Genomic DNA, 55,974 nt, shown 5'->3' on the forward strand with positions numbered 1-55,974 from the left:
GCGCGCGCCGTGCCGCATGCCATCGCGAACGCGCCGCGCATGGGACGCACCGCGCCCGAGAGCGACAGTTCGCCCGCGAATTCCCGCGCGGCCATGAGCGACGCAGCGGGAATCTGGCCGCTCGCGGCGAGAATGCCCAACGCGATGGGCAAGTCGAAGCGGCCCGACTCTTTCGGCAAGTCGGCGGGCGCGAGATTCACGGTGATGCGGCGCACGGGAAAGTCGAAGCCGCAGTTGGAGATTGCCGCGCGCACGCGCTCGCGGCTTTCGCGAACTTCGAGGTCGGGTAGGCCGACGATCGAAAACGACGGCAACCCATTGGCGAGATGGACTTCTACGGTCACATCGGGCGCGCGGCCGGCAGCCGGCGCGCGGCTGCGCACCACGGCAAGCGACATGGAGATCTCCGGAAGGGGCACACGAACGGCGAACGGACGAAGCCACCCTTCATGCGCCGGGCTGGTGAGGCGCGTGCCCCTTTACGGTTCCATTGCGGAACGGTTACGGCTCGCTTGCCTTAGCGATGGTGCATCGAATCAATCAGGACGACTGGCCAGTCAYAGGCTGCTTCTGCTCGAGTTCGGCCACGCGGCGCTCGAGTTCTTCGAGGCGCTGACGCGTGCGCACCAGCACTTGCGTCTGCGCGTCGAACTCTTCGCGCGTGACGAGATCGAGCTTCGAAAAGCCTTGCGAGAGCATGGCGCGCACATTGCGCTCGACGTCGCGCGCCGGCGAGTTCTTCAGAAGCTCGCCCATCTTCGATTGCAGATCGTTGAATACGTCGTTTGGCTGTTTCATTCGGTTCCCCTTACTGCTTCATAAATTCGCTGCACAAAAAATGTGCAGATTTCGTGTCGACTGTGCCTCGCTTTGAATCGTGATCGATCCTGGTGCGAGGCTGCAGCCCATGAGCGCAACTGGTGCATGCCGCGCCCGCCATCTGCCGGCGGCGCTTAAAGCGGAGCGCTGACGCTTCTGCGATGCCCGGCTACCGCGCTGCCCTGTCTGAAAACACTCTAGCAACGATCGACAGGCGCCGCCACCGCGCGGCGCGCGCGCTGGCCGTCCGGCCAGGACCCCGCTGCAGGCCGCGCCCGCCCGTGTGGCGCGGGTTGGCGTGCGTGGATCGGCATTGTCCACGGCTTGCGCGATTCATGCATCGAAATCCATCAGAAAAGCAGTCCGCGCGAATTGGCACGGGTGTTGCTAATACTGCTCCGCACGCTGAATCACGCATACGGCATCACTACGGAACAACGGCACAGCAACCGCAACGAGGACTACATGAAACTAATCACAGCAATCATCAAGCCGTTCAAGCTCGATGAGGCGCGCGAGGCCCTCTCGGCTATTGGCGTCTCGGGGATCACGGTCACGGAGGTGAAAGGCTTCGGCCGTCAGAAGGGCCACACCGAGCTGTACCGCGGCGCGGAATACGTCGTCGACTTCCTGCCCAAGGTCAAGATCGAAGCCGCCGTCGCCGACGACATCGTCGAGCAGGCCATCGAGGCGATCGAGCGTGCGGCCCGCACCGGCAAGATCGGCGACGGCAAGATCTTCGTCGCCCCCATCGAACAAGTCATTCGCATCCGCACCGGCGAGACCGGCGCCGACGCGCTGTGAGAACCCAATAAAGTCCTTGTGACAGACGAGAGAGACTAGAGGAAACCGAGATGCGCAAACTTTTGATGTCCCTGCTGATGGCCGGCTCGCTGCTGGCCGGCGGCATCGGCGCCGCACTGGCCGACGATGCGTCCGCACCCACCGCTGCTTCCGCACCGGCAGCATCGGCTCCCGCTGCCACCGCGCCCGACGCATCGGCTCCGGCCGCATCGGCTCCGGCGGCCGTAGCCGCTTCCGCCCCTGCCGCAAGCGCGCCAGCCGACGCTTCGGCCGCCGCAGCAGCCGCGCCCGCGGCTCCGACCGCGCCGTTCTCGGTCGATTCGTCGAAGATCAACTCGGGCGACACCGCGTGGATGCTCACGTCCACCGCGCTCGTCCTGTTCATGACGATTCCGGGTCTCGCGCTCTTCTACGGCGGCATGGTCCGCAAGAAGAACGTTCTCGCGACGCTCATGCAGAGCTTCGCGATCACCTGCGTCGTGACGGTGATCTGGACGGTGGTGGGCTATACCCTTGCGTTCACGCCGGGCAACGCGTTCATCGGCGGCTTCTCGCGCATCTTCCTCGAAGGCATGAACTACATCAAGGGCGACAAGGCGACGACGCTCACCGTGAGCCACCTCGCGCCGACCATCCCCGAAACCGTGTACTTCGTCTATCAAATGACGTTCGCGATCATCACGCCGGCGCTCATCACCGGCGCGTTCGCCGACCGCATGAAGTTCTCGGCGATGCTCGTGTTCATGTCGCTGTGGTCGATCATCGTCTACGCGCCGATCGCGCACATCGTGTGGGAGCCGACGGGCTGGCTCGCGAGCGCAGGCATTCTCGACTTCGCGGGCGGCACGGTGGTGCACATCAACGCTGGCATCGCGGGCCTCGTGTGCTGCATCGTGCTCGGCAAGCGCGTGGGCTATGGCCGCGAAGCCATGGCGCCGCATAACCTCGTGCTCACGCTGATCGGCGCGGCCATGCTGTGGGTGGGCTGGTTCGGCTTCAACGCGGGCTCGGCGGTCGCCGCCGACGGCCGTGCCGGCTTCGCGATGCTTACGACGCAAGTGGCGACCGCCTGCGCGGCGCTCGGCTGGATGTTCGCGGAGTGGATTGCCAAGGGCAAGCCCTCGGTGCTCGGCATCGCTTCGGGCGCGGTGGCGGGGCTCGTGGCCGTGACGCCGGCATCGGGCTTCGTCGGCGTGATGGGCGCGATCGTGATCGGCGTGGTGGCGGGCGTGGTCTGCTTCTGGTCGGCTACCTGGCTCAAGCACAAGTTCAACTACGACGACTCGCTCGACGCGTTCGGCGTCCATGGCGTGGGCGGCATCATCGGTGCGCTCCTGACCGGCGTGTTCGCGGTGAAGGACATCGGCGGCGCGGACGGCAGCCTCATCCTCCAGGCCAAGGGCGTGCTCACGACCCTCGTCTACAGCGGCGTGGTGAGCTTCGTCCTGCTCAAGGTGATCGACATGGTGATGGGCCTGCGCGTGAGCGAAGAAGAAGAGCGCGAGGGCCTCGACGTGGTCCTGCACGGCGAACGCGTGGAATGAGCCACGCAGGCTTGAATCCAGATTTGGATCAGTAGGCAGCAGTAACGAGTAGCAAGCAGGCAGTACGGAGTGCAGCGACTTGGGCCCGCCTTCACACGGCGGGCCCTTTTTCTTTTCTGGGCGCAGACAACGCGAGGAGGGAATAACCCCGAATTCCTCTACGTTAGGGTTAGTGTCCCTTCTTTTCGTGGGGCTCCATTGCGCCGGACCATGCTCGCGGTCCAGAATGGATATTCGGGGTGGATGATCGGGCGTCGATAACCCTATGGCATGTAAGGGAAAAGCTGTCTTGCAACCGCTGCAATCGTCCCCAGATAAGCTCCCGATTTCCTACCCTCAATCAGCTTTTGTCCGCGAGTATTACCTTATGGTCCCGCATCTGGTTACGGCGTTGAACGGTCCGCTTCTCGAACTCGAGCAGCGCATCCTCGACGCGACGCCGTCCATCGAGCGCTGGTTCCGCCTCGAATGGCAGGAGCACACGCCGCCGTTCTATTGTTCGGTGGACCTGCGCAACGCCGGCTTCAAGCTCGCGCCGGTCGACACCAATCTCTTTCCCGGCGCCTTCAACTGCCTGCCGCAGGAAGTGCTGCCGCTCGCCGTGCAGGCCGCCATGGCGGCCATCGAAAAGATCTGCCCGGACGCCAAGAACCTGCTGGTGATTCCCGAGATGCACACGCGCAACGCGTTCTATCTGGAGAACGTCGCGCGCCTTGCCACGATCATGCGCCAGGCGGGCCTTAACGTGCGCTTCGGCACGCTCGACGAAACCATCGCCGGTCCGGTCACGATCTCGCTCGCGGACGGCCAGAAGATCGTGCTCGAGCCGCTCGAGCGCTCGCAGCGGCGCTTGGGTCTGAAGAACTTCGATCCGTGCTCGATCCTGCTGAACAACGATCTGTCCGGCGGCATTCCGCCGGTGCTGGAGAACCTGCACGAGCAATATCTGCTGCCGCCGCTGCACGCGGGCTGGGCGGTGCGCCGCAAGTCCACGCATTTCTCCTGCTATGACGACGTGGCGAAGAAGTTCGCGAAGATGGTGGGCGTGGACCCGTGGATGATCAATCCGTACTTCGCGCACGTCGAAGGCGTCGATTTCGAGGCGCGTACCGGCGAGGAGAAGCTGGCGGCGTCCATCGACGCGGTGCTCAAGAAGATTGCGAAGAAGTATCGCGAGTACGGCATCACCGAAAAGCCCTACGTGGTGATCAAGTCCGACGCCGGCACAGACGGCCGCGGCGTGATGACGGTGCACGACGCCTCCGAGGTCGCCGCGCTCACCAAGCGCGAACGTGCGAAGATGTCGGCCACGAAGGACGGGCTCGAAGTGCGCGACGTGATCGTGCAGGAAGGGGTCTACACGTTCGAGCATATCGGCGACGAAGTGGCCGAGCCGGTCGTCTACATGATCGACCGCTACGTGGTGGGCGGCTTCTACCGCGCGCACGGCAGCCGCGAGCGCGACCAGAATCTGAACGCGCCGGGCATGCACTACGTGCCGCTCGGCTTCGAGCATACAGCGCTGCCCGACACGCGCGCGAAGCCCGGCGCGGCGCCGCCCAACCGCTTCTACATGTACGGCGTGGTGGCGCGTCTGGGCTTGCTGGCGGCGTCGGTCGAGCTGGAGAAGACCGATCCCGAGGCGATCCAGGTATAGCCAGGTATAGCCAGGTTCGAGCCTCGCGACCGTCGTTTTTCGGAAAATTCAACGCAGCGCCCGCCCCGAGCGGGCGTTGCCGTCATAACACCCCGCACAAAGCGGACACCAGGCAGGGACAAGGCAGAGACGATATGGACATTCTCTTCATCGCCGATCCGCTCGAGCGGTTCAAGATCTACAAGGACTCGACCTACGCGATGATGGCTGAGGCCGCAAAGCGCGGCCATACGCTGTTTGCGTGCGAGCCCCAGCATCTGGCATGGGTGAACGGCCAGGTCGAAGCCGACGTGCGGCGCTTCGAGATCGTCGGCGACACGGCGGACCTGCATCGCGAAACCTGGTTCAAGGCCACGCCGGATGAGCGCGCGCTCACCGGCTTCGATGCGGTCATCATGCGCAAGGACCCGCCGTTCGACATGGAGTATGTGACCTCCACGTGGCTCCTCGAAATCGCCGAGCGCGCGGGCGCAAAGATCTTCAACAAGCCGCAATCGATTCGCGATCACTCGGAAAAGCTCGCCATCGGCGAGTTTGCGCAGTTCGTTGCGCCCACGCTCGTCACGCGCAGCGCGGCGCGCCTGCGCAAGTTCCACGAAGAGCACCAGGACGTGATCCTGAAGCCGCTCGACGGCATGGGCGGCATGGGCGTGTTCCGCGTGAAGGCGGACGGCATGAACCTTGGCTCGATCATCGAGATGCTGAGCCACGACGGCGCGCGCAGCGTGATGGCGCAGAAGTTCATCCCCGAGATCAAGGCCGGCGACAAGCGCATTCTGCTGATCGGCGGCGAGCCGGTGCCGTATTCGCTCGCGCGCATTCCGCAGGGCAACGAGGTGCGCGGCAACCTCGCAGCGGGCGGCCTGGGCGTTGCGCAGCCGCTCACCGCGCGCGACATGGAGATCGCGAAGGCGCTCGGCCCGACGCTCGCAGCACGCGGCCTGCTGCTCGTGGGGTTGGATGCGATCGGCGACTGGCTCACCGAGGTCAACGTGACGAGCCCGACCTGCTTTCGCGAAATCATGGAGCAGACCGGCTTCGACGTAGCGGCGATGTTCGTCGACGCGCTGGAGCGCGCGGCGGCTTGATTCCCGGCGCGGCGGCGGCATCTACTCTGTGCGGGCTGCGCTGCCCGCGTGGCCGGGGTGTCCGGCGCGGGCATTTCACGACGCAAAACTACAAGCAAAACAGCTTGGTGTGCGCGAAAATGACCCTGTTACAATGCGCGAGCCTGCGTTTCGCGGCGGATTGTCCGGTGTGTCTTGAGGTGTGCTTCAAGGCGCGTCAGGGCTGCCGCGCGGCGTGTGTTCCGACCCCGCTGGCTCACGGCTGGCCGCGGGATCGGCGCTGCTGGGACCGTCCCGGCATCAACTGAAGCCGTTATAGGCAGTCAGGCTGAAATATGAACTACCCCCAACGCGCTCTGCAGTCGCTGTCCCCCGAGGGGGCGTCAGTACTCTTGGGGCGGCCCGGCGAGTACTGACATGGCAGGAATTCTGATCATCGCCCACGCACCACTCGCCACCGCGCTGCGCGAGTGCATCGCTCATATCTATGGCGGCTGTCCGGCGCGCATTGGCGCGCTTGACGTATTGCCCGACAGCGACCCCGTCGAGGTGGTTGCGCAGGCGACGGCCGAAATCGAGCGTCTGCGCGAGGACAACGGCGCGCTCGTGCTCACCGACATGTTTGGCGCCACGCCTTCGAATATCGCTGCCCGGCTTGCTACCGTGCCACAGGTGCGCGTGCTGGCTGGCGTCAACCTGCCGATGCTCGTGCGCGCCGTATGCTACCGCACGACGTCGCTCGATATGCTGGTCGAAAAAGCGCTGGCAGGCGCGAGCAAGGGCATTCAGGCGATCGGACCGGGTACGCCGGCGCCCGAATACGGCTGCTCGCCCACGCCATGCGCCGAGGCTGCCGCCGATGCGGCGGAGCAGGCCGCCGCGGGCGCAACGGATAACGTCAAAGCGGCAAGCGGCCTTTCAGCCGGAGTCTTGAAGCCTGCCGGCGCGACCTGATCGGGCAATCGGCCTGGCTGCCAGCCAGATAACCGGACTGCCGGTTTGCCGGGGGCGCCAACTGCGCGGACAACCCGCGCGAGCGACGCACAATCACCAAGCATTACATCACCACATAGCGCCTGGATCGACGAACTATGCTGCAACAAGAAACGACCATCGTGAACAAACTCGGCCTGCATGCACGCGCATCGGCGAAGCTGACGCAACTGGCCGGCAACTATCAGTCGGAAATCTGGATGAGCCGCAACGGGCGCCGGATCAACGCCAAGAGCATCATGGGCGTGATGATGCTGGCGGCAGGCATCGGCAGCACGGTGGTGATCGAAACCGAAGGCCCGGACGAAGCCGATGCCATGGACGCAATGCTCAAGCTCATCGCCGACAAGTTCGGCGAAGGCCAGTGAATTTCACGCATCGGCGAGCTATGCCGATGCGGCACTGGCCGCCGCTCTGACCATTGCCGGCAGTACTGACTGCCGCCACCCGCAACCTCCACGACGCCGCGCTTGTTCGCGGCGTTTTTATTGCTGGGCTGCGACACGCAACATCGGCGCGCTGCGGAATTTATAATGATCGCCGGGGTCAGAGAGAGCGCATTGCAGCGGTTTGCCGCAGCATCAAATAACCAGAGGAGGTGCGCGTGCCGTTCACGCTGCATGGGATTCCCGTATCACGCGGTATTGCCATCGGGCGAGCGTATCTGATCGCCCCGGCTGCGCTCGACGTCGACCACTATCTGATCGAGCTGCCGCAGATCGAAGGCGAAATCGAGCGCTTTCGCGCCGCGCTCGCGCTCGTCGAGCAGGAGCTCGACACGCTGCGCGCCGACCTCGCCGCCGACGCGCCCACCGAAATGGGCGCCTTCATCGACGTGCACCTCATGATCCTGAAAGACGTCATGCTCGTTCAGGAGACCATCGACCTCATCCGCACGCGCCGCTTCAATGTGGAGTGGGCGCTCACCGAGCAGCTCGAACGCCTCACGCGCCATTTCGACGAAGTCGAGGACGAATACCTGCGCGAGCGCAAAGCCGACATCGAGCAGGTGGCCGAGCGCGTGCTAAAGGCGCTCGCGGGCGCCTCGCCTGCGGCGCTGCACGGCGGTTGCGACGAGATGATCGTGGTCGCGCACGACATTGCGCCCGCCGACATGCTGCAGTTCAAGGGGCAGACGTTCCAGGGCTTCGTCACCGATCTGGGCGGGCGCACCTCGCATACGGCGATCGTTGCGCGCAGTCTCGGCATTCCGGCCGCGGTGGGCGTGCAGCAGGCGAGCGCGCTGATTCGCCAGGACGACCTCATCATTGTCGATGGCGACCACGGCGTCGTGATCGTCGACCCCGCGCCCATCGTGCTGGAGGAGTACACCTACCGGCAAAGCGAGATGGCGCTCGAGCGGCGCAAGCTGCAGCGCCTGAAGTTCTCGCCCACGCAAACACTGTGCGGCGCGAAGATCGAGCTCTACGCGAATATCGAGCTGCCCGAGGACGCGCAGGCGGCGCTCGACGCCGGCGCGACGGGCGTGGGCCTGTTCCGCACCGAGTTCCTGTTCATGAACCATAAGGACCGGTTGCCGGAGGAGGAGGAGCAGTTCGTCGCCTACCGCCGGGCGGTCGAGTTGATGAACGGGCTGCCCGTGACGATCCGCACGATCGACGTGGGCGCGGACAAGCCGCTCGACTCGATAGGCGGCGACGGCTACGAGACCGCCGCGAACCCGGCGCTTGGCCTGCGCGCGATCCGCTGGAGCCTTTCCGAGCCGCAGATGTTCCTCACGCAGTTGCGCGCGATCCTGCGCGCGTCGGTGTACGGCACGGTCAAGATCCTGGTGCCGATGCTCGCGCACGCGCAGCAGATCGACCAGACGCTCGACCTCATTCGCGAGGCCAAGCGCCAGCTCGACGATGCGGGGCTCGCCTACGATCCGAACGTGCAGGTGGGCGCGATGATCGAGATTCCGGCGGCGGCGCTCGCGCTGCCGATGTTCCTGCGGCGTCTGGATTTCCTCTCGATCGGCACCAACGACTTGATCCAGTACACGCTCGCGATCGACCGCGCCGACAATGCCGTGGCCGATCTCTACGACCCGCTGCATCCGGCTGTGCTGCAACTCATTGCGCATACGCTGCGCGAGGCCAAGCGCGCGGGCGTGCCGGTTTCGGTGTGCGGGGAGATGGCCGGCGATCCGCAGCTCACGCGTCTGCTGCTCGGCATGGGGCTCACCGAATTCTCGATGCACCCGAGCCAGTTGCTGGAGGTGAAGCAGGAGATCCTGCGCTCGCAGATCAAGGCGCTCGAGAAGCCGGTGGCCGATGTGCTGGCCGCTTATGAGCCCGAGGAACTGCAGGCGGCGCTGGGGCGGCTCGCGCTCGCGTAACGGGTGTTAGCGCTCGCGAGCAGCGTTGACGACAAGCGCGCTCAACCGTGGCGCTCGCCACACACCGGGCAATCGGGCTGGCGCGCGACACGCATCGTGTTCCATTCCATGCGCAGCGAGTCCAGCATCATCAGCCGGCCGACGAGCGGCGTGCCGATCTCGCCGATCACGCGCAGCGCCTCGGCGGCCTGCATCGTCCCGATGATCCCCACCGTGGGCGCAAAGACTCCCATCGTCGAGCACGCCACTTCCTCGAACGGCTGGTCCTCGGGGAATACGCACGCATAGCAGGGCGAGGCCGAGTCGCGGAAATCGAAGGTGCTGATCTGCCCGTCGAAGCGCAGCGCTGCGCCCGAGACGAGCGGCACGCGATGCTTCACGCACGCGCGGTTGATGGCATGGCGCGTGGCGAAGTTGTCGGTGCAATCGAGCACGACGCTCGCGCCCGGCACATGCGCGTCAAGCCACGTATCGTCGATGCGCGCCTGCACGGCGTTGACCTTCACCTCGGGATTCAGACGCGCGATGGCGTCGCGGCCCGACTCGACCTTGGCGTGGCCCACCGAAGCCGTCTCGTGCATGATCTGCCGCTGCAGATTGGTGAGGTCGACGGTGTCGTTGTCGACGAGCGTGAGCGTGCCCACGCCCGAGGCCGCGAGATACATGGCCGCCGGCGAGCCGAGGCCGCCTGCGCCGATTACGAGCGCATGCGCGTCGAGAAAGCGCTGCTGCGCCTCGATGCCGATCTCGTCGACGAGGATATGGCGGGAATAGCGGAGGAGTTGGTCGTCGTTCATCGCGATGCGCACGGAGCTTGGGCGCTGCGATGGGCGGGGAGCCGCGACGCGCGCCGGGAGTACGGAAACATTATTGTACTGGCGCGGAGAGTTTCATCCTCGCGGCCCACGTTGCGAGGGCCGCGAGGCGGGTGATGCCGGATTGCGACAAACAGGGAGCCAGCGGCGAAGCCGCTGGCCGGACCCTTGGTGTTACTTCGGTGTTACTTCGCCGGCGCGGAGGCTGCTGCGGGCGCGGAGGCCGGCGGTTGCACGGCGATCGGCGCCGAAGCCGAGGTGGGCGGCTTCTGCTGCGCGAGGCGGCGTTCCATCGGCGACTTCGATTCCGTCACAGGTTTGCCCTGGAGCTTGTTCAGCGCCTGCTGGAGCATGAAGTCGTCGGCCGAGCCGAACTCGACGGGCTTGCGCTCGCGGTCCTTCTGGCGCTGCTCCGGCGTCTTCTTGTCATTCTGCTCCTCGAGCTGGCGCAGCGTGTCCATGCGCTCCTGCTCGCGCGCTTCCTGTTCCTTCTTCTCGTTCGGATCCTGCGTGTTTGCAAGGTGGTTCTGGTAGTCGACCTCGCGGGTGACGAGTGCGTCGTCCGGATCGCCGTCGGCGTACTGATCGACCGGAATGTCAGGACGGATGCCCTTGTTCTGGATCGAGCGGCCGCTCGGCGTGTAGTAGTACGCCGTAGTCAGACGCAGCGCGGTTTCGGCCGTCATCGGACGCACGGTTTGCACCGAGCCCTTGCCGAACGTCGTCTTGCCGATGATGAGCGCACGCTTCTGGTCCTGCAGCGCGCCCGCCACGATTTCCGACGCCGAAGCCGAATAGGCGTTGGTCAGCACGATCATCGGCACGGTCTTGAACTCGGCCGCCTCGCCCTTGAGCGGGTCGCCGTCGAACGAAGGCAGGCGGTAATTCTCGTAGGTATCGCGATAGACCTGCTTGGAGTCCGGGATCTGGCCGTTCGTGGAGACCACCACCGAGTCCGGCGGCAGGAACGCGCCCGCCACGCCCACGGCGCTTTGCAGGAGACCGCCGCCGTTGTTGCGCAGATCGAGAATGATGCCCTTGAGATTCGGCTCCTGGCGCGCGATGTCCTGGAGCTTCGCGGCGAGGTCGGGGACCGTGCGCTCCTGGAAGCTCGTGATGCGCACGTAGGCGTAGCCCGGCTGCACGATCTTCGACTTCACGCTCTGCACCTTGATGATGGCGCGCGTGATGGTGAGCGGGAAGGTGCGGTCGTCGGTCTTGCGGAAGATCGTGAGCGTGACCTTCGTGCCCGGGTCGCCGCGCATCTGCTTGACGGCCTGGTCGAGCGTCATGCCGCGCACAGGTTTGTCATTGATGCGCGTGATGAGGTCGCCCGGACGGATGCCGGCGCGGAACGCGGGCGTGTCCTCAATCGGCGAGATGACCTTGATCAAGCCGTCTTCCGACGAAATCTCGATGCCGAGGCCCGCGAAGCGGCCCTTGGTCTGCTCCTGGAGCTCTTGATAGTCGGTCTTGTCGAGATACGACGAGTGCGGGTCGAGGCTCGACACCATGCCCTTGATGGCGGCGGTGAGCAGCTTTTTGTCGTCGACCGGCGTGACGTACTCATGCTTGATTTGGCCGAACACTTCGGCGAAGAGCCGGAGCTGGTCCAGCGGCAGCGGCTCGATCACGGTTTGCTGGGTTTGCTGCGCCGAAGCGGAGATCTGCAGGGTGGCAAATACGCCGGTCGCGAGGCCAGCAGCGATCAGGCCGATGTTTTTGAGGTTCTTTCGCATAGAGATTGTTGCGTGCGGTCGAAAGGCGCGTGGCAGCGTCTAATGGAAAAGCGACGGACAAGTATAACTGCACACTTGACCGCTCTGTGCATAAGGCGCGATCGGGGCTGATGGAGCTGGCAAACGCGGAAGGATTTATCTGCCTGAAGCGCTGGAAGCACCTGAAGCGTTCGAGACGCCAGAACGCGGTACCACAGAGGTGCTGCTGAACCGCCGACCCCGTGCGACTGCGCGAGGCGGCGGTTTCGATGGAAGACGGGCGAGAAAAGGCCAGGGAGCTTAGTCCGCCTTCTTGCCCTGGTTCGCGACGGCGGCTGCGGCCTTCGCGATAGCTTCGGCGTCGCCCAGATAGTAGTGCTTGATGGGCTTGAGGTTCTCGTCGAGTTCATAGACGAGCGGCACGCCGTTCGGGATGTTCAGGCCGACGATGTCCGAGTCCGAGATGTTGTCGAGATACTTCACGAGCGCGCGGATCGAGTTGCCGTGCGCGGCGATCACGACCTTCTTGCCCGCCTTGATGGCCGGGGCGATCGATTCGTTCCACAGCGGCAGCACGCGCGCCACCGTGTCCTTCAGGCACTCGGTGAGCGGCAGTTCTTCGCGCGGCACCTTCGCGTAGCGCGGATCGTCGTAGGCCGTGCGCGAGTCGGTGGGCTCGAGCGCGGGCGGCGGCGTGTCGTAGCTGCGGCGCCAGACCAGCACCTGCTCGTCGCCGTATTTGGCGGCGGTTTCCGCCTTGTTCAGGCCCGAAAGCGCACCGTAGTGACGCTCGTTCAGGCGCCACGAGTGGACCACCGGCAGGTACATCTGGTCCATCTGGTCCTGCACGTGCCAGAGCGTGCGGATCGCGCGCTTGAGCACCGACGTATAGGCGATGTCGAACGAATAGCCCGACGCCTTGAGCAGCTGGCCGGCCTGCTGGGCTTCGAGGTTGCCCTTTTCGGTCAGGTCGACGTCGACCCAGCCGGTGAAGCGGTTTTCCTTGTTCCACGTCGATTCGCCGTGGCGGATGAGTACAAGTTTGAACATGAAAATGACGGTCGGTAGTGAAGGAAGCGGTAATCGGGGCCGGGGTGCGCCGGGGCGCCGGTCGTGCGGCTGCCTCGCTGCGGCGGTACGGCTCCGAGGGTCGCATACGCGATTGCGCGCCCGGGCTGGTGGGCGGCAACCTTGCGACAAACGGTTATTTTATAATGAGCGGATTGCCCGAATCAGTTTTCCCCGATTTCTCTTTTTCCCGGCGGATCATCCGTGACGTTCTTTACCAATTACATCAACCTTGTACTTATCGCGATCGTCCTCATCTCAGGAGCGTTGCTCCTGTGGCCGACGCTCAAGCGCGGCGGGCGCGGCGGCGTTTCCGCCGCCGAGGCGACGCAGCTCATCAACCGCCGCAATGCGGTGGTGATCGATCTGCGTTCCGCGGACGATTTCGCGAAGGGCCACCTGCCCGCCGCCCGCCATCTGGAATTCGGCGAGCTGCAAACCAGGGTTGCCCAGTTCGTGAAGAACAAGAGCAACCCGGTGTTGCTGGTCTGCCAGACGGGCCAGCAGTCGCACAAGGCGCAGCGCCTCGTGAAGGATGCCGGTTTTGCCGAGGTCCACGTGCTGGACGGCGGCGTGAACGCCTGGCAGCAGGCCGGCATGCCGGTCGTGAAACAAGGAGCTTCGAAGTGAACAACGTGGTCATGTACAGCACCCAGGTGTGCCCGTATTGCCAGATGGCCGAGCGTCTTTTAAAGTCGCGCGGCGTCGACCATATCGAGAAGGTGCTGATCGACCGGGACCCGGCGCGCCGCGAAGAGATGATGACGCGCACCGGCCGCCGGACGGTACCGCAGGTTTTCATCGGCGAGACGCATGTGGGCGGTTACGATGACCTCTCCGCGCTCGACCGCGCCGGCGGCTTGATGCCGCTGCTCGAAGCCGCGGCCTGACGGAGTTTTAAGCGGCGCGTCATTGCGCCACGGTTTTTCGCCCGCGCGAGCCGGCAAGGCTTGCGCGGGCGCGTTGTCGTCTGTTGCTGCTCATTGCGGCTGCATGGCATTGCCTTGGTTTAGCGAGACGAAGCGATACTGTGCGGTTGCAACTCAATTAATTCAGGAAGCCATACACCATGTCTGACGAGAACAACCAGCCGTTCTTCAACATCCAGCGCATTTACCTCAAGGATCTGTCGCTCGAGCAGCCGAATTCGCCGGCCATCTTCCTCGAGCAGGATATGCCTTCGGTGGAAGTGGAAGTCGACGTGAAGGCCGAGCGTCTTGCGGAATCGGTGTTCGAGATTCTCGTGACTGGTACGGTGACCGCGAAGATCAAGGACAAGGTCGCGTTCCTGATCGAAGCCAAGCAAGCGGGCATTTTCGACATCCGCAACATCCCCGCTGAACAGATCGATCCGCTCGTCGGCATCGCATGCCCGACCATCCTGTTCCCGTACCTGCGCTCGAACATTGCCGACGCGATCACGCGTGCGGGCTTCCCGCCGATCCACCTGGCCGAGATCAACTTCCAGGCGCTCTACGAGCAACGTCTGCAGCAAATCGCGCAGCAGCAGGAAGGCGCGAGCAACGCCACGCATTGATTGGCGCGGAAACGAAACCACCGGTGCGGAGTATCGGAATGAAAGTCGCCGTTCTCGGCGCCGGAGCGTGGGGCACCGCGCTGGCAGGGCATCTGGCCCAGGCGCATGACACGGTGTTGTGGGCGCGCGATGCCGCGCTCGTCAACGCAATGCGTCAGACGCACGAGAACGCCCGCTATCTCGCGGGCATCTCGCTGCCGAAAAAACTCCATTACGAAACCGATCTGGCCGCCGCGCTCGACCATGCGTCGGGCGAGGCGGATCTCGTCGTGCTCGGCACGCCTGTGGCGGGCCTGCGCGACATGTTGCGCACCATGCGCGGCATGAACCGCGTGCCTGCGCACTTCGTGTGGCTGTGCAAGGGATTCGAGTCCGATTCGCAGCTGATGCCGCATCAGGTCGTGGCGGCCGAGCTGCCCGGGCACCGGAGCAACGGCGTGCTTTCGGGGCCCAGCTTCGCGCGTGAAGTGGGCGAGGGCCTGCCGGTTGCGCTAACTGTAGCGAGCACCTCGGTCGTCTGCCGCGAGCGCACGCTCGCAGCCTTTCATCATCGCGCGATGCGAATCTATACCGGCGACGACGTCGTGGGCGTGGAAGTGGGCGGCGCGGTCAAGAACGTGCTCGCGATCGCGACTGGCATCTCCGACGGCCTCGGCCTCGGCCTGAATGCGCGCGCCGCGCTCATCACGCGCGGCCTCGCTGAGATGACGCGCCTTGGCGTGACGCTCGGCGGGCGCGCCGAAACCTTCAACGGCCTCACGGGCCTCGGCGACCTCATCCTCACCGCGACGGGCGACCTCTCACGCAACCGCACCGTGGGCAAGCAGCTTGCGAGCGGACGCACGCTCGACGATATTCTGGGTGCGCTCGGTCATGTGGCCGAAGGCGTGCGCTGCGCACGCGCCGTGCTCGCCCTCGCGCGCGCGCACAATATCGAAATGCCGATTACCCAGGCGGTATGCGCCGTGCTGTTCGACGGCGTGGCTGCGCGCGACGCCGTGAGCGCACTGCTCAGGCGCGACGCGAAGGCGGAGTAGGGCGCGAGTTTTTCCGGCTCACCGGCTCTCCGGCGCATAGCCCTGGCTCCTCTGCCGCCTGTTCCAAAGCTTTCGCTTTGCATTGGACCGGAGTAGGCGCTAAAGCGCCAACTCCGGATCGCAAGGAGGACCGCCATGCTCACCATTGGAAATTGCCGTATCGAAGCGCAAGTCGTCGATATCACCACGCTGCATGTCGACGCCATCGTGAACGCCGCGAACACGTCGCTGCTGGGCGGCGGCGGTGTGGATGGCGCGATCCATCGCGCGGCCGGGCCGCAGTTGCTGCGCGAATGCGAGACGCTGAACGGCTGTGCGACCGGCGACGCGAAGATCACCGCCGGCTACCGGCTTCCCGCGAAACATGTGATTCACACGGTGGGGCCCGTCTGGAACGGCGGCGCGCGCGACGAAGCATCGTTGCTCGCGTCGTGCTACCGGCGCTCGCTCGAATGCGCGCGTGAAGCCCGCGTGAAGAGCATTGCGTTTCCAGCGATCAGCTGCGGCGTTTATCGCTTTCCCGCCGATGAAGCCGTGAAGATCGCGGTGCAGACCGTAGTCGACGTGCTGAGTGCAGAACTCTCATTCGAGCGAACCGTATTCGCGTGCTTCGACGAAGCGATGCTCGCACGTTACGTGCGCGAGTTGAGTTTGCGTTGAATGCGCACCGAGCGTGCGCGCTTCATTTGCCCTTCACTCGTCCTTCATTCCCCGCCTTCGAAGCCTGACTGACGCCACGCTTCGAACGCCACCACGGCCACGGTGTTCGACAGATTCAGGCTGCGGTTGCCTGGCCGCATCGGCAGGCGCACGCGCTGTTCGGGTGCGAAGCGCTCGAGCACCGCGTCGGGCAGTCCGCGCGTTTCCGCGCCGAACACGAACCAGTCGCCCGGCAAGAACGCGTGATCGTGAAAGCGCCCCGAACCGCGCGTCGTGAACGCGAACATGCGCGATGGGTCGGGCGTTTCGGCGGCAATGAAGGCATCCCAGTTACGGTGCACGTGCATTTGCGCGTATTCATGGTAGTCGAGACCGGCGCGGCGCATTTTCGCGTCGTCGAGCGGGAAGCCGAGCGGCTCGATCAGATGCAGCCGCGCGCCGGTGTTCGCGCACAGGCGAATCACGTTGCCGGTGTTCGGTGGAATTTCCGGTTCGACGAGAACGACATTGAACATGGCGATGAAACTCTGAAAAAAACGATAAAAACGAAAAGCGGCGCAAAGGCGATGTTTAGTCCTTCGGCGTGCGCAGCGCGACGAAATTCGTCACGCGGCGCGCGCCCGCTGCCTTGAGCGTATGCGCGAGCGCATCGAGTGTTGCGCCCGAGGTCATCACGTCGTCGACCACGCCTACGTGCAAGCCGCTTAACCCGTGGTCCGCGCGCGTGAGCGCAAACGCGCGGCCCACGTTGCGGCGGCGCGTTTCGCGGTCGAGCTTCGATTGCGCGGCCGTGTGCAGCGTGCGGCGCACGAGGGTGGCGTCGGCGCGTGTGCCGAGCGCGTGGGCGAGCGGCCGCGCGATCTCCCATGCCTGGTTGTAGCCGCGTTCGATCAGACGTTCGCGCGAGAGTGGCACCGGCACGATGAGACTTGGTGCGTCGTCGGTATCGAGCACGTCGACGGCCGCGTGCGCGAGACGCCGCGCGAATTCTTCGCCGAGCGCGAGCCGCGCGCGAAACTTCAGGCCGAGCGCGAGCGCATCGAGCGGGGCGCGATAGTCCGCGAGCGCCAGCGTGGCGTCGAACGCGGGCGGTGATTTCACGCAAGCGTCGCACCGGTAGCGATCGGCTGCCCGCGCGTGCCGCGTTGCGCGCCGCATGCCCGAAAGCGGCAGCGCGCAAACGGTGCAGCGCAGACGCGCCTCGTTCCAGTACGCCGCATCGCAAGCCGCGCACAGCACGGCACGCGCGTCGCTGCACATGCGGTTGGGTTCCCTGTGCGTATGTGACACCCTGTGCGTATGGCGCGACAAATTGCCGCATAATGGGCACAGATTGGGCAGCACCAACTCGGCGAGCCGCAGCCAGTGCGTTCGCGCGCTGAGCCGCACGCGCGCCATGGCGCGCCGCAAAGCCTGCGCTTTCGCTCCGGTATTTTTCGCAGGACAAGCACGCCGCAATGCGGGCGGCTGGCTTGACGCCGAAGTGGGTGACTGTGCGGGCTGCTGCGGCATCGATGGACGGCCCGAACCAGGTTCGGGGCTCGCGACTGAAGGAATGAGAGTGAGCGAGTATACTTCGCAGACTTCGTCAATACGACCGACATGTCTCCGTCTCATCCAAGACCCGGCCGTCCGGCCTACGATTCGCGCTATCTCCGACGGATATTCGACCGCCGTGCGGCGACCTTCGACGAGGTTGAGTTCCTGCCGCGCGAAATCGCCGGGCGCATGCGCGAGCGCCTCGAATACATCAAGGTGAATCCCGCGAGCGTGCTCGACATGGGCTGCGGACCCGGCGACGACCTTCCCCATCTGCGCGAGCGCTTTCCCGAAGCGCCCGTATTCGGCACCGACCTCTCTTTCGCGATGCTCGAGCGCGCCCGCGCGCACGACGCCGGCGACACGAGCTGGCGGCGCTTTCTTCCCGCCTCGATTGGCCGTGCGCTCGGCGCGCGCGGTCCGCGTTTCGCGCAAGCCGACTTCGCCGAATTGCCGTTTGCGCGCGAAGCGTTCGAGCTGCTCTGGTCGAATCTCGCCTTGCATTGGCATCCGCGTCCCGATCTCGTGTTCGGCGAGTGGCAGCGCGTGCTCAAGGTGAACGGCCTGCTGATGTTCAGCACACTCGGTCCCGACACGCTCAAGGAATTGCGCGGCGCCTGGGCCGAAGTCGAAGCCGCGCACGGCGTGCCGACTCGTCCTCACGTAATCGATTTCGTCGACATGCACGATCTCGGCGACATGCTCGTCGAGAACGGCTTCGAGATTCCGGTGATGGATCAGGAGACGCTCACCGTCACGTACAAGACGCCGGAGAAGCTGCTCGCCGATGTGCGCCGCTGGGGCGCTTATCCATTCAACCGCGTATTCTCGCGCGAAGGGCATGACGCTCATGCGGGCGGCTACGCCGAAGTCGAAGGGCTCGCGTCGCGGCGTCTCAATCGCGCGCTCGCTGACGCGCTGGAGGCACGCCGTTTGAAGGACGGGCCTAACGCAGGTACGATTGCGCTCACCTTCGAAATTATCTATGGGCACGCGTGGAAGGCTGTGCCGCGCACGACTGCGGAAGGCCATGGCATCGTGCGCATAGAGGACATTGGGCGCGGCGGTCCGACCAGGAATCGCTAACGTGATAAGGGGGGCTTTCGTTATGCCTGAAATTAGCGCCCGAAAAGCCCTCGAAAAATTATCGAAAAACCGCTGAAAGCCCCGTCAGTGTTGGGTTTGCGGCGGATTGCGGCTTGCTTGTGGGTGCTCGGGATCGCGCCTATAATGCGTCGGTTGCTGCGCGGATTGCCGTCCCTAAATCTTACGCAGCAAGTCCAGATCTCCCGCAGTTGTGTAAGGCAGCAAGCGGCGATAGTCTGCGAATGTTGCAGTGGGGAGGCGAGCAATGCAGACGTCTGATCTGCTGGCGAGTCCGGAGCCGGTCCTGAAGGACTGGGTCATGAAGCGCAACTGTTCGGTTTCGCCCAGGCAATTCGTGTTGTTCTATGTATCGCTGGCGCTAGTTTCCATCGCGATCGCCGTTCTGTTGTTGATCCGTGGCGCCTGGCTGGTATTGCCGTTTACCGGCATCGATCTGTTGGTAGCAGGTGGCGCGTTTTTGGTGTATGCGCGCCATGCTGTCGATTACGAACGTATCAGGCTTTATCCGAACCGGCTGGTGATCGAGCAGATGAGCGCCGAAGTGCTCACGCAGTTCGAATTCAATCCCCGCTGGGTCCGGGTCGAACCGGGCGCGACCCCACGCGATTCGGTACGTCTCGTGTCCCGCGGCCAGGCGGTCGCAGTCGGTTTGCATTTGCCGCAGTATCGGCGTGCGCAGTTCGCGCGGGAACTGCGCATGTGGCTCGCGCGCGTCGCTTGAATGCGGATCGCGTGGCAGGGGTGGGGTTCATTCACAGTGCGAGTCTTTAAATGACGCGCACCCAGGGCGTGACCTGGTTGCAGAACCTTCCTGCGGGGTCGAGGGTTTGAATGGAATTTATGGGTAAGGAAGCTATGAAAACAATCAAGCGAGCCCTACAGGGCGTGCTGGCGTGCAGCGGACTCCTCGTCGCCGGCTCGGCACTCGCTGTCGGAGACAGTCCGGGCGGCCCCGCCGTCAATGAGATCAATTTCCAGCCGCCCGTCACGCGCATCGCAGAAGAGCTTTATAACCTGCACATGATGATGCTGCTGTTATGCACCGTGATTTTTGTCGGTGTATTCGGCGTCATGTTCTATTCGATGTACGTACACCGTAAATCGAAAGGCCATAAGGCTGCGCATTTCCACGAAAGCACGACCGTCGAAATTATCTGGACGATCGTGCCGTTCGTCATCGTCGTGCTGATGGCGCTGCCGGCCACCAAGGCCGTCGTGGCCATGAAGGACACGACCAACGCCGACGTCACCGTCAAAGTCACCGGCTACCAGTGGAAGTGGGGTTACGACTACGTGAAGGGGCCGGGCGAGGGCATCAGCTTCATCTCGACGCTCACGACGCCGCGCTCGCAAGTGAACGGCCAGGCGCCGATCAGCGACACGTATCTGCAGGAAGTCGATAACCCGCTCGTCGTGCCGGTCAACAAGAAGATCCGCATCATCACGACCGCCAACGATGTCGTGCACTCGTGGTACGTGCCCGCGTTCGGCGTGAAGCAGGACGCCATTCCGGGCTTCGTGCGCGACACCTGGTTCAAGGCCGAGAAGGTGGGTACCTTCCGCGGCTTCTGTACCGAGTTGTGCGGCAAGGAACACGCGTTCATGCCGGTCGTGGTCGAGGTGCTGTCTGACGAGGACTATGCAAAGTGGGTGGATACGCAAAAGGCGAAGATGGCTGCCGCCAGCGACGATCCCAACAAGACCTACACGATGGCTGAGCTCAAGGAGCGCGGCGAGAAAGTCTACGCAGCGAACTGCGCCGCCTGCCACCAGGCAAGCGGCAAGGGCGCAGGCGTGTTCCCGGCGCTCGACGGCAGCAAGATCGCCAACGGCCCGATCGCCGGTCACGTGAACATCGTCCTGCACGGCAAGGCTGCGATGCCGCCGTGGGCGCCTACGCTGAACGACGTCGAGATCGCCTCGGTGATCACGTTCGAGCGCAACGCATGGGGCAACCACATGGGCGACATGCTGCAACCGCGCCAGGTCGCCGACGCACGCAACGGCAAGATGCCCGAAGGCGGCGCGCAAGCGGCAACGGAAGCCGCGCCGGCAGCACAAGCCAGCGGCGCGGAACAGGCAGGCGCAGCCAGCGGCGCCGAGCAGGCTTCGGGCGCAGCGCAGAGCAATGCAGCGGCCAACGCAGCGGCGCTCCCGGCCAGCATCTATTTCGAAGTCGGCAAGAGCACGCTGCCGGCCGACGCGAAAGACGCAATCCAGGCCGCGGCCGACTACGCGAAGGCGCATCCGGACGCGAAGTTCACGCTCTCGGGTTTCACCGACGCGAGCGGCAAGGCCGACGCCAACGCGGAACTCGCCAAGCATCGCGCGCAGGCTGTGCGCGACGCGCTGAAGGCGGCGGGTATCGCCGAAGATCACATCATCCTCAAGAAGCCGGAGACGGTTACCGGCGGCGCCGACGCGAAGGAAGCGCGGCGCGTGGAAATCAGCCCGGCAGCCTGAGCGGCGGCTGATCGGCGCCGGCGCGCGAGAAGCAGCAAAGAGGCGCGCACCGGGCCGCGAAAAGAACAGTCAGCCGCATAGGCCAACACAGTTGTAAGAGACGCAAAGCAATTCGCTTCAGGAGAGAGTCATGTCTAGCATCGGACACGATGTAGCGGGCCACGGTCATGTGCACGGGGACCACGCCCACGAGACGCCCCACGGGTGGCGACGCTGGCTGTTCGCCACTAACCACAAGGACATCGGAACGCTGTATCTGCTTTTTTCGTTCGTGATGTTCCTGTCGGGCGGTGTGATGGCTCTGGCCATCCGTGCCGAGCTGTTCGAGCCGGGTCTGCAGATCATGCGCCCCGAGTTCTTCAACCAGCTCACCACGATGCACGGCCTCATCATGGTGTTCGGCGCGATCATGCCGGCATTCGTGGGCTTCGCGAACTGGATGGTGCCGCTGCAGATCGGCGCATCGGACATGGCGTTCGCGCGCATGAACAACTTCAGCTTCTGGCTGCTGCCGGCTGCCGCCGTGCTGCTCGTCGGGTCGTTCTTCACGCCGGGCGGCGCAACCGCCGCGGGCTGGACGCTCTACGCGCCGCTTTCCACGCAGATGGGCCCGGGCATGGACTTCGCGATTTTCGCGGTGCACATCATGGGCGCGTCGTCGATCATGGGCGGCATCAACATCGTCGTGACGATCCTGAACATGCGCGCACCGGGCATGACGCTCATGAAGATGCCGATGTTCGCGTGGACGTGGCTGATCACCGCTTACCTGCTGATCGCAGTGATGCCGGTGCTCGCGGGTGCGATCACGATGCTGCTGTTCGACCGTCACTTCGGCACGAGCTTCTTTAATGCAGCGGGCGGCGGCGACCCGGTCATGTACCAGCACATCTTCTGGTTCTTCGGCCACCCCGAGGTCTACATCATGATCTTGCCGGCGTTCGGGATCGTGTCGCAGGTGATTCCGGCGTTCTCGCGCAAGCCGCTGTTCGGCTATAGCTCGATGGTGTACGCCACGGCGTCGATCGCGATTCTCTCGTTCATGGTCTGGGCGCACCATATGTTCGCGACTGGCATGCCGGTCACGGGCCAGCTGTTCTTCATGTACGCGACCATGCTGATCGCCGTGCCGACGGGCGTGAAGGTGTTCAACTGGGTGGCCACGATGTGGCGCGGCGCGCTGTCGTTCGAAACGCCGATGCTGTTCGCCGTGGGCTTCCTGATCGTGTTCACGTTCGGTGGCCTCTCGGGTCTGATGCTCGCCATGGCGCCGCTCGACATTCAGTATCACGGAACCTATTTCGTCGTTGCGCACTTCCATTACGTGCTGGTGGCGGGTTCGCTGTTCGCGCTGTTCGCGGGGTGGTACTACTGGGCGCCGAAGTGGACCGGCTGGATGTACAACGAGATGCGCGGCAAGATCCACTTCTGGTGCTCGCTGATCTTCTTCAACCTCGCGTTCCTGCCGATGCACTTCGTCGGCCTCGCCGGGATGCCGCGTCGCTACGCTGACTATCCGGCCCAGTTCACCGACTGGAACCAGGTGATCACGATTGGCGCGTTCGGCTTCGGCCTCTCTCAGGTGTACTTCCTGTTCTTCGTGGCGCTGCCGGCATACCGTGGCGGCGGCGAGCTGGAAAAGGCTTCGGACAAACCGTGGGATGGCGCGACCGGCCTCGAGTGGACCGTGCCGAGCCCGGCTCCGTTCCACACCTTCGAAAATCCGCCGACGGTCGAATAAACCATCGGTCCAGGGCGTCTGGCCGCCGTGCGCGGCCGGACGCGAAACATCCCGCAGCAACTTCGCAACTCCGCAACACAAGCGCATGACCCGGAATCCACAAAAAAGACGTACGCCCGAACAGATCCGCTCGGGCAACCTGCGGCTCGGCCTGATTTTGCTGGCTGTCGTCGGCGTCTTTTTTCTGGGTGCCGTTCTGAATCAGGTGTATTTCGGCGCTCACTAAGGCCAAAACACCAAGAGAGAAGTGAGGCGCTTCGCATCGCGTTGAGCGCTGGTGTTCGTACGAGGAAGTTCGATGTCCACGCCGAAGGTTTCAGATCGCACTGGCAGTGACCGCGGGTTCAACCGCTCGATGCTCATCAAGCTCGTGGTGGTCGCGTTCCTGATGTTTGGTTTTGGTTTTGCGCTCATCCCGATGTATCGCGCGATTTGCCAGATCACCGGCATCAACAATCTCGTGCAGCGCGACGCCACCGCGCGCGAGGCGCGCAACACGCAGGTCGACATGACGCGCACGATTTCGGTCGAGTTCGATGCGAACGCGCGCGGGCTGCTGGGTTTCAAGCCGGAACAGACGAGCCTCGAGGTGCATCCGGGCGAAGTCATGACGGTGATGTACGACATTTCGAATAACGAAGGGCGCACGATCGACGCGCAGGCGATTCCGAGCTACGCACCGAAGCAGGCGACGGAATACTTTCGCAAGATCGAATGCTTCTGCTTCACGCAGCAGACGTTGAAGGCGAACGAGACGAAGCGTATGCCGGTGGTGTTCGTGATCGATCCGAAACTGCCGAAGGACGTGAAGACGATCACGCTGTCGTACACGTTTTTCGAACTGAACAAGCCCGCAGTGCCGCAGCCGCCGAAGCAGTCGGCTGGCGCGTGAGATAAGCGAGGCGTGAGCCCACGGGACGACGCGCATGAACGGCAACGATAGAAAGGATGAACGCGGCGGCACCAACCAGGGGGCCGGTGCGACAAAGCAGAAGAAGAGCGGCGTGCTGCAACTGGCGAAAGCTGTGGGGTGGTCGTTCTTCGGCATACGCAGGCGCGCCGACCTCGAATCGGACGCGGCGCAGTTGCACCCGCTGGCGCTGATTGCGGCGGGGATCATCGGCGCGGCGGTTTTCATCGTCGTGTTGCTGTTGATCGTGCACGCGGTGGTGGGCCAGGCGTAGCGCGGAGCGGCGTGCGCAACGCGTGCGCTGGCGCTGGAAGGCGAATACGAATAACGAAGACAGACCGCCGGCAACAGTCGGCAAAAGCCGGCACTGTCCGGAGCAACTGGAAATTGGAGAAACAGGCATGAGCGGCCAAAACGATAGCCCGTACTACTTCGTACCGCACCCGTCGCGGCATCCGATCAGCGCATCCATTGGTCTTCTGATCATGCTCGGCTCGCTCGGGTCGTGGATCAACGGCGAGTCGTGGGGGCCGATCGGCGTGGCCGCCGGTTTGCTGTGGGTGCTCTTCACGCTGTGGCACTGGTTCGGCGACGCCATCGCCGAGTCGGAAGGCGGCATGTATGGCAAGCGTGTCGACAAGTCGTATCGCTGGAGCATGAGCTGGTTCATCTTCTCCGAAGTGATGTTCTTTGGCGCATTCTTCGGCGCGCTCTTCTACGCACGCCAGATTGCCCTGCACCAGCTCGGCAGCCTCGACTACAAGCTGATCTGGCCGGACTTCACGGCGGTGTGGCCGAACAACGGCCCGGCGGCGCTCGTCTCGCACTTCCGTTCGATGACGCCGTGGCCGGTGCCGACCATCAACACGGCGCTGCTGCTGTCCTCGGGCGCGACGCTCACGGTTTCACACCACGCGCTGCGCGACGATCACCGCAACAAGGCCATCGCGTGGCTCGGAGCGACGATCGCGCTGGGCCTGTGCTTCCTGTGCCTGCAGGTATTCGAGTACGTTCACGCATACAACGAACTGAATCTCACGCTCGCTTCGGGCATCTACGGTTCGACGTTCTTCCTGCTCACGGGCTTCCACGGCTTTCACGTGTTCCTCGGCGGCACGATGCTCGCGGTGGTGCTGGTCCGCTTGATTCGCGGCCACTTCACGGCTGAACACCACTTCGCATTCGAAGGCGCCGCGTGGTACTGGCACTTCGTGGACGTGGTCTGGCTCGGCCTCTACGTCGTCGTGTACTGGCTGTAACGCGCACGCTGCGGGCGTAATAAAACAAGGCGCCGCTCCGACAATGTCGGCGCGGCGCCTTGGCTTTTGCAGGACCGGATGAAGCGGGAAGCCGCCCGGAGGCCGGGCGTGGTGTAGGCTCAGCGGCCGTACGGGATTCCGGTGGACTGGATCCAGCCCATCCAGTGCGCGAAGAGAATGAAGAGGAAGAGCGAGATGGATAGACCGACGCGCGTCGCGAGCGACCACACCATTCGCTTGCTGCGGCCGCGGTCGTGCATCATGAAGTAAAGCGCCGAGATCATGCTTGCGATGATCAGCACGAATGCAATGGGGACAAGTATGTGCATGAAGTTCACTGAAGTTGGCATGCCTGAAAACGCCTGTCTCATTATCGCACCGGGCCCCGGGGGGCAGGGTTCGGCCATTCGAATGCACTGCATTGGACGTGCCCGATGAAGATCCGTCTCGTTCCCGCGCTGCTCATCCTGCTCGTGATGGCCGTGACCATCCGGCTCGGCTTCTGGCAACGCGATCGCGCCCATCAGAAGGAAGCGCTGCAGGCGCAGATCACGCGCTACGAGGACGCGAGCCCTCAGAGCGTGGGCGCCGCGCCCATCGCGCTGAAGGACATCGAGTTTCATCGGGTGCGCGCAAAGGGCACGTTCATGCCCGAGCGCGTGGTGTATCTCGACAATCGTCCGTATAACGACCAGCCAGGCTTTTACGTGGTGATGCCGCTTAAACTGGAGGGCGGTGGCTACGTGCTCGTGAATCGTGGCTGGCTGCCGCGCAACATCCAGGATCGCGAGCGGATCGCGCCTTATCTGACCCCCGCGGAGCCGGTCGAAGTGGTGGGCATTGCGCGCGCCGACGCCTCGCGTGCCTTCGAACTGGGGGCGGGCGGCTCTGCAGCGCAAAAGAAGATACGGCAGAATCTCGGCGTCGCCTCCTATGCGGCGGAAACCGGACTGCCGTTGCAGCCCTTCGTGATCCAGCAGACGGGCGCTGTGCCGGCCTTGAAGGACGGCCTCGTGCGCGACTGGCCCGTGCCGGCCACCGATGTCGAACGCAACTACGGTTACATGCTCCAGTGGTGGGGTATGGCGGCCGCAGCGCTCGGATTCGGCCTTTACGCGGCTCGCCGGGCTGCGGCAAAAGAGCGCAGCAAGGGACATGGCGCGGAGCCGGCTCACAGCACGAAGGACGCCTGACGATTCGTCGGGCGATGTTCGTCGCGCGGCGATTTGCCGCGTCATAGCAGCACATGAATAACTGGAAGCGACAGAAAAGAGGTTCAAGCAGTGTCGACGCATTCTCCCGATTCATCCCAGGTTTCGCGCAACACATCGCAGCCCAAGGGCGCCCAGCAGAAGGGCGCATCGCCGAACGGGGCTCAAAAGAAAGGCTCGTGGCAGCGCGGCCGCTGGATGTTGCTGCTGATCGCGCTGATCTGCGGCGCGCCTATCGCGATCTCATATTTCACCTACTACGTGATCAAGCCGAAGGGTGGTTCGACGAGCTACGGCACGCTGATCGAGCCGCAACGCACGATTCCGCCCTCGCTGATGGTGACCGGCGACGATGGCCGCGCAGTGCCGCTTGACTCGCTGAAGGGCCACTGGCTGATGATTTCGGCGGACGGCGGCGCGTGCGGGGAGTCCTGCGCGCAGAAGCTCTACTTCATGCGCCAGGTGCGCGCGACGCAAGGTGCGGAGCGCGAGCGCGTCGTCACGGTCTGGCTGCGCACCGATGACGCCGCGGTGCCGACCGTGGTGAAGACCGCTTATCCGGACACGCGCATGCTGCGCGCCGATTCGGCTTCGGTGGCCGAGTGGCTGCCTGCAACCGACAAGACGAAGGACACCGATCACATCTACCTGGTCGACCCGAACGGCAATCTGATGATGCGTTTCCCGGAGCAGCCTGACCCGTCGAAGATCAAACAGGATGTGACCAAACTCCTCAAGTGGTCGCGTATCGGTTAAGGTGCGCAGCGCGAGTCTGACAGAGAAGAGTACGAGAGATGTTTATCCTTGAGCTGGGCCTGATTGGCCTGTGCATCGCGTTGCTGCCACTGTCGTGGGTCTGGGTGAAGGCCGACGACGACAGGTTCCGCAAGCTCGTGTGGCTCACGACCTTCATGACGCTCGACCTCGTGATGTTCGGCGGCTTCACGCGCCTAACCGACTCGGGCCTCGGCTGTCCTGACTGGCCCGGCTGCTACGGCACCTCATCGCCGTTCATCGCGCATGCGCAGATCGCGGCCGCGCACCTCGCCATGCCCAGCGGCCCCGTGAGCATGACCAAGGCGTGGATCGAAATGATCCACCGCTACTTCGCGATGGCCATCGGCGTCCTGATCATCGCTCAGACGGCAATCGCCTGGCGTGCGCGCATCAAGCGGCTGCCGCTGCACGTCTCGCCGTGGTGGCCTACGGCGCTGCTCGGCCTGATCGTCGTGCAAGGCGCGTTCGGCGCATGGACCGTGACGATGAAGCTGCAACCCATCATCGTCACCACGCATCTCTTGCTCGGTCTCATGCTGCTTGGCGCGCTCGCGTGGCTCGCCGCGCGCATGACGCCGCTGCCCGCGTACGAGCCCAACGCCGCGCGCTGGCGCGTGGCCGCGCTGGTGGCGCTCGTGCTGCTCGTCGTGCAAATCGCGCTGGGCGGCTGGGTGAGCACGAACTACGCGGTGCTCGCGTGCACGGACTTCCCGACCTGCAACGGCGCATGGGTCCCGCCGATGGACTTCCATCACGGCTTCCATCTCTGGCGCGCGCTCGGAATGGACGGCAACGGCGACGTGATCACCCAGGACGCGCTGGTGGCGATCCACTGGACGCATCGCACCTTCGCGTTCATCGTGGTCGCTTATCTGGTATGGTTCGCCCTCAAGTTGCGGCGTTACGCTTCGCTGCGACGCCCCGCCAACTGGATTGTGATCGTGATCGCGATCCAGTTTCTGACCGGGCTATCCAACATCGTGCTGCAGTGGCCGCTGCCCGTGGCAGTGGCGCACAACGGTGGCGCGGCGATCCTGCTGCTTCTGGTCGTCGTGCTAAACTTTCGAATTGCTTGTAGCCGCCCCGGCCGCGCCGTTCTCCCTGCGCGCGACACCGCTGCGGTGTGATCCCGCCCTATGGAAAGTACAACCTTCTCTCAGACGCCCGGTAGCCGGATTTCGCAGTATTTCGCGCTCACCAAGCCCCGCGTCACCCAATTGGCCGTGTTCTGCGCGGTCATCGGCATGTTCCTCGCCGTGCCGGGCATGGTGCCCTGGAAGCAGCTGGTCGGCGGCACCGTCGGGATTTGGCTGACGGCTGGCGCGGCCTTCGCGATCAACTGCCTCGTGGAGCAAAAGGTGGATGCGCGCATGCGCCGCACCTCCTGGCGTCCTTCGGCGCGCGGCGAGATCACCAGCGTGCAGATCCTGATGTTCTCGGCGGTGATCGGCGGCCTCGGCATGTGGGTGCTGTACACGTTTGCCAATCCGCTCACCATGTGGCTCACGGTTGCGACCTTCATCGGCTACGCGATCATCTATACGTTGCTGCTCAAGCCCGCCACGCCCCAGAACATCGTGATCGGCGGTGCATCGGGCGCGATGCCGCCGGCGCTCGGCTGGGCGGCTGTGACGGGCCATGTGCCCGCCGACGCCTGGATTCTCGTGCTGATCATCTTCGTGTGGACGCCGCCGCACTTCTGGGCGCTCGCGCTCTATCGCCGCAAGGACTACGAAAACGCCGGCCTGCCGATGCTGCCCAACACGCACGGCGAGAAGTACACGCGTCTGCATATCCTGCTCTACACCGTGATCCTGTTCGCGGTCACGTTGATGCCCTATATCTCGGGCATGAGCGGCGTGCTGTATCTGGCCACGGCGGTTTTGCTCGGCGCGGTGTTCCTCGCCTACGCGTGGAAAATCTACGTCGAGTATTCGGACGCACTCGCCCGTAAGACTTTCCGCTATTCGATCGTTTATCTCTCGGTGCTGTTCGCCGCGCTGCTCGTCGACCATTACGTGAGCGCGCTCATCGGGATGTAACGAGATGATCCATTCAACGTTCCCGCGCGCGGCGCGTGCCGCGCGTGTCATGCTTATTGCGCTCGCGGCGGCGGGCGCGCTCGGCGGCACGTTGCTGCTCGAAGGCTGCGGCCAACAGCCGCCATCGTTCTCGAACCTCGACATCACCGGCAACACGCAGTTCGGCAAGGACTTCTCGCTGCCGGACTCGAGCGGCAAGATGCGCTCGCTCGCGGACTTCAAGGGCAAGGTGGTCGTGCTGTTCTTCGGCTACACGCATTGCCCCGATGTATGCCCGACCACCATGGCCGAGCTTTCGCAGGCGCTCCAGCAACTCGGCCCCGATGCCGCGAAGCGCGTGCAGGTGCTGTTCGTGAGCGTCGATCCCGAACGTGACAGCGCCGCGATCCTGGGCCAGTACGTGAGCGCGTTCAATCCCACCTTCATCGCGCTGCGCCCGGCCAACGAAGAGCAGCTCAAGCAGATCACCAAAGACTTCCGCGTCTATTACGCGAAGGTGCCCGGCAATACGCCCGACAGCTACACGATGGATCACACCGCCGCGAGCTACGTGTTCGACACCACCGGCAAGCTGCGGTTGTTCGCGCGCGATGGGCAGGGCGTCACGCCCTGGCTGCACGATCTGAAGATCCTGCTCAACGCCAACGACTGAGGCCGTCCGGCTTCCGACACCCTTGCTTCGCCCAATGCGTCGGCGTTAGCCGGCGCCTTGGAATATTCGTATGCGAATTCTTTATTTCGCGCGGCCGGGGCCATATGAGACCATTCACGTCCACCCGGCGGGCGGCACACAATGCCTCCACAGCCGCGACATGACAGGAACAAACACGCAACCAGCGGGAACATCATCTCCATGCAGCGCAGAAATCTGATTAAAGCTCTCCTCGCCGGCTTCGCCGCCGCCACCACGCTCACGGCCAGCTTCGGCGCTCACGCCGACGACAAGGCCATCAAGGTTGGCACCGTCTCGGGTCCTGACGCGCAAGTCTGGGCCGTGGTCCAGAAGGTCGCCAAGCGCGAAGGCCTGAACGTGAAGGTCATCGAATTCAACGACTACGTGCAGCCGAACGCGGCGCTCGACTCGGGCGACCTCGACGCCAACAGCTTCCAGACCGGGCCGTACCTCGACAGCCAGGTTAAGCAGCGCGGCTACAAGCTCGTGAACGTGGGCCTCACGTACATTTCGCCGATCGGCGTGTACTCGAAGAAGCTCAAGTCGCTGAACGATCTGCCGCAAGGCGCGAAGGTCGCAGTGCCGAACGATCCGTCGAACGAGAACCGCGCGCTACTGCTTCTGCAGAACAAGGGCTTGATCAAGCTGCGCGCTGGCGCGGGCACGAACGGCAACAACGCGACGCCGCTCGACGTCGCCGAGAACCCGAAGAAGGCGAAGCTCGTCGAGCTGGACGCCGCGCAGCTGCCGCGCGCGCTCGGCGATGTGGACGCCGCCGTGATCAACACGAACTACGCGCTGGCCGCCGGCCTGCAGCCGACCAAGGACGCCATCGCGCTGGAAGACACGCACAGCCCCTATGCGAACCTGATCGCCGTGCGCGCCCAGGACAAGGACAAGCCGTGGGTGAAGAAGCTGGTCGCGGCTTATCAATCGGAAGACGTGCGCCAGTTCATCAAGAGCGAATTCAAGGGTTCGATGATTCCGTCGTTCTAAGCGACGCGGGACCCGCGCGCGGCGTTAAAGCCGCCACGCTGGTGATCCAGCAAATGAAAAAGCCGCTTCCTGGAAGCGGCTTTTTTTGCGCCCGTTCAACGGACACAACGAACCACCCGGCGGCCGCTAAAGAGAGCCCACAGGTATCTCTCCAGGGAAAATCCCGATCCATCGGTTCAATACCAGTGCGCCTTTGAAAATAATTTAACTGATTGATTTTTAAGAAAATTATGGCGGTGCGCGTGCGGTCGCATCACCTGTTGACTGGTATTATTGTGGTTATATAATGGGCTCCAATTCGCACCGGGCTGACGCCATAACGGCAATGTCGAAAGTGCCAGATGGTCTGTCTGCCCGGATGCTCCCACGATCTGTCCAACCGTTGGCCGGAGTTCCATGGAAACCCGTTGGTCTGCCCTGATGCCCGATGCGCGCAACGTCACGCCGCTTTATCTGCAGCTGGCGCGCAATCTTGCGACGGCCATTCATTGCGGCGTGTGGTCGGCGGGCGAGGCGCTGCCGTCGGAGCGCACGCTTTCGGATGCCATCGGCGTTTCGCGCATCACGGCGCGCAAGGCCATCGAGTTGCTGGTCGAGCAGGGGCTGATCAGGCGCGCACGCGGCGCGGGCAGTTTCATTACGCCGCGCGTGGAAGATCCGCTTTCGCGCCTGACCGGCTTCACGAAAAAGATGGAGCAGCGCGGCTTCACGCCCGATTCGGTGTGGCTGGAGCGCGAGCTGCGCGCTGCTCACCGCGAGGAGATCGTGCAGCTCGGGCTTTCGCCGGGCGCCTCGGTTGCGAGCCTGCGCCGCCTGCGCCGCGCTGACGGCATCGTGATGGCCGTCGAGCACTCGGCGCTGCCTGCGTCCATCGTGCCGGACCCGGGCGCCATCGACGGTTCGCTCTATGCGCATCTCGAAGGGCGCGGCGTGCCGGTCGTGCGCGCGCTCCAGCACTTTCGCGCGGTCAACGCGACGGGTGAAATCGCCAGTCTGATGGACGTGGAGCCAGGCGCGGCGCTGCTCGTGATCACGCGCGTGGGTTTTTCGCGCGATCAGCACGCCATCGAGCTCACCGACACTTATTGCCGCGACGGCTTCTACGACTTCGTAGCGGAGCTCAGGCAATGAACGCAGTAACGACCGCAATCCAGAAAACGGCGCGGAAGGCAGTTCACGGGAACGCCACGCCGCGCCACGAATCTCTCATGCACGTCATCGTCACGACTCACCGCGCACCCCAATTTGTCGTGCGCAAAATCGGAAAAATCTCATGCTGAGCGGAAACATTCTCACCCCTGAAGGCTGGATCAACGGCACGCTCACGTTCGAAAACGGACGCATCAAGTCGATCGAGGGCGAGGCCGCCGATCCGGCGAAGAACGACGAGCCTTATGTCCTGCCCGGCTTCATCGACCTGCACGTGCACGGCGGCGGCGGCGCCGACGTCATGGAAGCGGGCGACGCCATCGAAACCATCGCGCGCACCCACGCGCGCTACGGCACGACGAGCCTGCTCGCCACCACCATGACCGCGCCGCGCGACGAGTTGATGAGCGTGGTGTCGGGCTTGGGCGACGTGGCGCGGCAGCGCACGCCGGGCGGCGCGCGCGTGCTGGGCGTGCATCTGGAAGGGCCGTACATCAATCCGGGCAAGCTGGGCGCGCAGCCCGACGCGGCGGTGTCCGCCGTGCTCGACGAAGTGCTCAAGTATCTGTCGATCGCGCCGATCCGCGTGGTGACCGTGGCGCCGGAAATCGCGGGCCATATCGAGATCATCGGCGAGATGGCGGCGCGCGGCGTGCGCGTGCAGCTCGGCCATTCGCTCGCGACTTACGACGACGCCGTAGCCGCGCTCAAGCACGGCGCGCGTGGCTTCACGCACCTTTTCAATGCGATGTCGCCGCTGCATCACCGCAATCCGGGGCTCGTCGGCGCGGCGCTCGCGCATGCGGAGTACGCGGAGATCATCCCCGACCTGCTGCACGTGCACCCGGGCGCGATCCGCGCGGCGCTGCGTGCGATTCCGCGCCTCTACGTGGTGACCGACAGCACCTCGGCCACCGGCATGCCCGACGGCGAATACCGCCTCGGCAGCCAGCACGTGACCAAGTGCCTCGGCGGCGTGCGTCTTGCCGATGGCACGCTGGCCGGCAGCACCCTCACCATGGACCAGGCCTTGCGCAATCTCGTGTCGATTGGCCTGCCGATTGCAGATGTTTCCGCGCGCCTGTCGCGCTATGCGGCCGACTATCTCGGCATCGAAGACCGTGGCCGCCTCACGCGCGGCGCATGGGCCGATGTCAATGTGTTCGACCGTGAACTGACGCTTACCGCGACCTACGTCGAAGGAGAATCGATTGTCGAATATGCTTAAAGAAGCGCTGGCCTCGGCCGGCGTCGTCGCCGCGCAGCTCGCGGACACCTCGCGCGTCGAGGCGCTCGCTCGCGCGCTCGACGCCGAAACGCGTCAGGTAGCGCTCACGGTTGCGCGCGGCAGTTCGGACCACGCGGCGAGCTATTTCGCTGCGCTCACCATGAGCCGCATCGGCGTACCGGTGGCCTCGATTCCCATGTCGATCGCCACGCTGCAACAAGCGCCATTGCGCGTAAAGGGCCAATTTGCTTTGGCTTTCTCCCAATCAGGCAGGAGTCCTGATCTGGTCGCGACGATGCGCGCGCTGCACGACGCGGGCGCGCTCACGGCGGCGATGGTCAACGTGGCCGGCTCGCCGCTAGCGGAAGCCGCGGGCGCGGAATTGCCCTTGCTCGCGGGCCCGGAGCTGAGCGTCGCTGCCACCAAGAGCTATATCGCGATGCTCGCGATGTCGGCGCAACTCGTGGCGTTCTGGCAGCGCGATGCCGCGCTGCTCGACGCCGTGCGCGCGCTGCCCGAAGCGCTCGACCGCGCGGGCGCGCTCGACTGGTCGAAGGCCGTGGATGAACTGCGCGACGTCTCGCAGATGATCGTGATCGGCCGCGGTCCGGGGCTTGCCATCGCCCAGGAAGCGGCGCTCAAGCTCAAGGAAACGTCGAGCATCCAGGCAGAAGCATTCTCCAGCGCCGAAGTGCGCCACGGCCCGATGGAGCTCATCGACCGCGACTACCCGCTGCTTGTGTTCGCACCGCGCGGGCCGGAGCAGGCCGGTCTCGTGCAATTCGCGCGCGACATGCAACAGCGCGGCGCGCGCGTGCTGCTCGCGGCGCCCGCCGATGTGCAGGACGCCACGCTGCCGCTCGTCACGACGGCCGACCCGGCGCTCGATCCGATTGCCGCCATTCTTTCGTTCTACGTGATGGCGGCGAGTCTCGCCGCCGCGCGCGGCCGCAACCCGGACGAGCCGCGCTACCTGAACAAAGTCACCGAAACCCACTAGATTGGAACGCAGATGGAACGCACCCAGGAGTCTCGCCTGATGAAGCCGGAAAATTCCGCCGCGGGCCGTATCGAATTGATCGCGCCGTTGAGCGGCCCAGTCGTGCCGCTCGCCTCGGTGCCCGATCCGGTGTTCTCGGAAGGCCTGTTCGGCGACGGCATCGCCATCGATCCGCTCGCCGGCCGGCTCGTATCGCCGTGCGACGGCACGATCATGCACCTCGCGCGCACCGGCCATGCCGTCACGCTGCAGACCGCCGAGGGTGCGCAGGTGCTCGTGCATATCGGCATCGACACGGTCGAGCTCAACGGCAAGGGCTTTACGCCGAAGGTCGAGCAGGGCGCCCAAGTGCGTCGCGGCGACTTGCTGATCGAATTCGATCTCGATGTCGTGGCGTGCAACGCGCCTAGCCTCGTCTCCGTGATCGCGGTGGCGAACTCCGATGCGTTCGAGGTGATCGAGCGCGCGAGCGTCACCGGGCATGTCGAGGCCGGCCAGACGCCGCTGCTCGTACTGCGCGCGCGCGATGGCGCGGTGCCGGTTGCCGGTGTTGCGGAAGTCGTGACGAATGAAGTGCGCCGCAGTGTGACCCTTACGCACGCGGGCGGTCTCCATGCGCGGCCCGCGGCGCGTGCGCGTGAAGCGGTGCGCGGAATCGAGGCGCGTGTGGAAGTGCGCTACGGCGAGCGCAAGGCGGCTATCGAAAGCGTGGTGGGCCTGCTCGGGCTGGGCGCAGGCGAGGGCACGACCATCGAACTGGTTGGCATGGGCCGCGAGGCGCAGAAGGCCGTCGATGCGGTCGCTAACGAACTCCTGCGCGATGCGCCGGGCGAAGGCGGAGAGAAGCCCGCACGGCAATTGTCGCCGGCGCCGGACGCTGCCGTGGCGAGTACAGCCGGTGCCGCCGTCGCCGCACAGCAGGCCTCGCGCGGCGCGCCGGGCACGCTGGCCGGCGTGTGCGCGGCGCCGGGCGTGGCCGTCGGCAAGCTGGTGCGCTGGGACGACGCCGAACTCGTTCCTGCGGAACTCGCAAGCGGTCCTTCGGCCGCTGAAAGCCGCCTGCTCGACAAAGCCGTTGCGTCTGTCGACGCGGAGCTCGACACCTCCGTGCGCGTGGCCTCGCAGCGCGGCGCGATCAGTGAAGCGGGCATCTTCCAGGTGCACCGCGTGCTGCTCGAAGATCCGATGCTCATCGACGCCGCGCGCGACCTCATCAGCCTCGGCAAGAGCGCGGGCTTCGCGTGGCGCGATGCGATCCGCGCGCAGATCGCGGTGCTCGGCAAGGTGGACGATCCGCTGCTCGCGGAACGTGCCGCCGATCTGCGCGACCTCGAAAAGCGCGTGCTGCGCGCGCTCGCGAACGCGAGCGGCACGGGAAATGCCGCAGGCGCGCAGCGCGAGCTGCCTGAAGAAGCCGTGCTTGCCGCCGACGAATTCACGCCTTCCGATCTCGCCTCGCTCGATCGCAAGCGCGTTACCGCGCTCGTGATGGCGCGCGGCGGTGCGACCTCGCACGCTGCGATCATCGCGCGCCAGGCTGGCATTCCGGCGCTCGTCGCGCTCGGCGACGCGCTGCACAAGATCGAGGAAGGCACGACAGTGGTGGTGGATGCGGGCGCGGGCTGCCTGGCCTTTGCACCGAGCCCGCAGGATGTCGAACGCGCCCGCGCCGAGAAGCAGCGTCTCGCGGGCGTGCGCGAAGCGAACCGGCGCACCTCGCATGAGGCCGCGGCTACGCGCGACGGCCATGCGGTCGAAGTCGCCGCGAACATCGCGACGCTCGACGACGCGCGCACCGCCGTCGACAACGGCGCGGATTCGATCGGCCTGCTGCGCACCGAACTGATGTTCATCCATCGCCAGGCCGCGCCCACGGTGGATGAGCATCGTCAGGGCTACCAGGCAATCGCTGATGCCCTGGGCGGACGCACGGCCATCATCCGCACGCTCGACGTAGGCGCGGACAAGGAAGTCGACTATCTGACGCTGCCGCCCGAGCCGAACCCCGCGCTGGGCCTGCGCGGCATCCGCCTCGCGCAGGTGCGCCCCGATCTGCTCGACGACCAGTTGCGCGGCCTGCTCGCAGTCGAACCCCTGGGCGCCGTGCGCATCCTGCTGCCGATGGTTACCGACGTGGGTGAGCTCGTGCGCTTGCGCGAGCGCATCGACACGTTCGCTCGCGAAGCGGGCCGCACCGGCCGCATCGAAGTGGGCGTGATGATCGAGGTGCCCTCGGCCGCGCTGCTGGCCGACCAGCTCGCGCGTCACGCGGACTTCCTCTCGATCGGCACCAACGACCTCACGCAGTACACGCTCGCGATGGACCGCTGCCAGCCCGATCTGGCGGCGCAGGCCGACGGCCTGCATCCTGCCGTGCTGCGCCTCGTCTCAGTGGCGGTGGAGGGCGCGAGCAAGTATGGCAAATGGGTCGGCGTATGCGGCGCGCTGGCGGGCGACCCGCTCGCGGTGCCGCTGCTCGTCGGCCTTGGCGTGACCGAACTGTCGGTCGATCCGGTGTCCGTGCCGTCGGTCAAGGCGCGTGTTCGCAAGCTCGACTACAGCCAGTGCCGCACGCGTGCATTCGAGGTGCTCGCGCTGGAGTCGGCGCAGGCCGTGCGCGCGGCAAGCCGTGAAAGCTGGCCGCTCGACTGATTTCCCGGGTGGCTGAGCATTCAGCCACTCGATTTTCCCGGTGTCTAACCGGTATTTACCCGGTAGCGGGCACTTTAATCCGTTCGATTTCCTGAATAAAAACCTGCCGGCGGGCGCAGCGATCGCGCGCCGGTTTATCTCACCTCATCTTCTTCACGCAAGAGACAGGGACTGGAGGCAGTTCAATGGATGGCAATCCGTTTCTCAAGATTCAGAGCCTCGGCCGCGCGCTGATGCTCCCGATCGCAGTGCTGCCGGTGGCCGGCATTCTGCTGCGCTTCGGGCAGGCCGACATGCTCAACATCAAGATCATCGCCGACGCTGGCGGGGCGATCTTCGACAATCTGCCGCTGCTGTTCGCCATCGGCATCGCGGTGGGCTTCGCGAAGGACAATAACGGCGTGGCGGCGCTCGCGGGCGCGCTCGGCTATCTGGTCGAGACCGCTGTGATGAAGGACATCAACGACAAGCTCAACATGGGCGTGCTCTCGGGCGTCGTGGCCGGCGTTGTGGCGGGCATGCTGTACAACCGCTTCAAGGACATCAAGCTGCCCGAGTTTCTGGCCTTCTTCGGCGGCAAGCGCTTCGTGCCGATCGTGACCGGGCTCGTGTGTCTCGTGCTCGGCATCGTGTTCGGCTATGCGTGGGGACCGGTGCAGAGCGCGATCGATACGGCGGGCCACTGGCTCACCACGGCGGGCGCGATCGGCACCTTCGTCTATGGTCTGCTGAACCGGCTGCTGCTCGTGACCGGCCTGCATCACATCCTGAACTCGCTCGTGTGGTTCGTGTTCGGCTCGTTCACGCCCGCCAGCGGCGCGGCTGTGACCGGCGACCTGCACCGTTTCTTCGCAGGCGATCCCACCGCGGGCGGCTTCATGGCCGGCTTCTTCCCGGTGATGATGTTCGGCCTGCCGGCCGCGTGTCTCGCGATGCTGCACGAGGCGCCCAAGGAGCGCCGCGCGATGGTGGGCGGCCTGCTGCTCTCGATGGCGCTCACCTCGTTCCTCACTGGCGTGACCGAACCGATCGAGTTCACCTTCATGTTCCTCGCGCCGGTGCTCTACGGTATTCACGCGGTGCTCACGGGGCTGTCGCTGGCGATCTGCTCGCTGCTGAACATCAAGCTCGGCTTCACGTTCTCGGCGGGCGCGATCGACTACGTGCTGAACTACGGTCTGTCGACGCACGGCTGGGAAGCGATTGCGCTCGGCATCGCCTATGCGGTGGTGTACTACGCGCTGTTCCGCTTCTTCATCCGCCGCTTCAATCTGCCGACGCCGGGCCGCGAAGCTTCGGCCGGCGACACGGCAATCGCCTCGTCGATGTCGGGCGTGGCTGCGGCGGCCGCTTCGGTCGATTCGGCGGCAACGGCCACGGCGCTCTCACGCGCGGCGCGCTATATCGATGCGCTGGGCGGTGCGGCCAACCTGAAGGTGGTCGATGCGTGCACGACGCGCCTGCGTCTCACGGTGGCCGACCCGGCGCACGTGTCGGAGCCGGCGCTCAAGGCAATCGGCGCGCGGGGCGTGCTCAAGCGCGGCGGCGAAAGCGTGCAGGTCATCATCGGGCCGGAAGCCGACATGATCGCCGACGAGATCCGTCGCGAGATCGCCAGCGGCCGCCCGGCTGCAGCGGCCGCGGTGCAGCCGGCGCCGGTGGCTGTTCGGTCACCGGCCGGGACGAACGATGAAGCTGGTCCGCTCGACCCGAATCCGTCGCGTTGGCTGGCGGTGCTGGGCGGCGCGGCGAATATCGTGTCGCTCGATGCGGTCGCAGTCACACGCTTGCGCGTGATCGTGCGCGATCCGGCTGCGGTCGATCGTGCCCAGCTTGGCGCGCTCGACGTGGCCTGGGTGTCGGCGGATACGCTGCATATCGTCGTGGGCAGCGCGGCGCAGCGCTATGCGCGCGAACTTGCCTTGCAGGCAGCCTGAGCTTTTCCTTGATGCAATGAATAAACCGGCGCTTGCGCCGGTTTATTCATTTCTCGAGCACGGACCCAAGCCTCACTCTGCGTTATCGTCGGCGCCGTCCACCACGTGCTGCTGATCGAGCCACATCACGTTGATGATCCCGAAGCCGAGCGCCACGCCGATCCCCAATATCCAGGTGAAGTACCACATCGTTTCCACTCCTGCGTAGATTGCGTTGCGGCCCGCCGCCGGGCCGTAAACGGGTCGTTCAATACAACGAATTGCGCTTGTCCTCGACCGCTTCGAGGGTCACCTTGCCGCGCATGATGCGGTACGCCCAGGTGGTATAGGCGAGCACGATCGGCAGGAAGATGATCACGGCCACCAGCATGATTTCGAGCGTGGTCTTGCTGGAGGTGGAGTCCCACACCGTGAGGCTCGAACGCGGGTCCAGCGACGAAGGCATGATGAACGGAAACATCGAGAAGCCCGCCGTGAGAATCACGCCGACGATCAACAGCGAGGTGCCGGCGAAGGCCGTCTTTTCGAGCCGCGAGCCTGCCAGCACGAAGGCGATCACGCCGCCGAGAATGCCGATCACCGGCGCGATCGCCATCCACGGATAAAGCCCGTAGTTGCTGATCCACAGGCCCGTGCCGGGTTCGACGCTCTTCAGGAGCGGATTGGCGACGCTGTCGTACGGTGCGGGTGTCGTGATCGCGTAGCCGCCGATCAACGTCGCCACGAACGCGCCCGCCACCACGAAAAACACGACCGCGAGCGCGGAGGCAATGCGCAGCGCCTTCGACGCACGTGCGGCCACCACGCCCTCGCTCTTCAGCTTCACGAACGCGGCGCCGTGCGCCGTGAGCATGGTGAGGCTCACGAGCCCGCACAACAGCGCGAACGGATTGAGCAGCGCGAAGAAGCTGCCGTGATAGGTCACGCGCAGGTCCGAGTCATAGCTGAACGGCACGCCTTCGAGCAGGTTGCCGAACGCTACGCCGAACACGAGCGCCGGCACGAAGCCGCCGACGAAGAGCGCCCAGTCCCACGCGTTGCGCCACTTCGGGTTCTCTCGCTTGCCGCGATAGTCGAAGCCCACGGGCCGGAAGAACAGCGCGAAAAGCACGAGCAGCATCGCGAAGTAGAAGCCCGAGAACGATGCTGCATAAACGAGCGGCCAGGCGGCGAACATGGCGCCACCCGCCGTGATGAGCCATACCTGGTTGCCTTCCCAGGTCGCGCCCACCGTGTTGATGACGATGCGGCGCTCCGCATCGGTCTTGCCGATGAAGGGCAGCAGCACGGCGGCGCCCATGTCGAAGCCGTCGGTGAGCGCGAAGCCGATCAAGAGCACGCCGATCAGCACCCACCAGATTACTTTGAGCGTTGCGTAGTCCATGGTGTGGTTCCTGTGTGTTTCCTTTGTGTTCCTGGCGACGCAGCCATCACGAGACGCGGTTGCCGGCCGCCGCGCCTTGCTCATGGAAGTAGCGCCCGGTATGAAGCGCCGACGGGCCGAGGCGCGCGTACTTGAACATCAGCGTGATCTCGATGATGAAGAGCGCCGTGTAGAACACCACGAAGCCCGCGAGGCTCAGCCACACGTCGCCGGGCGCGAGACTCGACGCCGAGAGATGGGTGGGCAGCACTTCGGCGATGGTCCACGGCTGGCGGCCAAGCTCGGCTACGACCCAGCCGAACTCCGCCGCGAGCCACGGCAGGGGAATCGCCCACACCACCCAGCGCAGGAACCAGCGGCGATTTTCCTTGAGCAGCGTGCGCTGCGCGCAAAACCAGAATGCGAGCACGAAGGTCGCGAGGAACAGCATGCCGAGCGCCACCATCACACGGAACGACCAGAACACCGGTGCGACGGGCGGAATCGAATGCTTCGCGGCGGCCTTGATCTGCTCGGGCGTGGCGTCGACCACGTTCGGCGAGAATTGCTTCAGGAGCAGGCCGTAGCCGAGATCGGCTTTGTGGGCCTCGAATACGTCGCGCGTGGCCGTGTCGGCGCTGCCTTCCTTCATCTTTTGCAGCGCGGCGTAGGCGAGCATGCCGTTCTGGATACGCACTTCGGCGCGGCCCATCAGATCCTTCAAGCCGATCACCGGCTCAGCGATCGAGCGCGTGGCGATGATGCCCATCAGGTACGGAATGCGGATGGCGTAGTCGGTGCGCTCTTCGTTCTGGTTAGGGATGCCGAACAGCGTGAACGGCGCCGGTGCGGGCGCGGTGTCCCATTCGGCTTCGATGGCGGCAAGCTTGATCTGTTGGACCTCGCCTGTGCGATAGCCCGATTCGTCGCCGAGCACGATCACGCAAAGCGTGGAAGCCAGGCCGAAGCCTGCAGCGATCGCGAACGAGCGCAGCGCAAAGTCCACGTCGCGGCGCCGCAGCAGATACCACGACGAAATGCCGAGCACGAACATCGACGCCGTCACATAGCCGGCGGACACCGTATGCACGAACTTCACCTGGGCGACCGGGTTGAAGATCACCTGGAAGAGGCTCGTGAGCTCCATGCGCATGGTTTCGTAATTGAACGCAGCGCCCACGGGGTTTTGCATCCAGCCGTTGGCGACGAGAATCCACAGCGCGGAAAGGTTCGAGCCGAGCGCGACGAAGAACGTGGTGAGCAAATGCCCGCCCTTCGACATGCGGTTCCAGCCGAAGAAGAACAGGCCCACGAAGGTCGACTCGAGGAAGAACGCGGCGAGCCCTTCCACGGCGAGCGGCACGCCAAAGATATCGCCCACATAGTGCGAGTAGTACGACCAGTTGGTGCCGAACTGGAATTCCATCGTGAGGCCGGTGGTGACGCCCATCACAAAATTGATCGCGAAGAGCTTGCCCCAGAACTGCGTCATGTCCTTGTAGATGGCTTTGCCGGTCATCACGTAGACCGATTCCATGATGACGAGGAGCCACGACAGTCCCAGCGTGAGCGGCACGAACAGGAAGTGGTAGAGCGCGGTGACCGCGAATTGCAGCCGCGATAGATCGACGGTTTCGCTAATTGGCATGGCGCGGATCCCTTTGAGATGGATGTGCTCCGGGCGGGCGAGTCCCGGGCTGCATGGGCACCGAGAGCAGAGCTTGCGCGACCGCTACTGGCGGCATGCTCATGTTCTCGGCCTGCGGATGGTTAAAAAATGTGTATTTGAGCGCCATCAGCAGCACGAGCTTGAAGGCGAGGACGAGAACAATGTCGCGGCTGAAGGTCGGGCCGCGCGCCCACTGAAGCAAGCGCACGCGTAGCAGCAGGCGCGCACGCGCAGACGAGTCGGAGGTTGAAATCATGACGATGTCAGATTAGGGCCGCATCACACATGAAATCATCTTACGGAGAAATGGGAAATTACGGTCTGAAGGTGTACGAATTACAGCCGGCCAAAAGAAAAAGCCCCACTCTCGGTAAGAGTGGGGCTCTGCAGGCTGAGCCTGTGGGCGCGGTCTCGTCGCCGCGCCGTGCGACTCGGTGAGTTGAGGTTCAGGCGTATTCGGCCAGTGCAGTGCGCATCTTCTTCATGGCGCTGGCTTCGATCTGGCGGATGCGCTCAGCCGAGACGCCGAACTCGTCGGCCAGTTCGTGCAGCGTCGAGCCGCCCGAGCCGTCGTCGGCGACGTTCAGCCAGCGTGCCTCGATGATGCGGCGGCTGCGCGCATCGAGGGCCTCCAGCGCGCTTGCAATGCCGTCTGACTGCAGACGGTCGCGCTGGCGCGAGGCGATCACGGCCGTGGGCTCGCTATGCGAGTCGGCGAGCCAGGCGATCGGGGCGAACGACTCTTCGCCGTCTTCGGTCTGGCTTTCGAGCGCGATGTCCGAACCCGACAGGCGCGTTTCCATTTCCACGACTTCTTCGCGCTTCACGTTCAGTTCCTGCGCGAGGCCGTCGATCTCCTCGGGCGTGAACGATTGCAGGCCCTGCTTGTGACTGCGCAGGTTGAAGAACAGCTTGCGCTGCGCCTTGGTCGTGGCGACTTTCACCATGCGCCAATTGCGCAGGATGTACTCGTGAATCTCCGCCTTGATCCAGTGCATGGCGTACGACACGAGACGTACGTTTTGTTCGGGGTCAAAGCGCTTGACCGCCTTCATCAGGCCAATATTGCCTTCCTGGATCAGGTCGGCATGCGGCAGGCCGTAGCCGAGGTAATTGCGCGCGATGGACACCACGAGGCGCAGGTGCGACAGCACAAGACGGCGCGCGCCTTCGAGATTGTTCTGCTCGCGATACTCGGTCGCGAATTGGCGCTCCTCTTGCGGCGTCAACATCGGGATCCGGTTCACGGCCTGAATGTAGGCGTCGATGTTGCCGAGCTGGCCGGGCAGCATGGAAGCGTTCGCGAGCGCCAGTACACCCGAACCCCCGGCCTTGGCCGACGACGGGCTAAGCATATTCGGAAGGGTCATGGTCATTGCGTTGCTCACGTAGCGAACTCCTAAGGGATCTTGCAAAAGTCAGACAGCGACTCCACGGTGGATGTTAGCACTCTCAATTAACGAGTGCTAATACTTCGAGTCTGTAGGGGCTTCAAGGTTCCGTCTTCTCTATCGAAATATTTGTTTCGATAGATTTCAACGAATCCGCGAGAGGCAAGCTGGACGGGGTTTGCGCGCGGCGCAGTCCAGAAAGACGTGGAGGGCCGAAGAAATACTCTAGAACGCACTGCCATCCGTCGCGGATGTGGTCGAGAAAAAAGGACGGGAATTGATGGTTTAGGGGAGGCAGGTGCCTCGGGTTCACGTCTTGAATCAGGCCCGAATTTCGTCGCCAGAATTTATCCCATAGACAACGGGCCGGACCAAAAGTGCTGCGATGCGACATTCAGGCGCGCCGCGCTGCGCATTCGCGTTGATCGTTACGAAGTGGGGGCGATCCGTTTGATCGCAAGTTTCCATGCGTCAAAACCTGGTATAAATTTCATCGAGGCGCGTGCGAGAAATCTTCGGCGCGGATCGACGCGGCGATGCGGACTTTTGCGCAAGGGGCTCGAGCAATGGCTGCAAAAATAATCGATGCGATTCGCGGGCTGGAGCGCGAGCGGTTTCGCGCAATGGTGGACGGCGACGGCTCGTCGCTGGAGCAACTCTTGTCCGACAACGCCACCTTCATCCATACGAACGGCAAACGCGAGACCAAGCAGCAGTTCATCGAAGCGATCACGGCGGGGCGGCGCCGCTATCGCCAGATCGAGATCCAGTCGCAGGACGTGCTGCCGGTGGGGCGCGAGGCCTGCGTGATCTCGGGCCGCGCGCTGATCGAAATCGAAGCGAACAACGGCGCGCTGCTCTATCCCATTGCCTACACGGCGATTCAGACCCAGGAGGATGGCCACTGGCGCCTGCTCGCGTGGCAGGCGACGCGTTGTGCTGTCGAGTGACGACCGGTAGGTCCACTCGCCGATATCGCTTTCTGAGCGTATCGGGCGCACGCAGACGGCCCGTTTTGCCGCCGGCGCTCAACGCAAGGCCCGGGTACTGCTTTCTGCTAAACCGCTGGTTTCACCATGCCACCGCGGCTGTGCGCAGTGGCGTGCATGTTGGTGTGATCAAGCCGCCGCGCGCTGATCGACCTGAGGCCAGGCGGCGCGGTTGAGCGCGCTCACCATGGCGGCGACGGCCGCATGGGCGGCGTCGTCGGCCACGCCTGCGCCGTGACGCAGCGGCTGGCCGCCCACGCGGCAACCGACGAACACCGCCGTAGCGCCCTGCGCCGTGCGCATGGTTTCGAACGACGTGACTTCGATGCTTTGACCCGAGGCCGCCGCAATCGCCCCGGCCACGGCTTGGGTGTGGGCCTGATCGATCTGCGCCGCTGCCGGCATGGCCACATCGCGGCCCTCCCAGCGCACCCGTCCCGCGCCGGCGTGCACCGCCGGACCGCGCGTCTCGAGGTATTCGCGCGTGAAGAGCGCGCAAATTGCGTCGCCCGAAATCTCTTCGCCCGAGCCGTCGGTGACCGTCTGCACGGCGTGGCTGAATTCGATCTGCACGCGGCGCGGCGGCGTGAAGCCCATGCCGCGCTCGAGCAGCCAGGTGGCGCCACCCTTGCCCGACTGGCTGTTCACGCGAATCACGGCGTCATAGCTGCGGCCGAGATCGGCGGGATCGATCGGCAGATAGGGCACTTCCCAGACGGCGTCGGGTTGTTGCTGTGCAAAGCCTTTGCGGATCGCGTCCTGATGCGAGCCCGAGAACGCGGTGAACACGAGGTCGCCCGCATACGGGTGGCGCGGATGCACGGGCAACTGATTGCAGCGCTCGACCACGCGGCGCACGGCGTCGATATCGGAGAAGTCGAGGCCCGGGTCGATGCCCTGCGTATAGAGATTCATCGCGAGCGTGACGAGGTCGACGTTGCCGGTGCGCTCGCCATTGCCGAACAGGCACCCCTCGATGCGGTCCGCGCCCGCGAGCAGCGCCATTTCTGCGGCGGCCACGGCCGTGCCGCGGTCATTGTGCGGATGCACCGAGAGCACGATGCTGTCGCGGTACGCGAGGTTGCGGTCCATCCACTCGATCTGATCGGCGTAGACGTTGGGCATCGCGGCTTCGACGGTCGCGGGCAGATTCACGATCATCTTGTGATCGCGCGTCGGGCGCCAGGTCTGGGCGACGGCGTCGCAGACCTCGCGCGCGAACGAAAGCTCGGTCATGCTGAACGTCTCGGGCGAGTACTGGTAGATCCAGTGCGTGCCGGGACGCGCGTCGGCGTATTCGCGGATCAGTCGCGTGCCTTCCACGGCCAGCGCTTTGACCTCCTCTTTCGATTGTCCGAACACGATCTTGCGGAACGAGGGGCAGATGGCGTTGTAGAGATGGACGATCGCGCGCGGCGCGCCTTCGAGCGCCTCGAACGTGCGGGCGATAAGTTCTTCGCGCGATTGCACGAGCACTTCGATCGTCACGTCATGGGGAATGCGCTTTTCGTCGATCAGCTTGCGCACGAAATCGAAGTCGGTTTGAGACGCCGACGGAAAGCCGACTTCGATCTCCTTGAAGCCGATCGCGACCAGCATCTCGAAGAATTCGAGCTTCTGCTCGATGCTCATCGGCTCGATCAGCGACTGGTTGCCATCGCGCAGGTCGGTGCTCATCCAGATGGGCGCGCGCTCGATGGTGCGCGTGGGCCATCGGCGGCCGTTCAGGCGGATGGCGGGAAAAGGGCGGTATTTCTCAGCGGGATTACGCAACATGACATGCCTCGTTCTTCATGGTGTCGTTTGCGATGGTGGTCGGCAGCGAGCGGCTGGCTTGCTGGCGACGAGGCACGATGTACGCAACAGAGCGCACAACTTCAGGCGAACGGGCGGCAACCACGGACGCGAAGAAGCAGGCCACGGTGACGGCGGTAACCGGCGCGGCAAAAAAGGACGTGAACGATGCCCATGCAACGTGCATTTTGACCCTCGCGACTCGCCCGAACGGTAAACGGACGAATGCAGACGACTAGGTTTGGAGAAACTGCGGTTTGGGGTACTGCGAGAACTGCTTGGGAGGACCGCGGTGACCTAGGAGACGGTCGTTGCGGCGCTACACCAGCTTTAGGCTAGGCGTAGCGATAGGGCCGATAGTAGGCCGAAGACAATGCGGAGGGTGTTCGGAAAGGAACGCATTCGTCCAATGTAAGGCAGGACCGGCGAATGTGTCAACAGCGAATTCGCCGCCCGGGTTGACCAAAGTAGTTGACCTGAGCCGTTGGCCTAGGCGCGCTTCGCGATGCGCTTGATTGTTTCGACCTGGCGGGCGATGGCCTCGGGCACCGGCGCGTGGCCGCGCAGCACCGCTTCGATCCAGGCTGCCGTCGTGGCGGCGTCACGGCCTTCGGGCAAGTCGACTTCCGGCATGTCCGGCGAAGAGCGCACCGGCCCGATCAAGGTCTCGCAGACCCCGTCGTGCAGCCAGTCCACCTGCACCTGGCGGCGCGTGTCGGCGACGGCTTCACCTTCGGTGCCGCGTGCGAGGAGCGCGCCGCCCACGGCCGCATCGGGGTGCGCCGCGAACAGGGCGCTCAGGCTCTCGCGATAGGCGGGATGCGTGTAGTTCACGAGCCGCAGGCCGGGCTCGGCGAATGGCTGCAACAGCTTGACGAGCGTATGCGTGGAGTTGCGCACGCCCATGCGCCGTCGCAGCGACAGGAGGCGCGCGAGCTTCGGCGCGAGCGTTTCGATCGACGCGAACGCCACTCGGCGCTCGCCGAGTTGAGCCTCGATTTCGGCGTGATCGTGCGCGGCGGGCAGGTTCAGCGCCGCGAAGATTTCCGCGCTTGTTACGCGGCCCGGATCTTCGCTGACGCCGTGCACGAGCGTCGGCACGCCTTCGCGCGCGAGCAGCAACGCGAGCAGCGGCACGAGGTTCGGCTGCTTGCGCGCGCCGTTGTAGCTCGGAATTGACACCGGGCGGTACGCACCCCCGGCGCCTCCGGCCACTGCGATGGGCGTGAACGACGCGTGCGCGGCGGCGAGCATCACGGCGAGTTCGTCGGCGGTCTCGCCCTTGAGCCGGTAGGCGAGCAGCACCGCGCCCAGTTCGAGCTCGGGCACGCGGCCGTCGAGCATTGCCGCGTAGAGTGTCTGCGTGTCTTCCGGCGACAGCGAACGCGCACCGTTCGGCCCGCGGCCGATCTCCTTGATGAAGCGGGCGCAGGAGAAGGTGTCGGTGGAATCGGGGGCGTTCATGGCAGCGTGGCGGGTCGAGCGATTGGGGTGGGCCTGGACTGTTTTCGTCCGTATTTCGTCTGTACGTTGGGCCGAATCGGGCCGAATCGGTCTGAAACAGTCTGAATCGGTTCGGGCAGTCCGGAGCACGGGAAGATGCGGCAAGTATCGCACGAGCGCCGCGGCGCATCGCCACCGCAGCGCGTTACACTCGCGTTCTACGTTGCGCGGGCGTTGCCGTTGAGCCTGCGCGCCTCGCTTGCTTGCCGTGCGCTTTGAGCGGCGCGCGGCCCATCAGAAGACGGAGAACCCGATGACATACGTATTTGACCCAGTGCCGCAAGCCGCCGTGCCCGTGGCTGGCAGCGATGCGCACTTTCCGGTGCGCCGCATCTATTGCGTCGGCCGCAATTACGAGGCGCACGCGCGTGAGATGGGCCACGACCCGAGCCGCGAGCCGCCGTTCTTTTTCGCCAAGCCCGCCGATGCGCTGCTCTACGTCGCGCCCGGCACGACCGCTGAATTCCCGTATCCCACGCAGTCGCAGAACGTCCACTTCGAGATGGAACTGGTCGCGGCGCTCGGCAAGGGCGGCAAGAACATTCCGGTCGAGCACGCGCTCGATCACGTGTTCGGCTATGCGCTCGGCCTCGACATGACGCGCCGCGACTTGCAGGCCGAAGCGAAGAAGCTCGGCCGCCCGTGGGATGTCGCGAAGGGTTTCGATCATTCCGCGCCTATCGGCCCGATTCATCGCGTTACGGAAGTCGGCCAGATGGCCAGCGGCGCGATCTGGCTCTCGGTGAACGGCGAGGAGAGACAGCGCTCGGACATCTCGCAGATGATCTGGCCCGTTGCCGACACCATTGCGTTTCTCTCGACGCTCTTCGAGTTGAAGGCGGGCGATCTGATCTATACGGGCACGCCGGAAGGCGTTGGCGCGGTGAAGCCGGGTGACGTGATGAAGGGCGGTGTGGACGGCATCGGCGAGTTTTCCGTGCGCGTGGTGTGAAGCGCGCCAGAGAGTCGGAGAGCGCTGCATGGGAGCGGAGCAGGCGCTAAAGCGCTACCTCCGGATCGTAAAATGCTGAAGCACTAACTCCGATCGACAAAAGAGCATGAGGGGAGCATGAAGCTTTACAGCTATTTCCGTAGTTCGGCGTCGTATCGCGTGCGCATCGCGCTGAATCTGAAAAACCTGCCGTACGAGTATGTACCGGTGCATCTGGTACGGGAGGGCGGCGAACAACTGAAGTCCGCGTACCGCAAGATCAATCCCGATGCGATCGTGCCGGCGTTCATCGACGACGAGAATCATACGATCCAGCAATCGCTGGCGATCATCGAGTACCTCGAGGAAACGCATCCCGAGCCGCGATTGTTGCCGAAGTCGCCGGCCGACCGCGCATACGTGCGCTCGATTGCGCTGCAGATCGCGTGTGAAATTCATCCGCTCGACAATCTGCGCGTGCTGAGGTACCTGAAGCACACGCTGGGCGTGGACGATGCAGCCAAGGACGCCTGGTATCGGCACTGGATCGAAGCGGGCTTCGCCACGCTGGAGGAGCGTCTGGCGAACGATCCGCGCACGGGCACGCTCTGCTATGGCGATACGCCGACCCTCGCTGACTTGTGCCTCGTGCCGCAGATCTACAACGCGCACCGCTTCAAGATCGACACGGCGCGCTATCCGACCATCCAGCGCATCCACGACCATGCGGTGCAGCTCGACGCGTTCGTGCGCGCCGCGCCAGGCGTGCAGCCGGACGCGGAGTGACGCGCTCGCACTCGTGCCGCACTTGCATCAGTACATGAAAAAAGGCGTCGTTCGCGAGAACGACGCCTTTTGTATTTGAGCGCATTCCTGAAAGCGGGATCAGCTCCCGAGCAGCGCATCCGCAAATTCTTCGGCCACGAACGGCTGGAGGTCTTCGACCTTCTCGCCCACGCCGATGAAGTACACCGGGATCGGACGTTGACGCGCGATGGCGGCGAGAATGCCGCCCTTCGCGGTGCCGTCGAGCTTGGTGACGATGAGGCCGGTCAGGCCCAGCGCATCGTCGAATACCTTCACCTGCGTGAGCGCGTTCTGGCCCGTGTTCGCGTCGATCACGAGCAGCACTTCGTGCGGCGCGCCGTCGAGCGCCTTGCCGATCACGCGCTTGACCTTCTTGAGCTCGTCCATGAGGTGCAGCTGCGTGGGCAGGCGCCCCGCCGTATCGGCCATCACCACGTTGATGCCGCGCGCGCGCGCCGCGCTCACCGCGTCGAAGATCACGGCGGCCGGGTCGCCGCTTTCCTGCTGCACGACTGTCACGTTATTGCGCTCGCCCCAGATCGCGAGCTGCTCGCGCGCGGCGGCGCGGAACGTGTCGCCCGCGGCCAGCAGCACGCTCTGGTTGAAGCTCTGCATATGTTTCGCGAGCTTGCCGATGCTCGTGGTCTTGCCCGCGCCGTTCACGCCCGCGATCATCATCACGAGCGGCTGCGCGCGGCCCAGCATCAGCGACCTTTCGAGCGGCTTGAGCAGGTCGACGAGCAACTGGCGCAACGCGTCCTTCACCTGCTGGGCCTCGGTCAGGCGCTCGGCGCGCACTTTCTGGCGCAGCGTTTCCAGCAGGTACTCGGTGGCGTCGACGCCCGCGTCGGACATCAGCAGCGCGGTCTCGAGTTCTTCGTAAAGGTCGTCGTCGATCTTCGCGTTGACGAAAATGCTCTGAATGTTCGAGCTGGTCTTCGACAGCCCCGACTTCAGGCGCGAGAGCCACGACTTCTTCGCGCTGGCATCGGGCGCGGGGGGCGGGACGATTTCGACGGCTTCGGGTTCGTCTTCGTAAGCGTCCTCGGCTTCATCGGCTTCGACTGGCGGCGCCATGGAGACCGGTGCAGCACAAGAGTGGTCGTCGGGCAGGGTGGGCGGCGATGCGTCGGGCGTGGCTGGCGCTTGCGAGCCCGCGTCGGCTTCGGCCGCCTCGTTTCCGGCGCCCTTCGAGCCCCGGAGTCGTTTGAAGAAACTGAACATGGTCTGGTGTGAGGAAAACGCGCTGCGGGTCTGACCGAGGGACGGTCATCGACGTCGCTTATCGACGTGGCACAAATGGGCAACGCGGCGGGCAACGCGGGGAAAACATGTCATTTTATCAGGCGCTTTCGGGTGCGTCGTTGCGGCAGGCGTGCGGCAGAGATCCAGCGTGCGCCCGGCCCTGTGGTAACGTTCGCGCATTGGTCGGCGCGGCGTCTGCCCCGCGCAGATCGGCACCGATTCACTCAGCAAAAAGCGCATGCCTCGTTCATCATCTTCCCCTCGCCCGCAGGGCGCCCACGCCACTCGTGGTGCGAAATCCGGCGCAAAACCCGGTGCGCAAGCCGGCCGCGCCGGCGGCACCCACACGATCCGCATCATCGGCGGCGACTGGAAGCGCACGCCGTTGCCGGTGCTCGATCTCGAGGGCCTGCGACCTACGCCCGACCGCGTGCGCGAAACGCTCTTCAACTGGCTCGGCCAGCGCCTCGAGGGCCAGCGCTGCCTCGACCTGTTCGCGGGCAGCGGCGCGCTCGGCTTCGAAGCGGCGTCGCGCGGCGCGGCGCGCGTGGTGATGGTCGAGCGCAATGCGCGCGCTGCCGCGCAATTGCGCGCGAACCAGGCGCACCTGGCCGCGCGCATGATCGAAGTGGCCGAAGCCGACGCGCTGCGCCTCGCCGCCAACCTCGCGCCGGGCTCGTTCGACGTCGTGTTCCTCGATCCGCCGTTTGGCGACGCCGCGCTGCTCGTGCGCTCGCTCGAACTGGCTGCGCCGCTCGTCGCGCCCGATGGCTGGCTCTATGTGGAGTCGGGCGAACCTGTGGATCCCGCGGCGCAGCCCGCGCTGGCGGGCTGGAGCGTGGTACGCGAGGGCAAGGCGGGGGCGGTTCGCTATCATTTGCTGCAACGCGAAAATGAGGAATAATGCGCGTTCGATAAGGAAGCGGGCGGGCGAATTCTGGCGCCACGCAGGCACTTGCGCATGCTGCGTACCAATCGCGCATTGCGCCCCATTTCAGTTGAGAGGAGAAGCCTCATGGTAGTCGCCGTGTACCCCGGTACGTTCGATCCGCTCACGCGCGGTCACGAAGATCTCGTGCGGCGCGCGTCGAGCATTTTCGACACGCTGGTGGTGGGTGTCGCCGACAGCCGCGCCAAGAAGCCGTTCTTCTCGCTCGAAGAGCGGCTCGACATTGCGCATGAGGTGCTGGGCCACTATCCGAACGTTCAGGTGATGAGCTTCAAGGGCCTGCTCAAGGATTTCGTGCGCAACAACAATGCACGCGTGATCGTGCGCGGCCTGCGCGCCGTGTCGGACTTCGAATACGAGTTCCAGATGGCCGGCATGAACCGCTATCTGCTGCCCGACGTTGAAACGATGTTCATGACGCCATCGGATCAATATCAGTTCATTTCGGGCACGATCGTGCGCGAAATCGCCCAATTGGGCGGCGATGTCAGCAAGTTTGTGTTTCCCTCGGTGGAAAAGCGACTCCAGGACAAAGTGGCCGCACTCGGCGGCCCGGCGTGACCCACGCCTGAGTTAAAGCGGCGCGTATCTCATCATTGGTGCGGCGCTGCTTTCTTGCCTTCTTCAAGTGGCCGCGTATTCCGAAGGCCCGGCATGGCCCGGGCCGCAGCGCTATAATTAATTGTTTTTGAAGGGAAACGCGAGAGTAGTATGGCCCTGATGATTACCGACGAGTGCATCAATTGCGACGTCTGCGAGCCCGAGTGCCCGAACGGTGCGATTTCGATGGGCCCGGAAATCTACGTGATCGATCCGAACAAATGCACCGAATGTGTTGGCCACTTCGATGAGCCGCAGTGCATCCAGGTCTGTCCCGTCGAGTGCATTCCGAAAAATCCGGAGCATGTGGAATCGCACGAGCAATTGATGGAGAAGTACCGTGCGCTTACCGCGGCGAAGAATGCTTGAAACACTGGCGGTTCTGGAATAAAAACCGCGCAGAAATGACAAACGCGCCTCAATCGAGGCGCGTTTTTTATTTCAAGCGGATCTTTTAACCGACGATCGTTTTCAGGGCGTCGATCAACGCGTTGCATTCGTCGTCAGTGCCGATCGAGATACGCAGGTGCTGACTTACGCGCGGCGCGTTGAAGTGGCGCACGAAGATTTCCTTCTCGCGCAGCTTTGCGGAAATGTGCGCCGCGTCGTGCGCGGGATGCCTTGCGAACACAAAATTGGCCGCCGAGGGCACGACCGCGAAGCCCAGCGCCGCGAGCGCCGCAGTCAGCCGCTCGCGGCTTTCCATGACCCGCTTGCTGGTGGTTTCCAGCCACTCGGCGTCCTCGTAGGCGGCGGTTGCCGCGGCTTGCGCGAGGCGGTCGAGCGGGTACGAGTTGAAGCTGTCCTTCACGCGATTGAGCGCGTCGATCAGATCGGCGTGGCCGAACGCGAACCCCACGCGCATGCCCGCGAGCGAGCGCGACTTCGAGGTCGTGTGCACGACCAGCAGATTCGGGTAGCGGTCGATCAGCGCGATGGCCGATTGCGTGCCGAAATCGACATAGGCCTCGTCGAGCACCACAACGGAATCGGCGTTGCCCGCCACGAGACGCTCGACTTCCGCGAGCGGCAGCGCGTGACCCGTGGGCGCGTTCGGATTCGGGAAGATCACGCCGCCATTCGTTGCGCCATTCGCGGGCAGGTAGTCGTCGACACGAATCGCGAACTGCGCGTCGAGCGGCACCGTGCGGTACTCGACACCGTAAAGGCGCGCGTAGGTCGGGTAGAAGCTGTACGTGATGTCAGGAAAGAGAATCGGCTTGTCGTGCTTGAGCAGCGCCTGGAACGCGTGTGCGAGCACCTCGTCGGAGCCGTTGCCCACGAACACCTGATCCGAGCGAATGCCGTGATGCGCGGCCACGGCCGCGCGCAGGCGCTTGGCGACCGGGTCCGGATAGCGGCGCAGCGACTCGGCCGTCTCGCCGAGTTCGGCGCGAATCGCTTCGAGCACGCGCGGCGAGGGCGGGTACGGGTTCTCGTTGGTATTGAGCTTCACCGGCTTCGCGAGCGTGGGCTGTTCGCCCGGCACGTAAGGCACGAGGCGGTGGACGATGTCACTCCAGTAACGACTCAAGTTGCTCTCCTTCGATACTACGAGGTGGCTTGCAGAGGATGGACGCGATGAACGCAATGAGCGCTGAGATTAGCCGTTGCGATGCAACTGCATGACCGCGCGCTCGGCCTCGCCCTTCACGAAAGTGGACATCACGGCGAGCGCGCGCTCGATCGACGCGTCGATCACGTCCTGCTCTTCGCGGCGCGGCGGCTTGAGCACGTAGTTCGCCACGTCGGGCTTGGCGCCCGCGCGCGCACCTTCGGGAATCAGATCGCGCGGATGGCCGATGCCGATGCGCAGGCGCCAGTATTGCTGCGTCGACAGATGCGCGGAAATGTCCTTCAGGCCGTTGTGGCCGCCGCTTCCGCCGCCGAGCTTGAGCTTGACGGTGCCGGGCGACAGGTCTAGTTCGTCGTGCGCGACGAGGATCTCGTCGGGCAAGATCTTGAAGAAGTTCGCGAGGGCGACGACCGATTGGCCCGAACGGTTCATATACGTCTGCGGCTCGAGCAGATGCACTTCCTCGCCGTAGAGGCGCGCCTTCGCATAGTGGCCATGGAAACGCCGCTCATCGCGCAGCGTCGTGCCGGCTTCGCGCGCGAGCTGGTCCACGAGCCAGAAGCCGGCGTTGTGGCGCGTTGCCGTGTATTCGGCGCCCGGATTGCCGAGCCCGACGATCAACCTGATCATTATGGTGTTCCGCCTGCAGAATTCGTTGAAACAACCGCCAAGTGTACGAAAAAACCGCGAAAAAAAACCCGCCGGGGCGAACCGCGGCGGGTCACGTCGTCCGTTTCTTTGAAACGGATCGAGAGGATCAGCTTATTTGTTGCCGGGCGCTTACTCAGCCGCTGCTTCTTCGCCTTCAGCAGCTGCTTGAGCGCCAGCCGGCACGGGTGCCGACGCGACCACCGGGTTTTCGGCTTCGACGTGGGGAACCAGCGTGACGCCTGCGGGCAGCGTGATGTCCTTGGCGTGCAGCGATTGGCCGGCTTCGATCTTCGCGAGGTCGACTTCGAGGAATTCCGGCAGTTGGCCCGGCAGGCACTGGACTTCGATTTCAGCCAGAACGTGCGAGATGATCGCGCCACCCAGCTTCACAGCCGGGTTGGTTTCCTGGTTCATGAAGTGCAGGGGCACCTTCGTGTGGATCTTCTTGTTCGGATCGACACGCTGGAAGTCCACGTGCAGCACGAGCTGACGGAACGGGTGGTATTGCACGTCGCGCAGCAGGACTTGCTGCGACTTGCCGGCCACTTCGAGGTCGAGAATCGACGAGTGGAAGGCTTCCTTCTTCAGGGCGTGCCACAGCGCATTGTGATCGAGCTCGATCAGTTGCGGCTCCGAACCGACACCGTAAACGATGCCAGGGGTCTTGCCAGCATTGCGCAGGCGGCGGCTCGCACCCGTACCTTGCAGATTGCGTTCGAAAGCGATGACTTTCATGATGTTCTCAGTTGATGCACTGCCCGCGACCAGGCAGTAAATAAAACGGGGTCCTTTCGGCTGGATATCCGCCAGAAGGCCCCCTGCGATGCGGCGCAAACCTTCGTTCGCTTGCGCCGATTACACCGAAGCGCGGCATCCTTGCGAATGCCGCGCTTCGGCGCGAATCTCTTTAGCTTTCCGCGAACAGCGACATCACCGAGTCGCCACGGCGGATACGCGAGAACGTTTCCGCCAGCAGACCCGCGCTCGTGAGCGAACGGATCTTCGCGCACGAACGGGCTTCTTCACCCAGCGCGATGGTGTCGGTCACGACCAGTTCGTCGAGCGCCGAAGCGGCGATGCGCTCGCCCGCGCCACCCGAGAGAACCGGGTGCGTGGCGTACGCGAACACCTTCTTCGCGCCGCGGTCCTTGAGCACTTGCGCTGCCTTGCAGAGCGTGCCGGCGGTGTCGACCATGTCGTCCATGATTACGCAGGTGCGGCCTTCGACTTCACCGATGATGTTCATTACTTCGGCGACGTTCGCCTTCGGGCGACGCTTGTCGATGATCGCGAGATCGCAGTTCAGCTGCTTGGCGAGCGCACGGGCGCGCACCACGCCGCCGACGTCCGGCGAAACGACCAGCAGGTTCTCGTAGTTCTGCTTGCGCAGATCGCCGAGCAGCACGGGCGTTGCGTAGATGTTGTCGACGGGAATATCGAAGAAACCCTGGATCTGGTCAGCGTGCAGATCCATCGTGATGATCCGCTCGACGCCCGCGATTTCCAGCATGTTCGCCACGACCTTCGCCGAGATGGCGACGCGCGCCGAACGGGGGCGGCGGTCTTGACGGGCATAGCCGAAGTAGGGGATGGCTGCGGTGATCCGGCCTGCGGATGCGCGCTTGAGCGCATCGACCATGATCATCAGTTCCATCAGATTGTCGTTGGTCGGCGCGCTGGTCGACTGAAGGACGAAGACGTCCTTGCCGCGCACGTTTTCCTGGATTTCGACCTGGATCTCACCGTCGGAAAAGCGGCTAAC

Annotated in this window: 57 protein-coding genes (2 of these 57 running past the window's edge); 37 read left to right on the forward strand and 20 right to left on the reverse strand. The window is 64.4% G+C overall.

The genetic code is table 11. The features are described from left to right. On the reverse strand, positions 1-398 hold the 5' end (the start) of the coding sequence (locus NH14_RS09085; protein ID WP_035523696.1) for a YifB family Mg chelatase-like AAA ATPase. It extends 1,207 nt beyond the left edge of the window; 398 of the gene's 1,605 nt are visible here — the first part of the coding sequence; the start codon lies at positions 396-398; its stop codon lies off the left edge, out of view. 142 nt (positions 399-540) lie between these two features. Continuing rightward, the gene (locus NH14_RS09090) at positions 541-798 is read right to left on the reverse strand and encodes an accessory factor UbiK family protein (protein WP_168727135.1); all 258 of its coding nucleotides are present in this window, start codon (positions 796-798) and stop codon (positions 541-543) included. A 486-nt stretch (positions 799-1,284) separates the two neighbouring features. Between NH14_RS09090 and NH14_RS09095 the strand changes: the two genes are divergently transcribed. The 7 genes from NH14_RS09095 (at position 1,285) to ptsP (NH14_RS09125) (ending at position 9,225) form a co-directional block, all read left to right on the forward strand. Beyond that, entirely contained in the window at positions 1,285-1,623 is a 339-nt protein-coding gene (locus NH14_RS09095) for a P-II family nitrogen regulator (RefSeq protein WP_035524068.1), read from the forward strand. Positions 1,624-1,673: 50 nt separating this feature from the next. Next, complete coding sequence (locus tag NH14_RS09100) at positions 1,674-3,167, forward strand: ammonium transporter (RefSeq protein ID WP_035523700.1); 1,494 nt, start codon at positions 1,674-1,676, stop codon at positions 3,165-3,167. 367 nt (positions 3,168-3,534) lie between these two features. Further along, on the forward strand, positions 3,535-4,824 hold the full coding sequence (gene gshA, locus NH14_RS09105) for a glutamate--cysteine ligase (protein ID WP_035523703.1): 1,290 nt from the start codon (positions 3,535-3,537) through the stop codon (positions 4,822-4,824). 134 nt (positions 4,825-4,958) lie between these two features. Next, positions 4,959-5,912, forward strand: coding sequence for a glutathione synthase (gshB, locus tag NH14_RS09110; RefSeq protein WP_035523705.1), 954 nt, complete (start codon positions 4,959-4,961; stop codon positions 5,910-5,912). 396 nt (positions 5,913-6,308) lie between these two features. Beyond that, positions 6,309-6,845, forward strand: a complete 537-nt coding sequence (locus NH14_RS09115; protein ID WP_084225196.1) for a PTS sugar transporter subunit IIA — start codon at positions 6,309-6,311, stop codon at positions 6,843-6,845. A 137-nt stretch (positions 6,846-6,982) separates the two neighbouring features. Continuing rightward, a complete protein-coding gene (locus NH14_RS09120; protein WP_035523707.1) occupies positions 6,983-7,252 on the forward strand; it encodes an HPr family phosphocarrier protein in 270 nt (89 codons plus the stop codon). A gap of 236 nt (positions 7,253-7,488) precedes the next feature. Beyond that, the gene (gene ptsP / locus NH14_RS09125) at positions 7,489-9,225 is read left to right on the forward strand and encodes a phosphoenolpyruvate--protein phosphotransferase (protein WP_035524074.1); all 1,737 of its coding nucleotides are present in this window, start codon (positions 7,489-7,491) and stop codon (positions 9,223-9,225) included. 41 nt (positions 9,226-9,266) lie between these two features. Here the strand turns inward: ptsP (NH14_RS09125) and NH14_RS09130 are convergent, their stop codons facing one another. From NH14_RS09130 to gpmA, 3 genes are all read right to left on the reverse strand, one after another. Continuing rightward, positions 9,267-10,022, reverse strand: a complete 756-nt coding sequence (locus NH14_RS09130; RefSeq protein ID WP_035524077.1) for a HesA/MoeB/ThiF family protein — start codon at positions 10,020-10,022, stop codon at positions 9,267-9,269. A 203-nt stretch (positions 10,023-10,225) separates the two neighbouring features. Then, complete coding sequence (locus NH14_RS09135) at positions 10,226-11,779, reverse strand: S41 family peptidase (RefSeq protein WP_035523710.1); 1,554 nt, start codon at positions 11,777-11,779, stop codon at positions 10,226-10,228. A 279-nt stretch (positions 11,780-12,058) separates the two neighbouring features. Further along, positions 12,059-12,808 (reverse strand): 2,3-diphosphoglycerate-dependent phosphoglycerate mutase, encoded by a 750-nt coding sequence (gpmA, locus tag NH14_RS09140; protein WP_035523712.1) that lies wholly within the window; start codon positions 12,806-12,808, stop codon positions 12,059-12,061. A gap of 222 nt (positions 12,809-13,030) precedes the next feature. On the opposite strand from gpmA, the gene NH14_RS09145 reads away from it, so the two are divergent. The 5 genes from NH14_RS09145 (at position 13,031) to NH14_RS09165 (ending at position 16,060) form a co-directional block, all read left to right on the forward strand. After that, positions 13,031-13,456 carry a rhodanese-like domain-containing protein gene (locus tag NH14_RS09145; RefSeq protein ID WP_035523715.1) on the forward strand — a complete coding sequence of 142 codons (426 nt, stop codon included), beginning with the start codon at positions 13,031-13,033 and terminating at the stop codon, positions 13,454-13,456. Continuing rightward, entirely contained in the window at positions 13,453-13,716 is a 264-nt protein-coding gene (grxC, locus tag NH14_RS09150; RefSeq protein WP_035523718.1) for a glutaredoxin 3, read from the forward strand. The genes NH14_RS09145 and grxC overlap by 4 nt, the downstream gene beginning before the upstream one ends. Before the next feature lie 179 nt (positions 13,717-13,895). Continuing rightward, positions 13,896-14,363 carry a protein-export chaperone SecB gene (gene secB / locus NH14_RS09155; protein ID WP_035523721.1) on the forward strand — a complete coding sequence of 156 codons (468 nt, stop codon included), beginning with the start codon at positions 13,896-13,898 and terminating at the stop codon, positions 14,361-14,363. Between the two features lie 38 nt (positions 14,364-14,401). Continuing rightward, the gene (locus NH14_RS09160; RefSeq protein WP_035523724.1) at positions 14,402-15,400 is read left to right on the forward strand and encodes an NAD(P)H-dependent glycerol-3-phosphate dehydrogenase; all 999 of its coding nucleotides are present in this window, start codon (positions 14,402-14,404) and stop codon (positions 15,398-15,400) included. Positions 15,401-15,535: 135 nt separating this feature from the next. After that, complete coding sequence (locus tag NH14_RS09165) at positions 15,536-16,060, forward strand: O-acetyl-ADP-ribose deacetylase (RefSeq protein WP_035523727.1); 525 nt, start codon at positions 15,536-15,538, stop codon at positions 16,058-16,060. Positions 16,061-16,104: 44 nt separating this feature from the next. On the opposite strand, the gene trmL is transcribed toward NH14_RS09165, so the two are convergent. Together trmL and NH14_RS09175 are read right to left on the reverse strand one after the other, a co-directional pair. Next, entirely contained in the window at positions 16,105-16,575 is a 471-nt protein-coding gene (gene trmL, locus NH14_RS09170; RefSeq protein ID WP_035523729.1) for a tRNA (uridine(34)/cytosine(34)/5-carboxymethylaminomethyluridine(34)-2'-O)-methyltransferase TrmL, read from the reverse strand. Between the two features lie 55 nt (positions 16,576-16,630). Next, complete coding sequence (locus tag NH14_RS09175; protein WP_152617092.1) at positions 16,631-17,458, reverse strand: ComF family protein; 828 nt, start codon at positions 17,456-17,458, stop codon at positions 16,631-16,633. A gap of 204 nt (positions 17,459-17,662) precedes the next feature. Between NH14_RS09175 and NH14_RS09180 the strand changes: the two genes are divergently transcribed. From NH14_RS09180 to NH14_RS09210, 8 genes are all read left to right on the forward strand, one after another. Beyond that, positions 17,663-18,685 carry a methyltransferase domain-containing protein gene (locus NH14_RS09180; RefSeq protein WP_035523731.1) on the forward strand — a complete coding sequence of 341 codons (1,023 nt, stop codon included), beginning with the start codon at positions 17,663-17,665 and terminating at the stop codon, positions 18,683-18,685. A gap of 265 nt (positions 18,686-18,950) precedes the next feature. Beyond that, the gene (locus NH14_RS09185) at positions 18,951-19,427 is read left to right on the forward strand and encodes a DUF2244 domain-containing protein (RefSeq protein ID WP_035523734.1); all 477 of its coding nucleotides are present in this window, start codon (positions 18,951-18,953) and stop codon (positions 19,425-19,427) included. Positions 19,428-19,537: 110 nt separating this feature from the next. Beyond that, positions 19,538-21,169, forward strand: a complete 1,632-nt coding sequence (coxB, locus tag NH14_RS09190) for a cytochrome c oxidase subunit II (RefSeq protein ID WP_084225198.1) — start codon at positions 19,538-19,540, stop codon at positions 21,167-21,169. 130 nt (positions 21,170-21,299) lie between these two features. Continuing rightward, on the forward strand, positions 21,300-22,910 hold the full coding sequence (gene ctaD / locus NH14_RS09195; protein ID WP_035523741.1) for a cytochrome c oxidase subunit I: 1,611 nt from the start codon (positions 21,300-21,302) through the stop codon (positions 22,908-22,910). A gap of 85 nt (positions 22,911-22,995) precedes the next feature. Beyond that, positions 22,996-23,136 carry a cytochrome oxidase small assembly protein gene (locus NH14_RS33450; RefSeq protein WP_213297775.1) on the forward strand — a complete coding sequence of 47 codons (141 nt, stop codon included), beginning with the start codon at positions 22,996-22,998 and terminating at the stop codon, positions 23,134-23,136. A gap of 72 nt (positions 23,137-23,208) precedes the next feature. Further along, on the forward strand, positions 23,209-23,802 hold the full coding sequence (locus NH14_RS09200; RefSeq protein ID WP_052147884.1) for a cytochrome c oxidase assembly protein: 594 nt from the start codon (positions 23,209-23,211) through the stop codon (positions 23,800-23,802). 34 nt (positions 23,803-23,836) lie between these two features. Further along, positions 23,837-24,094 (forward strand): DUF2970 domain-containing protein, encoded by a 258-nt coding sequence (locus tag NH14_RS09205; protein ID WP_084225200.1) that lies wholly within the window; start codon positions 23,837-23,839, stop codon positions 24,092-24,094. Between the two features lie 127 nt (positions 24,095-24,221). Continuing rightward, positions 24,222-25,079 carry a cytochrome c oxidase subunit 3 gene (locus tag NH14_RS09210; protein ID WP_035523744.1) on the forward strand — a complete coding sequence of 286 codons (858 nt, stop codon included), beginning with the start codon at positions 24,222-24,224 and terminating at the stop codon, positions 25,077-25,079. 119 nt (positions 25,080-25,198) lie between these two features. On the opposite strand, the gene NH14_RS09215 is transcribed toward NH14_RS09210, so the two are convergent. After that, the gene (locus NH14_RS09215) at positions 25,199-25,408 is read right to left on the reverse strand and encodes a twin transmembrane helix small protein (protein ID WP_035524088.1); all 210 of its coding nucleotides are present in this window, start codon (positions 25,406-25,408) and stop codon (positions 25,199-25,201) included. 105 nt (positions 25,409-25,513) lie between these two features. On the opposite strand from NH14_RS09215, the gene NH14_RS09220 reads away from it, so the two are divergent. The 11 genes from NH14_RS09220 (at position 25,514) to nagE (ending at position 38,744) form a co-directional block, all read left to right on the forward strand. Then, the gene (locus NH14_RS09220; RefSeq protein WP_052147885.1) at positions 25,514-26,272 is read left to right on the forward strand and encodes an SURF1 family protein; all 759 of its coding nucleotides are present in this window, start codon (positions 25,514-25,516) and stop codon (positions 26,270-26,272) included. A 90-nt stretch (positions 26,273-26,362) separates the two neighbouring features. Further along, a complete protein-coding gene (locus tag NH14_RS09225; protein ID WP_035523747.1) occupies positions 26,363-27,046 on the forward strand; it encodes an SCO family protein in 684 nt (227 codons plus the stop codon). 38 nt (positions 27,047-27,084) lie between these two features. Then, positions 27,085-28,194: a COX15/CtaA family protein gene (locus NH14_RS09230; protein WP_035523752.1), complete on the forward strand. Its 1,110-nt coding sequence runs from the start codon at positions 27,085-27,087 to the stop codon at positions 28,192-28,194. Positions 28,195-28,203: 9 nt separating this feature from the next. Continuing rightward, positions 28,204-29,109, forward strand: coding sequence for a heme o synthase (cyoE, locus tag NH14_RS09235; RefSeq protein WP_035523755.1), 906 nt, complete (start codon positions 28,204-28,206; stop codon positions 29,107-29,109). Between the two features lie 4 nt (positions 29,110-29,113). Next, a complete protein-coding gene (locus NH14_RS09240; RefSeq protein WP_035523758.1) occupies positions 29,114-29,761 on the forward strand; it encodes an SCO family protein in 648 nt (215 codons plus the stop codon). 201 nt (positions 29,762-29,962) lie between these two features. Further along, positions 29,963-30,778 carry a MetQ/NlpA family ABC transporter substrate-binding protein gene (locus tag NH14_RS09245; protein ID WP_035523761.1) on the forward strand — a complete coding sequence of 272 codons (816 nt, stop codon included), beginning with the start codon at positions 29,963-29,965 and terminating at the stop codon, positions 30,776-30,778. 396 nt (positions 30,779-31,174) lie between these two features. Further along, a complete protein-coding gene (locus tag NH14_RS09250; RefSeq protein WP_035523763.1) occupies positions 31,175-31,909 on the forward strand; it encodes a GntR family transcriptional regulator in 735 nt (244 codons plus the stop codon). Between the two features lie 142 nt (positions 31,910-32,051). Further along, entirely contained in the window at positions 32,052-33,155 is a 1,104-nt protein-coding gene (gene nagA / locus NH14_RS09255; RefSeq protein ID WP_035523765.1) for an N-acetylglucosamine-6-phosphate deacetylase, read from the forward strand. Continuing rightward, positions 33,148-34,155, forward strand: coding sequence for an SIS domain-containing protein (locus NH14_RS09260; RefSeq protein WP_035523768.1), 1,008 nt, complete (start codon positions 33,148-33,150; stop codon positions 34,153-34,155). Before nagA ends, NH14_RS09260 begins: the two co-directional genes overlap by 8 nt. A gap of 12 nt (positions 34,156-34,167) precedes the next feature. Then, positions 34,168-36,807: a phosphoenolpyruvate--protein phosphotransferase gene (gene ptsP / locus NH14_RS09265; RefSeq protein WP_035523771.1), complete on the forward strand. Its 2,640-nt coding sequence runs from the start codon at positions 34,168-34,170 to the stop codon at positions 36,805-36,807. A gap of 185 nt (positions 36,808-36,992) precedes the next feature. Further along, entirely contained in the window at positions 36,993-38,744 is a 1,752-nt protein-coding gene (gene nagE / locus NH14_RS09270; RefSeq protein ID WP_035523773.1) for an N-acetylglucosamine-specific PTS transporter subunit IIBC, read from the forward strand. Positions 38,745-38,816: 72 nt separating this feature from the next. Here the strand turns inward: nagE and cydX are convergent, their stop codons facing one another. From cydX to rpoH, 5 genes are all read right to left on the reverse strand, one after another. Next, entirely contained in the window at positions 38,817-38,933 is a 117-nt protein-coding gene (cydX, locus tag NH14_RS34100) for a cytochrome bd-I oxidase subunit CydX (protein ID WP_035523776.1), read from the reverse strand. 58 nt (positions 38,934-38,991) lie between these two features. After that, positions 38,992-40,128: a cytochrome d ubiquinol oxidase subunit II gene (gene cydB, locus NH14_RS09280; protein ID WP_035523778.1), complete on the reverse strand. Its 1,137-nt coding sequence runs from the start codon at positions 40,126-40,128 to the stop codon at positions 38,992-38,994. Between the two features lie 46 nt (positions 40,129-40,174). Beyond that, entirely contained in the window at positions 40,175-41,755 is a 1,581-nt protein-coding gene (locus tag NH14_RS09285) for a cytochrome ubiquinol oxidase subunit I (protein WP_035523781.1), read from the reverse strand. Further along, positions 41,745-42,032, reverse strand: coding sequence for a cytochrome oxidase putative small subunit CydP (gene cydP, locus NH14_RS09290; protein WP_035523783.1), 288 nt, complete (start codon positions 42,030-42,032; stop codon positions 41,745-41,747). The genes NH14_RS09285 and cydP overlap by 11 nt, the downstream gene beginning before the upstream one ends. Before the next feature lie 190 nt (positions 42,033-42,222). After that, positions 42,223-43,164 (reverse strand): RNA polymerase sigma factor RpoH, encoded by a 942-nt coding sequence (rpoH, locus tag NH14_RS09295; RefSeq protein WP_035523787.1) that lies wholly within the window; start codon positions 43,162-43,164, stop codon positions 42,223-42,225. 569 nt (positions 43,165-43,733) lie between these two features. Between rpoH and NH14_RS09300 the strand changes: the two genes are divergently transcribed. Further along, positions 43,734-44,117 carry a nuclear transport factor 2 family protein gene (locus NH14_RS09300; protein ID WP_035523790.1) on the forward strand — a complete coding sequence of 128 codons (384 nt, stop codon included), beginning with the start codon at positions 43,734-43,736 and terminating at the stop codon, positions 44,115-44,117. A gap of 168 nt (positions 44,118-44,285) precedes the next feature. Here NH14_RS09300 and leuA read toward each other — a convergent pair whose 3' ends face one another. Further along, positions 44,286-45,932: a 2-isopropylmalate synthase gene (gene leuA, locus NH14_RS09305; protein WP_035523793.1), complete on the reverse strand. Its 1,647-nt coding sequence runs from the start codon at positions 45,930-45,932 to the stop codon at positions 44,286-44,288. 507 nt (positions 45,933-46,439) lie between these two features. Then, entirely contained in the window at positions 46,440-47,414 is a 975-nt protein-coding gene (ybiB, locus tag NH14_RS09310) for a DNA-binding protein YbiB (RefSeq protein WP_035523795.1), read from the reverse strand. A gap of 292 nt (positions 47,415-47,706) precedes the next feature. Between ybiB and NH14_RS09315 the strand changes: the two genes are divergently transcribed. Then, positions 47,707-48,405, forward strand: a complete 699-nt coding sequence (locus NH14_RS09315) for a fumarylacetoacetate hydrolase family protein (protein ID WP_035524094.1) — start codon at positions 47,707-47,709, stop codon at positions 48,403-48,405. 117 nt (positions 48,406-48,522) lie between these two features. Next, a complete protein-coding gene (gene maiA / locus NH14_RS09320) occupies positions 48,523-49,170 on the forward strand; it encodes a maleylacetoacetate isomerase (RefSeq protein ID WP_035523797.1) in 648 nt (215 codons plus the stop codon). A gap of 99 nt (positions 49,171-49,269) precedes the next feature. Here the strand turns inward: maiA and ftsY are convergent, their stop codons facing one another. Beyond that, positions 49,270-50,415, reverse strand: a complete 1,146-nt coding sequence (gene ftsY / locus NH14_RS09325) for a signal recognition particle-docking protein FtsY (protein WP_035523799.1) — start codon at positions 50,413-50,415, stop codon at positions 49,270-49,272. 259 nt (positions 50,416-50,674) lie between these two features. On the opposite strand from ftsY, the gene rsmD reads away from it, so the two are divergent. From rsmD to NH14_RS09340, 3 genes are all read left to right on the forward strand, one after another. Then, positions 50,675-51,340 carry a 16S rRNA (guanine(966)-N(2))-methyltransferase RsmD gene (rsmD, locus tag NH14_RS09330; RefSeq protein ID WP_035523801.1) on the forward strand — a complete coding sequence of 222 codons (666 nt, stop codon included), beginning with the start codon at positions 50,675-50,677 and terminating at the stop codon, positions 51,338-51,340. 111 nt (positions 51,341-51,451) lie between these two features. After that, positions 51,452-51,946, forward strand: a complete 495-nt coding sequence (gene coaD, locus NH14_RS09335; RefSeq protein WP_035523803.1) for a pantetheine-phosphate adenylyltransferase — start codon at positions 51,452-51,454, stop codon at positions 51,944-51,946. A gap of 150 nt (positions 51,947-52,096) precedes the next feature. After that, positions 52,097-52,354, forward strand: coding sequence for a YfhL family 4Fe-4S dicluster ferredoxin (locus NH14_RS09340; RefSeq protein WP_035523806.1), 258 nt, complete (start codon positions 52,097-52,099; stop codon positions 52,352-52,354). Positions 52,355-52,439: 85 nt separating this feature from the next. Here the strand turns inward: NH14_RS09340 and hisC are convergent, their stop codons facing one another. The 4 genes from hisC to NH14_RS09360 form a co-directional block, all read right to left on the reverse strand. After that, positions 52,440-53,519 carry a histidinol-phosphate transaminase gene (hisC, locus tag NH14_RS09345; RefSeq protein ID WP_035523807.1) on the reverse strand — a complete coding sequence of 360 codons (1,080 nt, stop codon included), beginning with the start codon at positions 53,517-53,519 and terminating at the stop codon, positions 52,440-52,442. 69 nt (positions 53,520-53,588) lie between these two features. Next, a complete protein-coding gene (pth, locus tag NH14_RS09350) occupies positions 53,589-54,191 on the reverse strand; it encodes an aminoacyl-tRNA hydrolase (protein WP_035523810.1) in 603 nt (200 codons plus the stop codon). A gap of 150 nt (positions 54,192-54,341) precedes the next feature. Further along, entirely contained in the window at positions 54,342-54,947 is a 606-nt protein-coding gene (locus tag NH14_RS09355) for a 50S ribosomal protein L25/general stress protein Ctc (protein ID WP_035523812.1), read from the reverse strand. 172 nt (positions 54,948-55,119) lie between these two features. Then, positions 55,120-55,974 carry the 3' portion of a ribose-phosphate pyrophosphokinase gene (locus NH14_RS09360; RefSeq protein ID WP_035523817.1) on the reverse strand. The gene runs 102 nt beyond the window's last position, so 855 of the gene's 957 nt are visible here — the last part of the coding sequence; its start codon lies off the right edge, out of view; its stop codon occupies positions 55,120-55,122.

Origin of the sequence: Paraburkholderia sacchari (assembly GCF_000785435.2) — a bacterium.
GTDB lineage: Bacteria > Pseudomonadota > Gammaproteobacteria > Burkholderiales > Burkholderiaceae > Paraburkholderia > Paraburkholderia sacchari.

Excerpts from the sequence above, each read along its gene's own strand:
- NH14_RS09095 (WP_035524068.1), top strand. The coding sequence starts at position 1,285 with ATGAAACTAATCACAGCAATCATCAAGCCGTTCAAGCTCGATGAGGCG.
- NH14_RS09100 (WP_035523700.1), top strand. The coding sequence starts at position 1,674 with ATGCGCAAACTTTTGATGTCCCTGCTGATGGCCGGCTCGCTGCTGGCC.
- gshA (WP_035523703.1), top strand. The coding sequence starts at position 3,535 with ATGGTCCCGCATCTGGTTACGGCGTTGAACGGTCCGCTTCTCGAACTC.
- gshB (WP_035523705.1), top strand. The coding sequence starts at position 4,959 with ATGGACATTCTCTTCATCGCCGATCCGCTCGAGCGGTTCAAGATCTAC.
- NH14_RS09115 (WP_084225196.1), top strand. The coding sequence starts at position 6,309 with ATGGCAGGAATTCTGATCATCGCCCACGCACCACTCGCCACCGCGCTG.
- NH14_RS09120 (WP_035523707.1), top strand. The coding sequence starts at position 6,983 with ATGCTGCAACAAGAAACGACCATCGTGAACAAACTCGGCCTGCATGCA.
- NH14_RS09130 (WP_035524077.1), bottom strand. The coding sequence starts at position 10,022 with ATGAACGACGACCAACTCCTCCGCTATTCCCGCCATATCCTCGTCGAC.
- NH14_RS09135 (WP_035523710.1), bottom strand. The coding sequence starts at position 11,779 with ATGCGAAAGAACCTCAAAAACATCGGCCTGATCGCTGCTGGCCTCGCG.
- gpmA (WP_035523712.1), bottom strand. The coding sequence starts at position 12,808 with ATGTTCAAACTTGTACTCATCCGCCACGGCGAATCGACGTGGAACAAG.
- secB (WP_035523721.1), top strand. The coding sequence starts at position 13,896 with ATGTCTGACGAGAACAACCAGCCGTTCTTCAACATCCAGCGCATTTAC.
- NH14_RS09160 (WP_035523724.1), top strand. The coding sequence starts at position 14,402 with ATGAAAGTCGCCGTTCTCGGCGCCGGAGCGTGGGGCACCGCGCTGGCA.
- NH14_RS09165 (WP_035523727.1), top strand. The coding sequence starts at position 15,536 with ATGCTCACCATTGGAAATTGCCGTATCGAAGCGCAAGTCGTCGATATC.
- trmL (WP_035523729.1), bottom strand. The coding sequence starts at position 16,575 with ATGTTCAATGTCGTTCTCGTCGAACCGGAAATTCCACCGAACACCGGC.
- NH14_RS09175 (WP_152617092.1), bottom strand. The coding sequence starts at position 17,458 with ATGGCGCGCGTGCGGCTCAGCGCGCGAACGCACTGGCTGCGGCTCGCC.
- NH14_RS09180 (WP_035523731.1), top strand. The coding sequence starts at position 17,663 with ATGTCTCCGTCTCATCCAAGACCCGGCCGTCCGGCCTACGATTCGCGC.
- NH14_RS09185 (WP_035523734.1), top strand. The coding sequence starts at position 18,951 with ATGCAGACGTCTGATCTGCTGGCGAGTCCGGAGCCGGTCCTGAAGGAC.
- coxB (WP_084225198.1), top strand. The coding sequence starts at position 19,538 with ATGGAATTTATGGGTAAGGAAGCTATGAAAACAATCAAGCGAGCCCTA.
- ctaD (WP_035523741.1), top strand. The coding sequence starts at position 21,300 with ATGTCTAGCATCGGACACGATGTAGCGGGCCACGGTCATGTGCACGGG.
- NH14_RS33450 (WP_213297775.1), top strand. The coding sequence starts at position 22,996 with ATGACCCGGAATCCACAAAAAAGACGTACGCCCGAACAGATCCGCTCG.
- NH14_RS09200 (WP_052147884.1), top strand. The coding sequence starts at position 23,209 with ATGTCCACGCCGAAGGTTTCAGATCGCACTGGCAGTGACCGCGGGTTC.
- NH14_RS09205 (WP_084225200.1), top strand. The coding sequence starts at position 23,837 with ATGAACGGCAACGATAGAAAGGATGAACGCGGCGGCACCAACCAGGGG.
- NH14_RS09210 (WP_035523744.1), top strand. The coding sequence starts at position 24,222 with ATGAGCGGCCAAAACGATAGCCCGTACTACTTCGTACCGCACCCGTCG.
- NH14_RS09215 (WP_035524088.1), bottom strand. The coding sequence starts at position 25,408 with ATGCACATACTTGTCCCCATTGCATTCGTGCTGATCATCGCAAGCATG.
- NH14_RS09220 (WP_052147885.1), top strand. The coding sequence starts at position 25,514 with ATGAAGATCCGTCTCGTTCCCGCGCTGCTCATCCTGCTCGTGATGGCC.
- NH14_RS09230 (WP_035523752.1), top strand. The coding sequence starts at position 27,085 with ATGTTTATCCTTGAGCTGGGCCTGATTGGCCTGTGCATCGCGTTGCTG.
- cyoE (WP_035523755.1), top strand. The coding sequence starts at position 28,204 with ATGGAAAGTACAACCTTCTCTCAGACGCCCGGTAGCCGGATTTCGCAG.
- NH14_RS09240 (WP_035523758.1), top strand. The coding sequence starts at position 29,114 with ATGATCCATTCAACGTTCCCGCGCGCGGCGCGTGCCGCGCGTGTCATG.
- NH14_RS09245 (WP_035523761.1), top strand. The coding sequence starts at position 29,963 with ATGCAGCGCAGAAATCTGATTAAAGCTCTCCTCGCCGGCTTCGCCGCC.
- NH14_RS09250 (WP_035523763.1), top strand. The coding sequence starts at position 31,175 with ATGGAAACCCGTTGGTCTGCCCTGATGCCCGATGCGCGCAACGTCACG.
- nagA (WP_035523765.1), top strand. The coding sequence starts at position 32,052 with ATGCTGAGCGGAAACATTCTCACCCCTGAAGGCTGGATCAACGGCACG.
- NH14_RS09260 (WP_035523768.1), top strand. The coding sequence starts at position 33,148 with ATGCTTAAAGAAGCGCTGGCCTCGGCCGGCGTCGTCGCCGCGCAGCTC.
- ptsP (WP_035523771.1), top strand. The coding sequence starts at position 34,168 with ATGGAACGCACCCAGGAGTCTCGCCTGATGAAGCCGGAAAATTCCGCC.
- nagE (WP_035523773.1), top strand. The coding sequence starts at position 36,993 with ATGGATGGCAATCCGTTTCTCAAGATTCAGAGCCTCGGCCGCGCGCTG.
- cydX (WP_035523776.1), bottom strand. The coding sequence starts at position 38,933 with ATGTGGTACTTCACCTGGATATTGGGGATCGGCGTGGCGCTCGGCTTC.
- cydB (WP_035523778.1), bottom strand. The coding sequence starts at position 40,128 with ATGGACTACGCAACGCTCAAAGTAATCTGGTGGGTGCTGATCGGCGTG.
- NH14_RS09285 (WP_035523781.1), bottom strand. The coding sequence starts at position 41,755 with ATGCCAATTAGCGAAACCGTCGATCTATCGCGGCTGCAATTCGCGGTC.
- cydP (WP_035523783.1), bottom strand. The coding sequence starts at position 42,032 with ATGATTTCAACCTCCGACTCGTCTGCGCGTGCGCGCCTGCTGCTACGC.
- NH14_RS09300 (WP_035523790.1), top strand. The coding sequence starts at position 43,734 with ATGGCTGCAAAAATAATCGATGCGATTCGCGGGCTGGAGCGCGAGCGG.
- leuA (WP_035523793.1), bottom strand. The coding sequence starts at position 45,932 with ATGTTGCGTAATCCCGCTGAGAAATACCGCCCTTTTCCCGCCATCCGC.
- ybiB (WP_035523795.1), bottom strand. The coding sequence starts at position 47,414 with ATGAACGCCCCCGATTCCACCGACACCTTCTCCTGCGCCCGCTTCATC.
- NH14_RS09315 (WP_035524094.1), top strand. The coding sequence starts at position 47,707 with ATGACATACGTATTTGACCCAGTGCCGCAAGCCGCCGTGCCCGTGGCT.
- maiA (WP_035523797.1), top strand. The coding sequence starts at position 48,523 with ATGAAGCTTTACAGCTATTTCCGTAGTTCGGCGTCGTATCGCGTGCGC.
- ftsY (WP_035523799.1), bottom strand. The coding sequence starts at position 50,415 with ATGTTCAGTTTCTTCAAACGACTCCGGGGCTCGAAGGGCGCCGGAAAC.
- rsmD (WP_035523801.1), top strand. The coding sequence starts at position 50,675 with ATGCCTCGTTCATCATCTTCCCCTCGCCCGCAGGGCGCCCACGCCACT.
- coaD (WP_035523803.1), top strand. The coding sequence starts at position 51,452 with ATGGTAGTCGCCGTGTACCCCGGTACGTTCGATCCGCTCACGCGCGGT.
- NH14_RS09340 (WP_035523806.1), top strand. The coding sequence starts at position 52,097 with ATGGCCCTGATGATTACCGACGAGTGCATCAATTGCGACGTCTGCGAG.
- pth (WP_035523810.1), bottom strand. The coding sequence starts at position 54,191 with ATGATCAGGTTGATCGTCGGGCTCGGCAATCCGGGCGCCGAATACACG.
- NH14_RS09355 (WP_035523812.1), bottom strand. The coding sequence starts at position 54,947 with ATGAAAGTCATCGCTTTCGAACGCAATCTGCAAGGTACGGGTGCGAGC.